Origin of the sequence: Mumia sp. Pv4-285, assembly GCF_041320275.1 — a bacterium.
GTDB classification, from domain to species: Bacteria; Actinomycetota; Actinomycetes; order Propionibacteriales; family Nocardioidaceae; genus Mumia; species Mumia qirimensis.
Genome location: NZ_CP162023.1, coordinates 4,474,852 through 4,532,522, shown reverse-complemented (window position 1 = coordinate 4,532,522; position 57,671 = coordinate 4,474,852). Strand labels below are relative to the sequence as shown.

46 protein-coding genes (2 of these 46 only partly in view) are annotated in these 57,671 nt (G+C 71.2%); 26 read left to right on the top strand and 20 right to left on the bottom strand.

Features of this window, described 5'->3' with window-relative positions; translation table 11 throughout:
* Positions 1 to 339, top strand: the 3' portion of a protein-coding gene (locus tag AB3M34_RS21550; protein WP_370616912.1) for an SDR family oxidoreductase. 645 nt of this gene lie to the left of the window's left edge; 339 of the gene's 984 nt are visible here — the last part of the coding sequence; its start codon lies beyond the left edge, outside the window; the stop codon is at positions 337 to 339.
* Here the strand turns inward: AB3M34_RS21550 and AB3M34_RS21545 are convergent.
* The 7 genes from AB3M34_RS21545 to AB3M34_RS21515 form a co-directional block, all read right to left on the bottom strand.
* Positions 221 to 1,843 carry an ABC-F family ATP-binding cassette domain-containing protein gene (locus AB3M34_RS21545; RefSeq protein WP_370616911.1) on the bottom strand — a complete coding sequence of 541 codons (1,623 nt, stop codon included), beginning with the start codon at positions 1,841 to 1,843 and terminating at the stop codon, positions 221 to 223. The genes AB3M34_RS21550 and AB3M34_RS21545 overlap by 119 nt on opposite strands.
* A 253-nt stretch (positions 1,844 to 2,096) precedes the next feature.
* A complete protein-coding gene (locus tag AB3M34_RS21540; RefSeq protein WP_370616910.1) occupies positions 2,097 to 5,195 on the bottom strand; it encodes a M14 family metallopeptidase in 3,099 nt (1,032 codons plus the stop codon).
* Positions 5,196 to 5,311: 116 nt separating this feature from the next.
* Positions 5,312 to 5,962: a response regulator transcription factor gene (locus AB3M34_RS21535; RefSeq protein ID WP_370616909.1), complete on the bottom strand. Its 651-nt coding sequence runs from the start codon at positions 5,960 to 5,962 to the stop codon at positions 5,312 to 5,314.
* A complete protein-coding gene (locus AB3M34_RS21530) occupies positions 5,959 to 7,137 on the bottom strand; it encodes a sensor histidine kinase (RefSeq protein ID WP_370616908.1) in 1,179 nt (392 codons plus the stop codon). The genes AB3M34_RS21535 and AB3M34_RS21530 overlap by 4 nt, the downstream gene beginning before the upstream one ends.
* Positions 7,134 to 8,294, bottom strand: a complete 1,161-nt coding sequence (locus AB3M34_RS21525) for a hypothetical protein (protein ID WP_370616907.1) — start codon at positions 8,292 to 8,294, stop codon at positions 7,134 to 7,136. The genes AB3M34_RS21530 and AB3M34_RS21525 overlap by 4 nt, the downstream gene beginning before the upstream one ends.
* A gap of 130 nt (positions 8,295 to 8,424) precedes the next feature.
* Positions 8,425 to 9,783, bottom strand: a complete 1,359-nt coding sequence (locus tag AB3M34_RS21520) for an FtsX-like permease family protein (RefSeq protein ID WP_370616906.1) — start codon at positions 9,781 to 9,783, stop codon at positions 8,425 to 8,427.
* A complete protein-coding gene (locus AB3M34_RS21515) occupies positions 9,780 to 10,496 on the bottom strand; it encodes an ABC transporter ATP-binding protein (protein WP_370616905.1) in 717 nt (238 codons plus the stop codon). The genes AB3M34_RS21520 and AB3M34_RS21515 overlap by 4 nt, the downstream gene beginning before the upstream one ends.
* Before the next feature lie 123 nt (positions 10,497 to 10,619).
* On the opposite strand from AB3M34_RS21515, the gene AB3M34_RS21510 reads away from it, so the two are divergent.
* The gene (locus tag AB3M34_RS21510) at positions 10,620 to 11,954 is read left to right on the top strand and encodes an HNH endonuclease (RefSeq protein ID WP_370616904.1); all 1,335 of its coding nucleotides are present in this window, start codon (positions 10,620 to 10,622) and stop codon (positions 11,952 to 11,954) included.
* Positions 11,955 to 12,016: 62 nt separating this feature from the next.
* Here the strand turns inward: AB3M34_RS21510 and AB3M34_RS21505 are convergent, their stop codons facing one another.
* Positions 12,017 to 12,790 (bottom strand): phosphotransferase, encoded by a 774-nt coding sequence (locus AB3M34_RS21505; RefSeq protein ID WP_370616903.1) that lies wholly within the window; start codon positions 12,788 to 12,790, stop codon positions 12,017 to 12,019.
* A gap of 66 nt (positions 12,791 to 12,856) precedes the next feature.
* Here AB3M34_RS21505 and AB3M34_RS21500 point away from each other — a divergent pair, with 66 nt between their 5' ends.
* Positions 12,857 to 13,312, top strand: coding sequence for a MarR family winged helix-turn-helix transcriptional regulator (locus tag AB3M34_RS21500; RefSeq protein WP_370616902.1), 456 nt, complete (start codon positions 12,857 to 12,859; stop codon positions 13,310 to 13,312).
* Complete coding sequence (locus AB3M34_RS21495; protein WP_370616901.1) at positions 13,305 to 13,937, top strand: hypothetical protein; 633 nt, start codon at positions 13,305 to 13,307, stop codon at positions 13,935 to 13,937. Before AB3M34_RS21500 ends, AB3M34_RS21495 begins: the two co-directional genes overlap by 8 nt.
* On the opposite strand, the gene AB3M34_RS21490 is transcribed toward AB3M34_RS21495, so the two are convergent.
* The 4 genes from AB3M34_RS21490 to AB3M34_RS21475 all read right to left on the bottom strand — a co-directional run bounded on the left by AB3M34_RS21490 (position 13,921) and on the right by AB3M34_RS21475 (position 17,773).
* On the bottom strand, positions 13,921 to 15,615 hold the full coding sequence (locus tag AB3M34_RS21490; RefSeq protein ID WP_370616900.1) for an ABC-F family ATP-binding cassette domain-containing protein: 1,695 nt from the start codon (positions 15,613 to 15,615) through the stop codon (positions 13,921 to 13,923). The genes AB3M34_RS21495 and AB3M34_RS21490 overlap by 17 nt on opposite strands.
* A gap of 124 nt (positions 15,616 to 15,739) precedes the next feature.
* Positions 15,740 to 16,357 carry a DUF1707 SHOCT-like domain-containing protein gene (locus AB3M34_RS21485; protein ID WP_370616899.1) on the bottom strand — a complete coding sequence of 206 codons (618 nt, stop codon included), beginning with the start codon at positions 16,355 to 16,357 and terminating at the stop codon, positions 15,740 to 15,742.
* 104 nt (positions 16,358 to 16,461) lie between these two features.
* Positions 16,462 to 16,941: a hypothetical protein gene (locus AB3M34_RS21480; protein WP_370616898.1), complete on the bottom strand. Its 480-nt coding sequence runs from the start codon at positions 16,939 to 16,941 to the stop codon at positions 16,462 to 16,464.
* 130 nt (positions 16,942 to 17,071) lie between these two features.
* On the bottom strand, positions 17,072 to 17,773 hold the full coding sequence (locus AB3M34_RS21475; RefSeq protein WP_370616897.1) for a GAP family protein: 702 nt from the start codon (positions 17,771 to 17,773) through the stop codon (positions 17,072 to 17,074).
* A 118-nt stretch (positions 17,774 to 17,891) separates the two neighbouring features.
* On the opposite strand from AB3M34_RS21475, the gene AB3M34_RS21470 reads away from it, so the two are divergent.
* A complete protein-coding gene (locus tag AB3M34_RS21470) occupies positions 17,892 to 18,614 on the top strand; it encodes a hypothetical protein (protein ID WP_370616896.1) in 723 nt (240 codons plus the stop codon).
* Positions 18,615 to 18,693: 79 nt separating this feature from the next.
* Here the strand turns inward: AB3M34_RS21470 and AB3M34_RS21465 are convergent, their stop codons facing one another.
* The gene (locus AB3M34_RS21465; protein ID WP_370616895.1) at positions 18,694 to 20,772 is read right to left on the bottom strand and encodes a PhoX family protein; all 2,079 of its coding nucleotides are present in this window, start codon (positions 20,770 to 20,772) and stop codon (positions 18,694 to 18,696) included.
* Between the two features lie 182 nt (positions 20,773 to 20,954).
* Between AB3M34_RS21465 and AB3M34_RS21460 the strand changes: the two genes are divergently transcribed.
* The 3 genes from AB3M34_RS21460 (at position 20,955) to AB3M34_RS21450 (ending at position 25,943) form a co-directional block, all read left to right on the top strand.
* Complete coding sequence (locus AB3M34_RS21460) at positions 20,955 to 22,739, top strand: cation:proton antiporter (protein ID WP_370616894.1); 1,785 nt, start codon at positions 20,955 to 20,957, stop codon at positions 22,737 to 22,739.
* An 85-nt stretch (positions 22,740 to 22,824) separates the two neighbouring features.
* Positions 22,825 to 24,513: an FAD-dependent oxidoreductase gene (locus AB3M34_RS21455; protein ID WP_370616893.1), complete on the top strand. Its 1,689-nt coding sequence runs from the start codon at positions 22,825 to 22,827 to the stop codon at positions 24,511 to 24,513.
* Positions 24,510 to 25,943, top strand: coding sequence for an ATP-binding protein (locus tag AB3M34_RS21450; protein ID WP_370616892.1), 1,434 nt, complete (start codon positions 24,510 to 24,512; stop codon positions 25,941 to 25,943). The genes AB3M34_RS21455 and AB3M34_RS21450 overlap by 4 nt, the downstream gene beginning before the upstream one ends.
* 82 nt (positions 25,944 to 26,025) lie before the next feature.
* On the opposite strand, the gene AB3M34_RS21445 is transcribed toward AB3M34_RS21450, so the two are convergent.
* A complete protein-coding gene (locus AB3M34_RS21445) occupies positions 26,026 to 27,057 on the bottom strand; it encodes a LacI family DNA-binding transcriptional regulator (RefSeq protein ID WP_370616891.1) in 1,032 nt (343 codons plus the stop codon).
* A gap of 163 nt (positions 27,058 to 27,220) precedes the next feature.
* Between AB3M34_RS21445 and AB3M34_RS21440 the strand changes: the two genes are divergently transcribed.
* The 10 genes from AB3M34_RS21440 to AB3M34_RS21395 all read left to right on the top strand — a co-directional run bounded on the left by AB3M34_RS21440 (position 27,221) and on the right by AB3M34_RS21395 (position 38,748).
* Positions 27,221 to 28,756 carry a sugar ABC transporter ATP-binding protein gene (locus AB3M34_RS21440; RefSeq protein WP_370616890.1) on the top strand — a complete coding sequence of 512 codons (1,536 nt, stop codon included), beginning with the start codon at positions 27,221 to 27,223 and terminating at the stop codon, positions 28,754 to 28,756.
* Positions 28,753 to 29,796 (top strand): ABC transporter permease, encoded by a 1,044-nt coding sequence (locus AB3M34_RS21435; protein ID WP_370616889.1) that lies wholly within the window; start codon positions 28,753 to 28,755, stop codon positions 29,794 to 29,796. The genes AB3M34_RS21440 and AB3M34_RS21435 overlap by 4 nt, the downstream gene beginning before the upstream one ends.
* Positions 29,793 to 30,941: an ABC transporter permease gene (locus AB3M34_RS21430; protein ID WP_370616888.1), complete on the top strand. Its 1,149-nt coding sequence runs from the start codon at positions 29,793 to 29,795 to the stop codon at positions 30,939 to 30,941. The genes AB3M34_RS21435 and AB3M34_RS21430 overlap by 4 nt, the downstream gene beginning before the upstream one ends.
* Entirely contained in the window at positions 30,938 to 31,984 is a 1,047-nt protein-coding gene (rhaS, locus tag AB3M34_RS21425) for a rhamnose ABC transporter substrate-binding protein (protein WP_370616887.1), read from the top strand. The genes AB3M34_RS21430 and rhaS overlap by 4 nt, the downstream gene beginning before the upstream one ends.
* Before the next feature lie 127 nt (positions 31,985 to 32,111).
* Complete coding sequence (locus tag AB3M34_RS21420; protein WP_370616886.1) at positions 32,112 to 32,546, top strand: L-rhamnose mutarotase; 435 nt, start codon at positions 32,112 to 32,114, stop codon at positions 32,544 to 32,546.
* 1 nt (position 32,547) lies between these two features.
* Positions 32,548 to 33,711 (top strand): L-rhamnose isomerase, encoded by a 1,164-nt coding sequence (gene rhaI / locus AB3M34_RS21415; RefSeq protein ID WP_370616885.1) that lies wholly within the window; start codon positions 32,548 to 32,550, stop codon positions 33,709 to 33,711.
* Positions 33,711 to 35,798, top strand: a complete 2,088-nt coding sequence (locus AB3M34_RS21410; protein ID WP_370616884.1) for a bifunctional aldolase/short-chain dehydrogenase — start codon at positions 33,711 to 33,713, stop codon at positions 35,796 to 35,798. Before rhaI ends, AB3M34_RS21410 begins: the two co-directional genes overlap by 1 nt.
* 8 nt (positions 35,799 to 35,806) lie before the next feature.
* Entirely contained in the window at positions 35,807 to 37,258 is a 1,452-nt protein-coding gene (locus AB3M34_RS21405) for a rhamnulokinase (RefSeq protein ID WP_370616883.1), read from the top strand.
* Positions 37,258 to 38,490, top strand: a complete 1,233-nt coding sequence (locus AB3M34_RS21400; RefSeq protein WP_370616882.1) for an alpha-hydroxy acid oxidase — start codon at positions 37,258 to 37,260, stop codon at positions 38,488 to 38,490. Before AB3M34_RS21405 ends, AB3M34_RS21400 begins: the two co-directional genes overlap by 1 nt.
* A 27-nt stretch (positions 38,491 to 38,517) precedes the next feature.
* Complete coding sequence (locus AB3M34_RS21395) at positions 38,518 to 38,748, top strand: LuxR C-terminal-related transcriptional regulator (RefSeq protein WP_370616881.1); 231 nt, start codon at positions 38,518 to 38,520, stop codon at positions 38,746 to 38,748.
* Between the two features lie 86 nt (positions 38,749 to 38,834).
* Here the strand turns inward: AB3M34_RS21395 and AB3M34_RS21390 are convergent, their stop codons facing one another.
* On the bottom strand, positions 38,835 to 42,119 hold the full coding sequence (locus AB3M34_RS21390; protein WP_370616880.1) for a family 78 glycoside hydrolase catalytic domain: 3,285 nt from the start codon (positions 42,117 to 42,119) through the stop codon (positions 38,835 to 38,837).
* A gap of 239 nt (positions 42,120 to 42,358) precedes the next feature.
* Complete coding sequence (locus AB3M34_RS21385) at positions 42,359 to 47,026, bottom strand: family 78 glycoside hydrolase catalytic domain (protein ID WP_370616879.1); 4,668 nt, start codon at positions 47,024 to 47,026, stop codon at positions 42,359 to 42,361.
* Positions 47,027 to 47,176: 150 nt separating this feature from the next.
* Between AB3M34_RS21385 and AB3M34_RS21380 the strand changes: the two genes are divergently transcribed.
* The 3 genes from AB3M34_RS21380 to sigJ all read left to right on the top strand — a co-directional run bounded on the left by AB3M34_RS21380 (position 47,177) and on the right by sigJ (position 49,983).
* Positions 47,177 to 48,205: a sigma-70 family RNA polymerase sigma factor gene (locus AB3M34_RS21380; protein WP_370616878.1), complete on the top strand. Its 1,029-nt coding sequence runs from the start codon at positions 47,177 to 47,179 to the stop codon at positions 48,203 to 48,205.
* Positions 48,206 to 48,295: 90 nt separating this feature from the next.
* Entirely contained in the window at positions 48,296 to 49,075 is a 780-nt protein-coding gene (locus AB3M34_RS21375; RefSeq protein ID WP_370616877.1) for an SDR family oxidoreductase, read from the top strand.
* Positions 49,036 to 49,983 carry an RNA polymerase sigma factor SigJ gene (gene sigJ, locus AB3M34_RS21370; protein ID WP_370616876.1) on the top strand — a complete coding sequence of 316 codons (948 nt, stop codon included), beginning with the start codon at positions 49,036 to 49,038 and terminating at the stop codon, positions 49,981 to 49,983. The genes AB3M34_RS21375 and sigJ overlap by 40 nt, the downstream gene beginning before the upstream one ends.
* 58 nt (positions 49,984 to 50,041) lie before the next feature.
* On the opposite strand, the gene AB3M34_RS21365 is transcribed toward sigJ, so the two are convergent.
* Positions 50,042 to 50,530 (bottom strand): hypothetical protein, encoded by a 489-nt coding sequence (locus AB3M34_RS21365; RefSeq protein ID WP_370616875.1) that lies wholly within the window; start codon positions 50,528 to 50,530, stop codon positions 50,042 to 50,044.
* Positions 50,531 to 50,632: 102 nt separating this feature from the next.
* On the opposite strand from AB3M34_RS21365, the gene AB3M34_RS21360 reads away from it, so the two are divergent.
* Positions 50,633 to 51,235, top strand: a complete 603-nt coding sequence (locus AB3M34_RS21360; RefSeq protein ID WP_370616874.1) for a TetR/AcrR family transcriptional regulator — start codon at positions 50,633 to 50,635, stop codon at positions 51,233 to 51,235.
* A gap of 3 nt (positions 51,236 to 51,238) precedes the next feature.
* On the opposite strand, the gene AB3M34_RS21355 is transcribed toward AB3M34_RS21360, so the two are convergent.
* The gene (locus tag AB3M34_RS21355) at positions 51,239 to 52,231 is read right to left on the bottom strand and encodes a DMT family transporter (RefSeq protein ID WP_370616873.1); all 993 of its coding nucleotides are present in this window, start codon (positions 52,229 to 52,231) and stop codon (positions 51,239 to 51,241) included.
* Positions 52,232 to 52,371: 140 nt separating this feature from the next.
* Here AB3M34_RS21355 and nhaA point away from each other — a divergent pair, with 140 nt between their 5' ends.
* Entirely contained in the window at positions 52,372 to 53,772 is a 1,401-nt protein-coding gene (gene nhaA, locus AB3M34_RS21350) for a Na+/H+ antiporter NhaA (RefSeq protein WP_370616872.1), read from the top strand.
* Here nhaA and AB3M34_RS21345 read toward each other — a convergent pair.
* A complete protein-coding gene (locus AB3M34_RS21345) occupies positions 53,737 to 54,327 on the bottom strand; it encodes a DsbA family protein (RefSeq protein WP_370616871.1) in 591 nt (196 codons plus the stop codon). The two genes, nhaA and AB3M34_RS21345, sit on opposite strands and share 36 nt — an antisense overlap.
* A gap of 92 nt (positions 54,328 to 54,419) precedes the next feature.
* On the opposite strand from AB3M34_RS21345, the gene AB3M34_RS21340 reads away from it, so the two are divergent.
* Complete coding sequence (locus AB3M34_RS21340; protein WP_370616870.1) at positions 54,420 to 54,770, top strand: UBP-type zinc finger domain-containing protein; 351 nt, start codon at positions 54,420 to 54,422, stop codon at positions 54,768 to 54,770.
* A gap of 667 nt (positions 54,771 to 55,437) precedes the next feature.
* On the opposite strand, the gene AB3M34_RS21335 is transcribed toward AB3M34_RS21340, so the two are convergent.
* Positions 55,438 to 56,298 carry a class I SAM-dependent methyltransferase gene (locus tag AB3M34_RS21335; protein WP_370616869.1) on the bottom strand — a complete coding sequence of 287 codons (861 nt, stop codon included), beginning with the start codon at positions 56,296 to 56,298 and terminating at the stop codon, positions 55,438 to 55,440.
* A gap of 132 nt (positions 56,299 to 56,430) precedes the next feature.
* Between AB3M34_RS21335 and AB3M34_RS21330 the strand changes: the two genes are divergently transcribed.
* Positions 56,431 to 57,123, top strand: coding sequence for a winged helix-turn-helix transcriptional regulator (locus AB3M34_RS21330; RefSeq protein ID WP_370616868.1), 693 nt, complete (start codon positions 56,431 to 56,433; stop codon positions 57,121 to 57,123).
* Between the two features lie 4 nt (positions 57,124 to 57,127).
* Positions 57,128 to 57,671, top strand: the 5' portion of a protein-coding gene (locus tag AB3M34_RS21325; RefSeq protein ID WP_370616867.1) for a PhzF family phenazine biosynthesis protein. 296 nt of this gene lie beyond the right edge of the window; 544 of the gene's 840 nt are visible here — the first part of the coding sequence; the start codon lies at positions 57,128 to 57,130; the stop codon falls past the right edge of the window.

Here is a 57,671-nt window from a genome sequence, read left to right as displayed (position 1 = left end):
TCCGCGTTCCAGGCGATCTCGGGCGCGGAGTTCGTCGAAGGCATGGTCGCGGCGGGCGAGCCGGCCGAGCTGGCGTACGGGCTCGTCGAGCTCTTCAGCGAGGTGATGGACGGCCGCAACGTGGCGACCACCGACACCGTCACGCAGGTGCTCGGCCGGCCCGCGACGCCGCTGCGCGTGGCAGCACACCGAGACGTCGCCGCACTCGCGCACCGAGGCCTCACAGCTTCAGGTGGTCCCAGCCGGCGAGGTCCCGTCGCATCTGCCGGTCGTGCGTCGCGACCACCACGGCCGCGCCGGTCGCGCCGAGCGCCTCGGTCAGCTCGTCGACGAGGGTGATGGACAGGTGGTTCGTCGGCTCGTCCAGCAGCAGGACGTGCGGGCGTGCGGCCAGCACCAGCGCGAGGTCGAGGCGCCGCTGCTGGCCGGTCGACAGCGCCGCGACGGGGCGTTCGCGGTCGGCCGACGGGAGAAGCCCGAGCGACGCGAGCGTGACCGACTCCGACTCCGCGATGCGACCGCCGGCCACCAGACGGCCGACGTGCTCCGCGTACGCGTCGGCCGCGCGCAGCGTCGAGGGCTCGGGCGACTCCTGGTGGAGCCACCCGATCCGGGCTCCGCGTGCGACTCGGACGTCTCCGCTGTCCGGCGCCAGGTCGCCCGCGAGGATGCGGAGAAGCGTCGACTTGCCGGCCCCGTTCGGGCCGGTGAGCACGAGGCGGTCGCCGGACCCGACCACGCACGAGACCGCTCGCCGCATTCTCCCGCTGCGTGCGACCTGCTCGGCGCGGATCAACCGCACGCCCGGGCGTACGGGGAGCTCCGGGACGTGCAGCACCATCGGCGGCTCCGGCGCGGTGATGGCGTGGGCATCGAGCGCGTCGCGGCGTCGGTTGACCTGGCGGACCAAGGACGGCGCGCGCGTCGCTCGCGTGTGCTTGCCCGTCCCCTTGTCGGGCCGCCAACCGGTGGACAGGCGATCCTGCGCGGTCCGAAGGTCGGCCGTCAGCCGGGCGTGCTCGGCGCGCTGGGCCTCGTAGGCCGCGACCCACCGCTCACGCTCGGCGTGACGGCCGGCGCGGTAGCCCTCGTACCCGCCGCCGTACGTCCGCGGGCGCCCGTCCTGGCTCGGATCGAGGTCGAGGACGCTGGTCACGACATCGGTCAGCAGCGCGCGGTCGTGGCTGACGAGGACGACGCCGCCGGCGTACGAACGAAGTCGTTCGGTGAGGTACGCGAGGCCGTCGGCGTCCAGGTGGTTGGTCGGCTCGTCGAGCAGCAGCAGGTCGTGGTCGGCGCCGAGGAGGCTCGCGAGCCGGACGCGGTAGCGCTGGCCGACCGACAGCGTCGACAAGAGTCGCTCCCGGTCGGTGGTCGCGCCGAGCGCGGCGAGCGCCACGTCGACCCGCCGGTCGGCGTCCCACGCGTCGAGGGTCTCGGCGGCGTGCAGGGCTGCGGCGTACGCGTCGTCGGCCCCGGCGCGCCCGGCGACGAGGTCGAGCGTGGCGGTGTCGAGGTCGGCAAGCGCGGCGTGCGCGTCGGCGAGCTCCAGGTCGACGAGGTCGCCGACGGTGCGGCCCGCACCGGAGGGCATCTCCTGCTCGGCCACCCCGAGGGTTCCGACGCGGGCCACGGTGCCCGAGTCGGGTTGGAGCGTGCCGGACAGGACCTGGAGCAGGGTGGTCTTGCCGCGACCGTTCTCGCCCACGACGCCGAGGCGGGTCCCAGGAGAGACGGCGACGTCGACGCCGGACAGGACGGTCCGGCTGCCGCGTACGAGGTGGAGGTCGGCGGCGGTGAGCTGGGCGCGGGCGCGCGCAGGCAGAGTCGTACGGAGGGTCATGTGAGAGGCGCTTCCTCAAGAGTGACGGGACCGCGTCAGAGGCGGTCGGGAGACGTCGACGCCGCGCCACAGAGGGATCGCGGCGGAGTCAGCCGTCAGATGAAGAAGTAGTAGTGCACGGGGCAAGCGTACGAGGCGCGGCAACGCTGGCCAACTGGCTTTTCGGGCGAAGCCGCAGAGTTACTGGATCGTGCAGGATCGGTGCCGAACAGAAGCACCGATCCTGCACGATCCTCATGCCGGGGTCTGCGCGTCAGTCCTCGAGCGCCTCCAACGAGCGCGACAGGATGTCCTGTCGTGCCGCCGGGTCGAGACCCTCGAGCCCGAACCCGAAGGTCAACGAGTCGGGCGTCATGACCGCAGCGCCCTCGTCGACGGACTGCTGTCCGCGCTCCCAGTCGTTCGGGTTGCCCGGCGAGGTGGCCGGCGCACCCGGCACCGTCCACGCACCGAGGTCGGTCTCGAACGACGTCTCGTTGACCGTCGCCCCGTTGACCGTGACCTTGGCGTCGTCGATCCACACGCCCAGGTTGGTCGTACCCCAGTCGGTGGCGTAGACGATCGCGACCTCGACCCGCTGACCGGCGTACGCCGACAGGTCGGCCGTCCAGTCCTGCCAGCCCGCGGAGTTGCCGCTGAATGCGTGCCACTCACCGGTGGTGCCGGTGGGCTCGCAGGCCGCGTTCATGTAGTGGCCGAGCTGCGGGTGGATCTCGGCGACCCATCCCGAGGCGCAGCTGTCACCGGTGCTCTGCGTGGTGTTGGGCTCGCCACCGGTGTCCGGCAACGTCGTCCAGTCGTCGGTCCCGACCGGCCGCACCTCCACGAACATCGCGTCCCAGTCGGCCTCGACGTCGGCACTGAACTTGAAGTCCAGCGAGCCCGAGGTCGCTCCGGTGAGGTCGACGGTCGTCGCCAGCCGCTTGTACGCCTGGTCGGCCGAGCCTGCGCTCATGAACCAGTCGCCCGTGTACGGCGAGTACGGGTCGCCGAAGCCGCGCAGCCACGACAGCGGTGCACTCGACTCGAACTGCGGGAACTCGTCGACCGGCAGGAAGGACGACGTCGACACGAACGCCCCCGTGTGGTCCTGCGTGTCGTCGAGCTGCGCCTCGAAGCCGGCGAACGGACCACCCTCGTCACCGCTCAGCGGGAACGTGGTGCCGTCCTCGGCCGTGCCGCCGTCGTCGACGTACTGGTACGACCCCAGCCAGTACTGGAGGAAGTCGTTGCCCATCGGCAGGCACGGGTACTCCTCCGGCGTGGTGCACGAGCCGGCCGTCTCCTCGTCCGGGTGGTAGTAGTAGTCGCCGTCCGCGGCCTGCGCGTACAGCGCGTACTTGCCCGCGACCAGCACCTTGCCGCCGGCGTTGAGGTAGTCGCGGACCCGAAGCTCCGTGTCGTACGCCCACTTGGCGGCGGTGCCACCGACCTGCCCGGTGTTCCTCGGGATGATGTCGTCGCCGGTCTCCCAGACGACGGCGTCGTAGTGCGACAGGACGCCGAGGTCGTGCGGTGCCTTGCGGCCGTTGGCGTCGATGTCGTACACGTCGGTGCTGTAGCCGGCGGCGTTCAGCGACGCGGCGTACGCGGAGGCGTGCTTCGGCGCGGTGAGTCCCTGTGCCGGTGACAACCCGGTGTAGTCCTCCGCCGCGAGGATCAGCACGTCGCCGCCGATGTCGTCGGCGACGGTGTAGCTGAACGAGTCGCGCGAGCCCCGGAACGGCTTGATGTTGAGGCCGGTGAACGTGACCGTCACCTTGTCGCCGGGCTTCTGACCCTTCACCTGCGCGCGGTACTCGGCGTAGTACTTGTCGTTCTCGCCGCCGTACTTCTCGCCGCCCTTCCACTCCTTCATCGGGGTGATGCTGCGGAGGCGCCCGTTGATCCTGGTCGTCATCAGCAGACCCTTGACCTTGCGCTTCGCGGTGACCGCGACAGTCTGCTTCTTGCCGTACGAGGTGGTGAAGGCGTCAGGTCGGATGTCCTTGACCTTGATGCCCACCGCCGACCGGGGGTCGTCCGGGTCGTGGGCCGACTCGGCGAGGGACAGCGCGAACGGGATGTTCTTCTCGAACTCCGCCTGCACCAGCTCCTCGTCGTCGGGGAACGCGAACACGCTCGTGCACGCCGCAGGGTCCCACTCGTCGTCCGGGTCGACCGCGCTGGCCGTCTGGCAGGTCGCCATCTCCGGCGTGAACGCGAGCGTCCCCTGCTCCTCGTGCGTGTGACCGTCGGTGTCGCCGTTGGTGGTGTAGAGCTCGGCGGAGATGTCCGGGTCGTAGCCGGGGATCGCCGAGTTGGCGTCGTTGCCGGCGAGCGCGGTGTAGATCTCGTCGTCCGGCGTCGGCGTGTCGACCTGCCAGCCCGTGCCGTAGAGCAGGAGCTCGGCGGCCGAGTGGTAGTTGATGAAAAACTCCGCGCCGAGACGGTCGACGAGACCGATCGTCGCTCGGGTCTCCGGCTCGGACGCGGGCGCCGGGCCGCGGTAGGTGTCGCTGAACGGCTGCGGGGAGCTGCCCTCGTTGTCGTAGCCCCACTTGAACGGGAAGTTGCGGTTCATGTCGACGCCGTCACCGACGGTGACCTGACCGTCACCGTTGTTGTCGCGCACCGTCTTGCGCCACTCGCGGTTGCCCTCCTCGAACGTGAAGTCGTAGCCGTCCGGGTTCTGCACCGGCAGGAACCACAGCTCGGTCGTGTCGAGGATCTTGGTGATGCGCTTGTCCTTGCCGTACTGGTCGAGGACGTGGTGCATGAGGCGCTGGACCATCTCGGGCGTGATCCACTCGCGCGCGTGCTGCGCGGCGCCGTACAGGACGGCGGGCTTGCTGCCGTCCTTGGTCTTGCCGGCGTTCTTGCCGACCTTGACCGCCAGGATGTCCTGCCCGGTGCCGGACGTGCCGGCCTTCACGAGCTTGGTGAGCTTCGGGTACTGCTTGGTGGTCGCGACCATGTCGTCGCGGATCCCGCCGGCCTCGCTGTACGAGGTGAAGACGTCGTAGCCGGCTGCGGCCTGTCGGGCGGACAGGGTGGTGGCCTTCACGCCGTCGATCTTCTTGAGCGTCAGGTCGACGCCCTTCTCGCGCAGCTTGTCGGCCTCGCTGGGCGGCAGCACGACCTCGACCTTCGCCTTGCCGCCCTCTGCGGCACCGAGGACGTCGTGGCCGCGGTCGACGCCCGCCTCGCCGAGGAGGTCGAGCCCCTTCGCGTCGACGGTCGCGGTGTAGATCTCGAGGTCGACCGGTGGTGAGTCGGTGGGGGCCTTCGGGGGTGACGCGGTCGCCGGGAGGACTCCGAGGAGTCCTCCGACGAGGGCGGTGGTGAACAAGATCGCAGCAGGTCGTCTCATGCTGGTCCTCCGCGGGATGAGGTCGTGCTTGGGAAAGCACGTACAGCCGGAAATCTTCCAGTGGGCCGCGATTGTGTCAACGGTTGTGTTGCGCAACTGTTGCTTGCGGAACCCTTTCAGCGGGCCGTCGAGACGAGCCCGGTCTCGTACGCGACGACGACCGCCTGCGTCCGGTCGCGGGCACCGAGCTTGCTCAGCACGTTGGCGACGTGGGTCCGAACCGTCTCGACACCGAGCACGAGCTCCGTGGCGATCTCGGGGTTGGACATGCCGCGAGAGACGAGCGTGAGGACCTCCGTCTCGCGAGGGGTCAGCGCCGGACCGCGGTACGTCGTCTGGGCGGGCGCGTGGCGCACGGCCATCCGCCGCACCGACTCGGGGAAGAGCAGACTCTCCCCGGCGGCGACCGCGCGGACCGCAGCGACCACCTGGTCGGCGTCGGCCCGCTTGAGCAGGAAGCCCGAGGCGCCGACCCGCAGCGCGTCGAAGACGTACTCGTCGCTCTCGAACGTCGTCACGACGAGCACCCGTGGCGCAGGCTCCAGGGCCAGGACGAGCTCGGTCGCGCGGATGCCGTCCACACCCGGCATCCGCACGTCCATGCACACGACGTCGGGAGTCAGCGAGCGCGCCGACGCCAGCGCCGCAGCACCGTCCGCGGCCTCGCCGACCACCTCGATGCCCGCGTCGCTCTCGAGGATCGCCCGCAGGCCGCGGCGCACGAGCGGCTCGTCGTCGACGAGGAGGACACGGATCGGCGTGCTCACCGCGGGCCGTCCTGGTGCTGGCGGTCCTGGTGCTGGCCGGGCGGGAGCGGCAGTCGGGCGACAAGGTGCCAGGTGGCGTCGACCTGCCGGACCTCGAGCTCGCCGCCGAGCAGCGTGACGCGTTCACGCAACCCCGCGAGACCCCGGCCGGCTGACCGCTCGGCACGGTCGCCGCGTCCGTGCGGGGGTACGCCGTTGCGCACCGAGACGAGCAGGTCGTCCCCGACGCGGGTCTCGAGGTCGATGACCGAGCCGTCGCCGTGCTCGTACGCGTTGGTCAGGCCCTCCTGGGTGATCCGGAAGGCCTCGCGCGAGACGAGGTCCGGAACGCCGGTCGGGTCGGCCAGGTCGGCGTGGACCTCTGCGCCGCCCGCGACGTACGAGGCGACCAGCGCCGGGACGTCGCCGAGGCGCTGCAGGGGCGCACGCTCGGCAGGCCCCGGCTCGTCGCGCAGGATGCCGAGCGCGTGGTCGAGCTCGTCGAGCGCCCGCCGTGCCGTCTCCGCGATGATCCGCAACGACTCCGCGGCGTGCTCGGGATCTCGCGAGACCATCTGGCGCCCACCGACGGCCTGCAGCGAGATGACGCTCAGCGCGTGACCGATGCCGTCGTGGAGGTCGCGGGCGAGTGCACGCTGAGCCTCCTCGCGCCCGATGCGCTGCTCGGCGACGGCGAGCCGGTCTGCGTCGGTCGGTCCGAGGCAGACCACGGCCAGTCGAGCCATCCCCGCGCCGATCACGACGACGAGTGCCAGCAGGACGGCGAGCGCGGCGGTGGCGGCGTACCAGGGCAGCTCCGAGTACGCGAGCGGGATGCCGATGACGAGCGAGGTGCCGACGAGGCCGCCCGCGAGCACGTGGGCGAGGACGAACCACGTCGTACGCCAGCGGTGCCGGCGGCGGTCGACGGGCTCGTCGACCAGCTCCCCCGGCGGGTCGAGGAGGATGCGCGCGGCGGCGACCTCTGTGTCGCGCACCCCGGGGAACAGCGAGACCGCCACCAGCAGGGCGAGCACCAACACCGCGCCGATCACCGCGACCGCGACGTTGGCCGCCTCGCGCCCGGTCGCCGCGACACTGATGCCGAGCAGGGCGAAGGCCAGGAACAGCGCTGCTCCGATCAGCAGGAACACCGTACGGAGCAGCGCCGTCCTGGCCTCGGCCCGAGCGCTCATGCAGCCATCCTGCCCGGGGCGGGTGTCGGCTGCGGAGCGGGCAGTGCTTCCAGCCGCCGCCGGCGCACGTAGCCCCAGACGGCGACCGCCAGCGCGGGCCCCCAGGCCCACAACGGGAGCAGGAGGAGCATCCACAGCGACTCGGCGTCGCCGTCGGCGGCCTGCTCGAACGACAGGAGCACGATCGAGGGAGCGGACGCGGTGAGGACGAAGGCGACCGCGAACCCCGGGACGGCGGCTGCGGCGACCGGGACGGCGCGACCGCCGAGGTACGGCATCCACGCAGGGAAGACCCGTCCCCACGGTCGGATGAGCCCGAGGGTGAGGACCGAACCGCCGAGAGCAGCGGCACCGAGCAGCAGACCCCACAGTCGCATCGACGGATCGAGGTCCGCCGGCGTGATCGGCCCGGTGAAGAGACCGCTGGGGAGGAGCCACGTCGCACGGACGAGGACGTACGGGATCGGGCCCAGCACGGCGACGACCGTCGCGATCGTCACGATGCGGTCGATGCGGGCAGACGGCCGGTGGAGACGCTCGGTGTACGGCGCCGCGAGCGCGAGGGTGGTCGACAACCACTGCACGGTCGCGAGAGCGAAGCCGACCAGGATCCACGGTCGAGCGCCGACCCGTGCGAAGCCGTCGCCGAGGTTGCGGACCAGCTCGCTGACCGCGTCGGGTGCCAGCGATCCCGACGCGATGCCCCACCAGGCGACGAGGCCCACCGCGATGAGAGCGGTCGCTCGTGCCGCGGTCGAGCGTCGCAGCGCCGACACCACGAGCGCAGCGGCGACGAGCGGGATCGTCATGGCGCAGAGGTAGCCGATGAAGGAGATCAGCTGCGTGTCCATGCAGAAGACGGCCAGCGCGAGGGTGACGGCGCCGGCGGCGGTGACGAGACCCCGCAGCCCGGCGGGTGCTCGGGTCGGATGCCTGACGAGCGCGGCCACGGCGAGGCCGAGAAGCCCGGCCAGGAGCAGCAGCGTCGCCGACGCGGCGTCGGGGAGCAGGCCGAGCAGCGAGACGGGGCCCTCCGAGTGCCGGAACGGGTTCGTATCGGGGTCGAGGAGCCAGAGCACGCCGAGTGCGGCGGCGAGGAACGCGGTGGCGGCGAGCGCGAGCGGGGAGCGGACGCGGGTGCCGAGGTCGTGGAGCACGATGGTCTCCTTCGTGAGGACTGTCCTTCGTGAGGACGGGACTCCTCGAGCCTCGCGATCGGCGCGGCGTGAGAGCTCCCCCGTACGGGTGAGCTCCGGCCGCCACCGGGGGAGGTGCGCCCGCCCGCGCTCACGCCACGGTCCGGGCGACACCGCGCGACGTGGCCGCCCCTGCGAGCACGAGCCCGGACGCCGCCGCGACACAGATCAGGTACTGGACCACCACCGACGGGTGGGCGACCGGCTGGAGCCCGACGACCGGCACCATCACCATCAGCACGGTCACGGTCGCGACGCCGACACTGACGACGAGCGGCACCAGCGTCTCGCGCATCCGCGCCCGGTCGAGCGTGCGGTGGTCGGTGCCGGCAAGCACGAGTGCGCGGTGCTCGTCGCGCTGCTCGATGACGCGCCCGGCCTGCATCACTCCGGTCGACACGGCCGCGAGGAGCCCGGCGATCGCGAGCGTGAGGAAGCCTCCGGTCTTGAGGTCGGCGATGAAGGCTGCCTCGTCGGCACGGCCGCTGTCGCTGGGGTCGAGGAGGGAGAAGGTCGCCGTGAGACCGGCGATGAACGCGCCCAGGGAGACTCCGCCGACGGACCTCCATGCTGACTTCGGAGAGTCGGCGATGCGGCGCCCGGCGAGCAGGGTCGGGACGGATCGGGCCATGCCGGCGGTGAGGCGGCCGACCACCCAGATGACGAACGGTCCGACGAGGTTGAGCGTCGCGAAGGCGGCCAGGAGCAGCCCGGTGAGGACCGCGATGACGACGCCGACCGAGCCGAGCGGGATCCGCGTCGCGACCAGGAGGGCGAGGACGACGACCACGGTCGCGACGAGGCGCACGGCCCGCAGACCCGGTGGAGTCACGCGGTTGGCGACGCCGAGCGGGGTGATCGCCACGCGGCGCAGGCTCGCGACGGCCGACAGCACGGCGACGACGAGGACGGCCAGGACCGCGAGGAGCAGGACGGGGACGCCGACCCAGAGCTCCGCGAGGTCGAAGGTGCGGCCTTGGAACCGCACCTGGGCGACCACGGGCACCAGCGCCGCGTACCCGACGATGCCGACGAGCGCTCCCACTGCGGCCTGCGCGGCGGCGTCGAGCACGGTCAGCCCTGCGACCTGGCTGCGCGTCGCCCCGCACAGTCGCAAGGCTGCCAGCCTCGCATCGCGCCGCGCCGCCGCCATCCGCGCGGCGGCTGCGCCGAGCGTCCCGAGCGGGACGAGGATCAGAAGGACGGCGATGCCCGCGAGGAACGGGTACTGGACGGCGTACGGCGTCTCGGCCGCCTCCAGTCCTGTGCGGATCCCGTCCGCTCCGCCGGCACGGTCCCAGAAGGCACGGGAACCTCCGATGACGACGAGGAGGACGGCGGTCGTGGTGGCGAACGCGATGACGGCGAGCACCTCGGTGAGGCGCTGCGGGTCGCCGCCGCGGGAGCCGCGCGAGCGAAGCATGGCCCAGAGGGTGAACGTGCTGTTCATCGGGTGGCCTCGTCGTGGGCGGCGGGGTGGTTGACGTGCGTGCCGGTGATTCGTCCGTCGCGCATCGTGACCGTTCGCGAGCAGTGCCGAGCCACGGCCTCGTCGTGCGTGACGACGACCAGCGCCGCACCGGTCGAGCGGGCGGCCGAGGTGAGCACGCCGAGGACGTCGGCCCCGGTCGCCTGGTCCAGCGCACCGGTCGGCTCGTCGGCGAACACCACACCGGGTGCGCCGGCCAGCGCTCGAGCGATCGCGACGCGCTGCGCCTGGCCCCCGGACAGCTCGCCGGGTCGCCGGCCCTCCATCCCCGCGAGGCCGAGGTGCGCGAGCCACGCGGCGGCGACGCGTGTCGCCTCCCGACGGGACGTGCCCGCGAGCATCAGCGGCAGAGCGGCGTTCTCGACCGCGGGCAGCTCGGGGAGGAGCTGGCCGGACTGGAAGACGAAGCCGAAGTCGGTGCGCCGCAGCGCGGTACGGCGGCGGTCGCCGAGGGTGGCCAGGTCCGCACCGCGCCACACGACCGATCCTGAGGTCGGAGGGAGGACTCCCGCGAGGCAGTGCAGCAGCGTGGTCTTGCCGGATCCGGACGGGCCCATGATCGCGACGGACTCGCCGGGCGCGACGGTGAGGCTGACTCCCGCGAGGGCGTAGGTCGCGGTCACACCCTCGCCGTAGGTCTGGACGAGGTCGGTCGCGACGAGCGGAGAGGTCATGCCCTGAACGGTAGGAACGTCGGCGGTGCGGATTCGTCGGTCCACGGGACGGTGTCCCCGCGATCCCGTCATACTCCGGGCTGAGGGGCTTGAATCGAACGTGTGTTCGTATATACTGTACCTATGTTCGATCGAGAACTCACACAGGAGCTGAGCCGGGTGGTTCAGTCCGTGGTCGATGTGCCGATCGATCTCGCGACGAACGCGGAGAAGGCCAGCCTGCTGCGGGGCATCCAGGAGGCGCAGGACCTGCTCGACGGGATGAAGGCGCGGGCCTTGGAGTCGTTCGAGCAGACCGGTGGACCGGCCGACGACGGCGCGCCGACGCTGCGGGCCTGGGCACGTCGCAACCTTCGCCTGTCTGCCAAGGAGGCGGGGAGGCTGACGACCGCGGCGCGCACGCTGCGGACACTCCCCGCCGTGGCGCACGCGCTCCACGAGGGCGCCATCCGCCTCGCCCACGTGTACGAGTTCTCAGCGGGCCTGAAGCAGGGCGGCGAGGAGATCATCGGCCTGGGGGAGGACTACCTGCTCGGGGTGGCCAGGACCCACGAGGCGCCGGCATTGCGGGCGGAGATTCGCGAGTGGATCGGGGCCATCCATCCCGAGATCCTCGAAGAGTCCTACATTGCGGGCATGGACAAGCGCGACCTCCAGGTGAGCAAGGTCGGCGACGGATTCGCGGTGAGCGGCTTCCTCGACATCCTCACTGGCGCCAAGCTGCGCTCGGTGCTCGACTCCCTCGGCGCTCCCGCTGACCGTGACGACCGTCGTGCGCCGTCGGAGCGCCGGTTGGCGGGCCTCGACGCCTTGCTCGACGCCGTCCTCGACCACGGCCTACCGACGCGCAGAGGCATTCGGCCCCAGCTCCATGTCACCGTCGATCTCGAGCGGCTGCAGGGTTCGCCTGGGGCGGAACCGGCCCGCCTCGCCGGTTGGGGCGTCATCGGCGACCGGCTGCTGGGCTCGCTCCTGTGCGACTCCGACGTCACCGGCATCCTGACCGCCGGGTTCACGAGCGGTGATCTGGGTCAGGCGGCGGTTCTCAACGTCGGCCGCACCGAGCGGCTCGCCAACCGCGAGCAGCGGCGCGCAATCCTGCACCGTCAGGGCGGACACTGCGCGAACCCCGGCTGCAACAACACCACCCTCGAGATGCACCACCTCGACTGGTGGGCCCGCGACATCGGGCTCACCGACCTCGACGCGCTGGTCGGGCTCTGCCCCCGCTGCCACCATCTGCTGCACGCAGGCAAGCTCCACGCGCACCGCAACGGAGACGGCGTCGCCACCTTCACTCTCTCCGGCGGATCCCCGTTGCCCGATGAACGAAGAACAAGCCGCCAGCTCGCCAACGAACGCCTCCGCATCCTCCGCCGCATCCTGGCCGCCGGCGCTCACGCGCGACATGGGCCTGGGCTCGAGACCGACGCCGAGATCGTGACCGTCGCCGCGTAGGCGCTGCCGCCAAGCAGGTTCGGGCATGCCTGCCTCGCGTCGCCTGCCTCGCGGGGTCGGTGTTAGGCGTGGTCCCACAGCAGCCGGTAGTACGCGATCCGCTCCGCGTCCGGCTCCACCCCGTACGCCGCGTAGACCAGGTCGTCGTACCCCGGACCAAAGTTCCAGTCCATGCTCCAGGCGGCGACGGCGAGGTCGGCCCACCGGTCGGCGGTGCCGAGCGAGCCCAGGTCGACGTGCGCGACGAACTGGCCGTGCTCGTCGAGGAGGGTGTTCGGTGCGCACGCGTCTCCGTGGCAGACGACGAGGCGGTCGACGGGCGGCGGAGTGCGGAGCTCGTCCGGGTACGCGTTCGGTGTCCGTGCCAGCCTCGCTGCGACGCCCCAGTCGTACGGGCACTCCGCGACGGGCAACGCCTCGTGCAGGTGGCGCAGCCCGGCGCCGATCGCGCGCGCCGCGATCTCGGGCGCGTCGATCCACGTGGGGGAGACGGCCGAGAGACCGGGAAGGGCCGCCGTGATCAACCAGGTCGCCTCCTGGTCGGACCCCAGCCCGAGCACGTCCGGGACACGGATCCAGTGGCTCGCCCACCGCATCCTCGCGGCCTCGGCCACAAGGTCGATCTCCTCGCTGCCGTGCGGCATCCACTTGACGAAGCGCTCGGTGCCCAGCCGGAACGTCACCCCACCGAGCTCGTTGCGCCACACCGGCGTGATCCCAGCGCCGTCAGCCAGCCGCTCCACGATCGCCGGGACGGCCACCGTTGACGGGTTCGGGATCTCGGACACCTCCCGGTCGTACGAACCAGGCCGGTCGTGCTGCGGGGCGGAGGTCACGGCCTGAGGCTAACGGCCACAACGGTGAAATTGTGATGTGGATACATAGTGAAGTACCATCACGGTATGCCTCACTCGCCGCTCTCGATCACCGCGCTCGACCGGCTCCTCGAGGTCACCACGCTGCTGGGGGACGACATGTCCGCCGCGCTCGGAGACATGGGTCTGACTCCGGCGCGAACCCACCTGCTGTGGGAGGTAGGCCGCCGCGGTCCGGTGACGCAGCGCGTCCTCGCCGACGCTCTCGACGTGAGCCCGCGCAACGTGACCGGGCTCGTGGATGCGCTGGTGGAGGCCGGATTCGTCGAGCGGCAGCCCCACCCGGACGACCGCCGGGCATTCCTCGTGTCGTTGACCGCCCAGGGCGCGACGACGTACGCCGCTCTGCAGGACGGCCACGTGACGCTCGCGGAGCAGCTCTTCGGCGACGTTGCGCAGCGCGACCTCGAGAGCCTCGTCACCGGCCTCGACCACGTCGTCGCCCGCCTGCACCGTCTGATCGAGGAGGCCAGCCATGATTGACCTGCGACCGAGACGACTCGTCCGCTCAGCATGGTGGCTGGTCCGGTTCGAGGTCTCTCTCTACGTCAGCCTCGCGCGCTGGGTCGCCCGCCGGCCCGACCATGGTGACGGCGCGACGCCGTACGGCTACGCCCGCCTGGTGTCGCCGGTCATCTGCCTGTGGATCTTCGCCTCGGCCGCGGAGATCCCGCTCGTCCACGTGCTGCTGCCGTGGGAGGGCCTCCGCCTGGCGCTGCTCGTCCTCGGAGTGTGGGGACTCGCCTGGATGGTGGGCCTCCTGGCCAGCATGCACGTCTACCCGCACCTCGTGACCGACCAGGGCATCCGCGTCCGCAGCGGTCCGTCGTTCGCCGTCTTCGTGCCGTGGTCGGCGGTCACGGCCGCCGCGAAGATCGACCGCGACCTCCCGTCGACGATCCGTACGATCCAGATCGACGAGTCGGGCACCGGCACCGATGCCGCGGTCCCGGTGTCGGGCCGCGTCAACGTCACCCTCACGCTCCGCGACCCGATGACGGTGCCGACGCGGGAAGGCGAGCGGTCGGTCGACTCCGTCAGCCTCTGGGTCGACGAGCCGCGCGAGCTCGTCGCCCTCGCCCGCCAGCGCGTCAGCGCGCCGCGCTGAGCGCCAGCGTCGCCCCGTCCCACTGGCGTCGCCACCACCGGTCGTGGGTGACGAGCACGACGGGGACCCGCGAGACGGCGAGTGCATCCTGCAGCTCCTCCACGAGCGCGACCGACAGGTGGTTGGTCGGCTCGTCGAGCAGCAGCAACTGGGGGTGGCCGCTGACGACGCGGGCGAGCGTGAGCCGGCGCTGCTGCCCGACGGAGAGGTCGCCGACCGGCTTGTCGAGGTCACGCGGGTGCAACAGGCCCGTACGCCGCAGCGCGTCCCGCTGCTCCTCGGGCGGGTCATCGTGGCCGGCCGCGTACACCGCCAGCGCGCTCGCGGCCGGATCGGCGTACCGGTCCTCCTGGGGCAGGTAGCCGATCCGCAGCCTGCGCTGGCGGCGTACGTCGCCGGTGTCCGGCTCGATCGCGCCGGCGAGGACGCCGAGCAGGGTGGACTTGCCGGCGCCGTTGGGTCCGACGACGAGCAGGCGGGTGTCGGCGGTGACGTCGAGTGCCTCGAGCCGCAGCCGTCCGCGCACCTCGACGTCGCGCACCGAGACCAGCACGCCGTCCGCCGACGCACCGGTGGCGAGCCCAGCGAACGCGCGCTGCTCCGGAGGCGGCGGCACGACGTTCTTCTCCAGGCGGGCGAGGCGGTTCTCGGCGTCACGCACCCGCCGGGACACCGCCGCGTCCTTCCGCTCACCGAGGAAGTGCCCGATGAACTTGTCGTTGTCGCGCGGCGCCCGGTAGCCGTGTCCGATCTGGCGGCTCCCACCGGTCAGGACGGCCTTCGCCTCGTCGTACGCCACGTCCCACGCGTCGCGCGCCTGAGCCCAGCGGACGCGGGCCGCGGCCTTGGCGTCGAGGTAGGCGGTGTAGTCGCCGGTGTAGCGTGCCGGACCGGTCGACGGCGTGCCGTCCGGAGCGAGGTGCAGCGTCGGGTCGAGGTCGAGGACGGCGGTGCACGCGGCGTCGAGGAACGCGCGGTCGTGGGAGACCACGACGACCGCGCCGTGCTGCTCCTTCAAGGCACGCTCGAGGAAGTCGACAGCAGCGTCGTCGAGGTGGTTGGTCGGCTCGTCGAGCAGCATGAGGTCGGCGGCCATCACCAGCGCGAGGGCCAGCGCCAGCCTCGACCGCTGCCCGCCGGACAACGTGGCGAGAGCACGGTCCTCGGCGAGATCTGCCAGGCCGAGTCCGGCGATCGAGCGGGCCGCACGCGCGTCCGCCGACCAGCCGTCGCGCCGCTCGTACTCCTCGAGCACATCGCCGTACGCCTCCAGCGCTTCGTGGTCGCCGTCGGCCATCGCCGCCTCGAGCTGACGCATCCGCTGCTCGAGCAGGCGGAAGTCGGCCAGGGCGCCGTCGATCGCGTCTCGGACGCTGCCGTCGTGCGGCAGGTCGGGGACCTGACCGAGATAGCTGATGTGCGCGGGCCGTGTCACCGTGCCGTGGTCGGGCGCCTGGGATCCGGCGAGAACACGGAGGAGGGTCGACTTGCCGACGCCGTTCTCGCCGACGACTCCGAGGCGTTCGCCGGGGGAGGCGGTGACGTCGAGGTCGTCGAGGACGGGACGCATGCCGTACGCGACCGAGATGCCTCGGGCGACGAGGGAGCGGGTGATCGCGTCGGCGGGAACGGCCGGCGTACGCGGGGTGTGAGACTGAGTCGGGAAAGGCTGGGACACCGAAGAACCTCGTGGGGTTCGCAGGAGCCCGCCGGGCGGATCGCCTCGGGCGCGGGCAGGTTCGGAGTCAGATCTTCATCGCCCTGCAAGGGTTGCACACCCGGTCAAGCGAATTCCGCGACGCTCATGCGTCGAGGTCGCGACGGGTCACGCTCACGCCACCCCAGAACGCGACTCCGCGGATGCGCAGCGTGGGAGAGTCCGGGGTGACCTGGCTGTCGTCGTGCGGGCCGCTGAAGCCGCCCATGATGCCCGTGCCCTCCATGAGCACGCGGGTCGTGGGCCCGACGACGATCTCGGCGCCACCCATGACCGCGTGCACGGTGATGACCACCTCGGGTGCGCTGAACCGAGCACGTCGGGTGTCGAGGTGCGCGCCGCCCATCACCGCGACGACGGTGAGCTGCTGCGGGACGAGCCAGTCGCCGCGGCGTTCGAACCCGCTGAGGACGGCGATGCCGCGCTCGCTCGTCGGGCTGCCGCCGGGCACCACCACGTTGCCGTGACGCGCCGGGACGGGCGGAGCGTACGGCTGGGCGTACGGCTGCGCGATGGGGAGGTCCGCGGTCAGGGGGACGAGGTCGGCGACGGTCTTGGCGGCGTACGCCGCGCCGAGCCGCTCGTCGAGCTCGTCGGTGTCGATGCGGCCGTCGCCTGCAGCCCTGCGCAGGATCTCCGCGACCTGCTCACGGTCGGCGTCGGACACGCGCATCTGAGGCGCCGGGTGCTCGGGGTTCTCCACGGACCGAGGCTATCCAGAAGACGCGGCTGTCCAGAAGCGGATGCTGCCCGGAGAAGGACCGACGGGCGCGAGACCGTTGGAGGGTCGGTCTCGCGCCCGTCGGGTCAGTTGCCGACCTTGTCCGCGGCGGCCGTGGTGGCCTTCTTCGCGGCGGTGGCGGTCTTGCGGGCCGAGGTCGTGGCGCCCTTGGCGGCGGACTTCGTCGACTTGGCCGACTTCTTGGCCGTGGTGGTGGCCGCCTTCACCTTGGTCTCGGTGGCCTTGGCGGACTCCTCGAGGTCGACCGTGGCGCGCTGCGCGCGGATGCGGCCGACGAGCGACTCGCCGCGGACGACGAGATCGCTGTAGGTGGACTCCAGTCCCTTGAGGGCCTCGAGCGCTGCTGCCTGGGCCTTCTCCGGCAGCACCTTCAGCTGCTCCGGGACGGTCTTGAGCTGCTCGGGGAGCCCCTTGACGTCACCGACGAAGCCTTCGACCTCGTTGGCGGACGGGATGGTGGCGCGTACCTTGGCGACGACGGCGTCGCCTGCACCGACGACCGCGAAGAGCGGGGTCGGGCTCGTGATCTGTTCCTTGATGGCCATGCTGGTCCCCTCGGTCTGACGGACCCCCGCCGGGTGGCGAAGGCACCTTCAGTCTTCGTCCTGATGCTTGCAATTGCAAGCGTCCGCTAGCAGAAGGAAGCGTGAGGCCGGTCACAAGCGGCTGGCTGACTCAGACCAGGCCGCCGATGCCGTTGAGCGCCAGGAGCACTCCCACGATGCCGACAGTCCAGGCCGTCGCTGAGCCCGCGCTCCGCTCAGCCCACGCGCCCAGGCGTGCGAGCGGGCGGTCGACCCAGCGTGCCGCGACGATCCGGAGCGTGAGGATCGTCAGGGCCGGCAGGATCATGACGACGCAGTACGCGGCCAACGTCGCCACGGTGGTCGCCACCCCGAGGTCTGCCGCGGACATGGCGCCGATCGCCGCGAGGTACGGAAGCATGCTGGCCGCCTCGATGACGCCCGCGACGAGGGCGAGCCCGATCAACCCGCCCGGTGTGCCCAGAGCACCCGTGATGCGCGCGTGCCAGCGCCGAGACGACTCCGCCGGATCCTGACCGCGCTTCGCCTTCGCCTTCGGGTCGATGCGGTAGCTCAGCCAGAACAGCCCGACTCCGACAGCGGTGATCACGGCGTAACCGGGGGTCGACGTGAAGAAGTCCCCCAGCACGGGCATCAGGGCACTGGCTCCGGCCGCAAGCGCGAGACCCAGCACGAAGTAGAAGAGCGCGATCGTGACCAGATAGACGACGACCCTCCCGAGGTGTTCGCGTCGGGTCGCGAGGATCAGCCAGACCGGGATGACGAGCGTCCCGATGCTGGTGCTGTCGACCAGGGCCATGGCGAGCAGAAAGCCAGCGAGTGCGATCGTCATGCTCCCAGCCTCGCCACCGGAGTCGGCCTCCACATCGGCCGTCCGTCCATCGGCGGCTCCACCTTTGGTAGGGGGTCCCCGGTACGCACGGACGTAGGTCCTGTGGGACCGTCTCTGCATGCTCACAGCCGTGGTGTGGGGTGTCGTCGCTGCGTCGTCGTTCGTCGTCGGCGGTGCCGTCGCTCTCTGGAGGCCACCGCGCGCGGTCTGGGTCGCCATCGGCGCCGGGTTCGGAGCGGGCGCTCTGCTCAGCGCGGTCGCGTACGAGCTCATCGACGAGGCCGGTGCGCAGGCCGGGCGCCACGCGGTCGTCGCGCTCGGGCTGCTCGGCGGCGCCGCCGCCACGACCGCCGTGATGGTCGGGCCGGGAGGGCTTCGACGTGCCTGGGGCGCCGTCCGTGAGGAGCCGCCGGTCATCCACCACCGCTTCGCGACGCTGCTGCTGTCGGTCGCCGCCGAGGTCGTCGTGATCGTCGGCGCGTTCCATCTCCACCACGGGGTGAGCGGCGCCGTGGTCGTCGCCGTCTTCCTGTGCGGCGTGCCCGAGGCCGTGGTGGCGACGGCGTTGCTCGTCGACCACGGCCGCAGCGGAGCCCAGGTGATGCAGACCTGGGTCGCGCTCGCGGCGTACGGCGGTGCGATCGCGGCCGGCAGCCACCTGCTGATCTCCTCAGGGGGACCGAACCTCGCGGCGACCGTCCTCGCCTTCGCCGGCGGCGTGGTGCTGGCCGGGATCACCTCGCACCTCGTCCCGACGGCGGTCCGGACCCTCGGCCCGCTCTCGGCGTTCCCCGTCGTCGCTGGGTTCGCTCTCAGCGTCGGGCTCGTCGGAGTCGCCTGACCTCGCGCACGACGACGCCTGCCCGGTGGGGTGGCACCGGACAGGCGTCCTCGGAAGGGTGTCGGGGTCGGCGCGCCGGTCAGCGGCGCTTTGGCCAGACCGCCACGACACCCGGGCGCGGGATCGAACCCGGGCCGTCGGGCCACTGCGACGCCGGGTTCTCGACGGTCGCGCCGTTCTTCTCGCCCGGGTGCTGGACGCACACCATCACCCGGTCCTCGTCGATCCACGGCCCGCACGTCTCCGCGCCGGCAGGCACAGTGAGGAACTGCTTCACCTGGCCGCGCTTGGAGCCCTCGAGCGGCACGGCGAAGAGCCCGTCGTTCGAGCCGAGCGCGTTGCCGTCGGTCGAGATCCACAGGTTGCCGTCGGGGTCGAAGGCCAGGTTGTCCGGGCAGGAGATCGGCGACACCCGTCGGGGATCGAAGCCGCCCCAGTAGGTGTTGGGATCTTTCGGGTCACCGCACACCAGCAGCAGGTTCCACGTGAACGCGTTCGCCGCGGCGTCGTCGCCGAGCTCGCTGAGCTCGAGGACGTGGCCATGCTTGTTCGCGCTGCGCGGGTTCGCCTCGTCGGCGACCGCCTGCCCTGCGGCGCCGCGGTTCGCGTTGTTGGTCAGTGCGACGTACACCTTGCCCGTCCGCGGGTGCGGCTGGACGTCCTCCGGGCGGTCCATCTTGGTCGCCCCGACGACGTCGGCTGCCTGCCGCGTGAAGAGCAGCACCTCCTCGGCGGTCATGCCCTTCACGTACGAGGTCGTGCCGTTCACCAACGGCACCCAGACGCCGGCGCCGTCGAACGCGCCGTCGCTCGGCAGGGCACCCGTCCCGTCGATCTCCGCCTGCGACGAGTTGCCGAGGAACCGGGCGACGAACAGCGTGCCGTGGTCGAGCAGGTCACGGTTGCGTCGGCGGGCGTTCGCGTCGTTGCCGCGCGCCACCTTGCCGTCGGAGACGAACTTGTAGAGGTAGTCGAAACGCTCGTCGTCGCCCATGTACATCGCGACCCGGCCGTCGTCGGTGATGAACGGCTCCGCCGCCTCGTGCTTGAAGCGGCCCAGCGCGGTGCGCTTCTTGGGAGCGGCCGTCGGGTCGTACGGGTCTACCTCGACGATCCAGCCGAACCGGTTGATCTCGTTCGGCTCCTTGGCGAGGTCGAAGCGGTCGTCGAAGCGCTCCCACTTGCGCTCGGTGGTGGCGTTGGCGGCGCCGTACCGCTTGAGTCGCGCGAGCGTCGTCGGGTCGGTGACGGTGGAGCCGTTGGCGAAGTACTGGTTGAAGTTCTCCTCGGCCGTCAGCCACGTCCCCCACGGGGTCAGGCCGCCACCGCAGTTGTTGAGGGTCCCCAGCGCCGTACGCCCGCGCGGGTCGGCCTTGGTGCGGACCAGCGCGTGGCCTGCGACCGGGCCGGTCAGCTCGAACTCGCTCTGCGTGTGGAGACGGCGGTTGAGCCGGTGGCCGACGACGGGGCGCAGGTTGCCGGTGCCCCGCTCCTCCTCGACGACGACCACGCTCAGCCCGTGCGCGGCCCAGCCGATCTCGACCTGGTCGCGCGTCGGGTTCGCGGCGTCGTACCCGCGGTGCATCATCTGCTCGGTCGTGTACTCGTGGTTCACGACCATGAGGTGCTGGCCGCGCCCGAGCGGGAGCAGGCCGAGGAAGTCGTTGTTGAAGCCGAACTGCTTGCGCTGCGCCGCGGGCGTCTGCTTGTCGACGTCGAACGCCGGCACACCCTTGAACAGCGGGTCGCCCCACGCCATCACGACGGCCTGCGCGTATCCGGGCGGCGCCGTCAGCGCATCGAGGGTGTTCGGCTCGACGGGGACGAAGTCCAGTCCACGGCCGTCGCCCTCGCCGCGCCCGGGGCGGCGGGACCCGAGGCCGGCGGCGGTGGTCGCGGGTGCTGCCGCGGCAGCACCCGCCGTACCGAGAGAGGCGCCGGCGGCGATGCCGGCGACGGAGACGACCGCGCCGGTGCGGAGGAGCCCGCGACGCGACAGGGTGGAGGCGACGTCGCCGAAGTACTCGTTGTCGGACGTGTTCGGCTCGTCGTGCGAGCACGCGTCGCCGCACCGCATGCGGCAGGTGAGCGCGGACCGGCCGGACGCGCACGGCGAGCCGGACGAGCTGGTGGTGAAGAACGGCAGCAAGGGGGGCACGGAGACTCCTGATGTCGAGAGTGCACGATCTCTCGAGACGCTAGGAATCTGACGCGTCGTCGCCCCGACCCCGGCGCGAACGGGGGGTGAACACTGCGTGGCCGCCGCCGGAGCGGCAGCATGGTGCAGGGTCGGCGGAGGCAGCTCGGCGGAGGCAGCTCGACGGAGAAGAGGCAACGGCGATGGACTACCTGCTGGTCGGGATCGCGGGGATCGTGTGCATCGTCGCCGTGTCGGTGCTCGCGCCCCGCGTCGGTGTCGCCTCCCCGTTGCTGCTCGTCCTGGTCGGGGTCGCGGTCAGCCTGCTGCCGGCGGTGTCCGCGATCGAGGTCGAGCCGGAGATCCTGCTCGCAGGCGTGCTTCCACCGCTGCTCTACTCGACGGCGGTGTCGATGCCGGCGATGGACTTCCGCCGCGACTTCACGACGATCTCGGGTCTGTCGATCCTGCTCGTGATCATCAGCGCCCTCGTGCTCGGACTGTTCTTCCGCGCCGTGATCCCAGGCATCGAGCTGTCGACCGGCATCGCGCTCGGCGCCATCGTCAGCCCCACCGACGCGGTCGCCACCTCGATCGTCCGCAAGCTCGGCGTGTCGCCGAGAGTGGTCACGGTGCTCGAGGGGGAGAGCCTCCTCAACGACGCGTCCGCACTCGTGCTCCTGCGCTCCGCCATCGCGGCCACCGCCGCATCGGTGTCCCTGTGGGGAGTCGCGGCGGACTTCGTGTGGGCGGTCCTCGCGGCCGTGGTGGTCGGCCTCGTGGTCGGCCGGCTCAACCTCGTGGTCCGGGCGCGGATCACCGAGGCGCCGCTCAGCACCGCGATCTCGTTCGTGGTCCCGTTCGTCGCGTACGTGCCCGCCGAGCACGTCGGCGCGTCGGGTCTCGTCGCGGCCGTCGCAGCCGGGCTCGTCACCGGGCAGGGGTCGCCCAAGTACCTGCGACCGCAGGACCGCATGTACGAGGCGTCGAACTGGCGGACCATCGAGTTGCTCCTCGAGGGCGGCGTCTTCCTGCTCATGGGCCTCGAGCTGTACGGAGTGCTGGAGGATGTGCGCGAGGCGCACGAGAGCACGGTCAGCGCAGTCCTCGTGGGTGTCGCCGCGGGGGCGATCATCCTGGCGATCCGCGCGGCGTACGTGCTGCCGATCCTGATCTCGGCGCGCAACCGTCGGCGCAAGGCCCCACAGTTCCGCGAGCGCGTCCAGGACATGCAGGACCGTTTCGACCGCGGCGAGCTCCGGCCGCCGGGCGACGATGCGGGCCGACTTCGGGGGAGGACGGACGAGCCCGACGGGAAGAAGCGTCGCGACGAAGCCCGTGAACGGGTCTTCCGGAAGCGCATCGGGCGTGCGCTCGCCGACGTGGACTACATCACCGGTGTGCCGCTCGGCTGGCGCGAAGGCGTCGTGCTCGTCTGGGCGGGGATGCGCGGTGTCGTCACGCTCGCTGCCGCACAGTCGCTGCCGCAGGACACCCCGGAGCGGTCGTTCCTGATCCTCGTCGCGTTCGTCGTGGCCGCAGGGACCCTGCTGCTCCAGGGCGGCACCCTCCCGTGGGTCGTCCGCGCCCTCGGCCTCGCGAACCGCGGCGACGAGGGAGAGACCGCCGAGGCCGCCGCGCTGAGCAACGAGCTGGCCCACGCTGCGGCCGACTTCCTCGAGACTCCGGACCTGCGGGCGTCCGACGGGACGGAGTACGACGCCGAGACGTTGCGCGGGGCCGCCGAGCGCATGAGGCGCGAGATCGATCGCGAGGAGGAGGAGGCGTCCGAGCCCGCCCCGACCCGGGCGCACATGGTGGAGCTGCGGCTGCGCACCATCGAGGCGGAGCGCAAGGCACTCCTGCGGGCCCGATCGCTCGGGACCTACAGCTCCGCCGCTCTCTCGGACGCACTGAGGATGCTCGACGCCGACCAGATCAGCCTCGAGCTCAGGGCGACGACCGACGAGGACGACGACACGCGCTGACGGTCCCAGCGTCGCCGCGAATCCGGTTTGGCCCTGTCACCACCACGGGGAGAGGATGGAGGCCGGCATTCATCGAAGGGCGTGCATGAGCGAGACCTCCCAGTCCGGCCGGTCCGACCAGCGCATCGCGCTGCTGACCGTCGACGACGACCCCGCGGTGTCGCGCTCGATCGCGCGCGACCTGCGACGCCGGTACGGCTCCTCCTACCGGATCGTCCGTGCCGAGTCCGGCGGGGACGCCCTCGACGCGCTCCGTGAGCTCAAGCTGCGCGGAGAGGAGGTGGCCGTCCTCCTCGCCGACCACCGCATGCCGCGGATGACCGGCATCGAGTTCCTCGAGCAGGCGATGGACCTCTTCCCGAGGGCGCGGCGGGTTCTCGTCACCGCGTACGCCGACACCGACGCCGCGATCGACGCCATCAACCTCGTCGACCTCGACTACTACCTGCTGAAGCCGTGGGACCCTCCCGACGAGAAGCTCTACCCGGTGATCGACGACCAGCTCGACGCGTGGACCCGCAGCGAGCGCCGCCCCGTCGCCGAGACGAAGCTCGTCGGCCACCGGTGGTCCGCCCGCTCGTCGGAGGTGCGCGAGTTCCTCGCCCGCAACCAGGTGCCGTACCGGTGGTTCTCGACCGAGTCCTCCGAAGGGCGATCCCTCATCGCGGCAGCGAAGCTCGAGAACCCGGAGCTGCCCGTCGTGGTGACACCGACGGGAGACGTGCTCGTGGCACCCAGCGACGCCGCGCTCGCCGAGCAGGTCGGGCTGGTGACACGTCCGAGCGAGGACTTCTACGACCTCGTCGTCGTCGGCGGAGGACCGGCCGGTCTCAGCGCGGCCCTGTACGGCGCCTCCGAAGGCCTCCGGACAGTGCTCGTCGAGCGCACCGCCACGGGAGGGCAGGCCGGTCAGAGCTCGCGGATCGAGAACTACCTCGGGTTCCCCGACGGAGTGTCGGGTGCGCAGCTCGCTGACCGTGCACGCCGTCAGGCCCTCAAGTTCGGCGCCGAGATCGTCACCACGCGTGACGCCGTCGGCCTCGAGGTCAACGGCTCCGCCCGCAGCATCCGCTTCGCCGACGGCAGCACCCTCGACGCCCAGACGGTCATCCTCGCCGGCGGTGTCTCGTACCGGCGGCTTGAAGGCCCGCTGCTCGACGACATGAGCGGGCGCGGGCTCTACTACGGGTCGGCGCTCACCAACGTCGCTGCCTGCGCCGACCAGGACGTGTACGTCGTCGGCGGCGCCAACTCCGCCGGCCAGGCCGCGCTCGCCCTCGCCCGCGAGGCCCGCCGCGTCACGATCCTGGTCCGCGGGTCGTCGCTGACCCAGTCGATGTCGGCATACCTCGTCGAGCAGGTCGAGGCGCACCCGAGGATCGAGGTGAGGACGTCGACCGTGGTCGTCGAGGGTTGCGGCGACGGGCACCTCGAAGGCCTCGTGCTTCAGGACACCAGCACCGGCGAGACGGCGACCGTGCCTTGCGGGTGGGCGTTCGTCTTCATCGGAGCGGTGCCTCGTACGGACTGGCTCGACGGCATCGTCGTGCGCGACGCTCACGGGTTCGTCCCCACCGGACCCGACCTCGTCGAGGACGGGGCCCACCCGCCCGGGTGGACGCTGGACCGCATGCCGTACCACCTCGAGAGCAGCGTGCCCGGCGTCTTCGTCGCGGGCGACGTCCGCTCGGAGTCGGCGAAGCGCGTCGCCTCCGCCGTAGGAGAAGGAGCGATGGCAGTGATGCTGGTGCACCGATACCTGGAGCAGCTGTGAGCGCGGCGGACCGCCTTCCGTGCGACATCGGCGAGCTGCGCACGATGTTCCTCTTCGAGCACCTCGACGACAGCCAGCTGGTGTGGTTGTGCGAGCACGGGCACGTCGAGCACGTCGAGCCGGGGTGGCTCGTCCGCGAGGGGGAGCCGGCGACGTGCTTCTACGTGCTGCTCGAGGGTTCTCTCGCGCTCTACCGCACCGTCGGCGGCGACGACGTCGAGACCACCCGCACCACGCAGCCGGGCGTCTACACCGGGGCGTGGGCGGCGTACCTCGGTGATCGGGTGCCGCAGCTGTACGGCGGGTCGACCCGGGTGCTGGCGCCGTCGCGCTTCTTCGTGCTCGACGCCGCCGACTTCTCGACGCTGATGCACGACTGGTTCCCGATGGCGGTCCACCTGCTCGAGGGGCTGTTCTTCGGGCAGGTGAACACCCAGGCCGCGATCGGCCAGCGCGAGCGGCTCCAGGCGCTCGGCCAGCTTTCGGCCGGCCTCACGCACGAGCTCAACAACCCGGCCTCGGCGGCCGTGCGGGCCACGTCGACGCTGCGCGAGCGGGTCTCGGCGATGCGCCACAAGCTCGCGCTGATCGCCGAAGGACCGTACGACCGCGAGACGATCGCCGCGCTGATGCGGCTGCAGGACGAAGCGCTGGAGCATCGCGCGAAGGCGCTCCAGCGGGACCAGGGAGGGGCGCTCGACGCCGCCGACCGCGAGGATCGCGTCGCGGACTGGCTCGACGACCACGGCCTCACCGACGCGTGGGACGTGGCGCCGGTCCTCGTGCAGAGCGGTCTTGACGAGGAGTGGCTCGAGAGCGTCGCCGAGCGGGTCGACGACGGCGTGCTCGTCGGCGCGCTGCACTGGCTCTCGTACACGCTCGAGACCGAGGAGCTGATGGCCGAGATCGAGGACGCGACGACGCGGGTCTCGACGCTGGTGGACGCTGCCAAGCAGTACTCGCAGCTCGACCGTGCGCCGTTCGTCCGGGCCGACGTCCACGAGCTGCTCGACGCGACGCTGCTGATGCTGCAGAAGAAGCTCTCCGGCATCACCGTCGTCAAGCAGTACGACCGCAGCATCGCCGGGGTGCCCATGTACGCCGCGGAGATGAACCAGGTGTGGACCAACCTGATCGTCAACGCGGTCCAGGCGATGGGCGGCAGCGGCACCCTCACGCTCACGACGCGGCGGGTCGAGGACTGGTGCGAGGTCGTGGTGGCCGACACCGGTCCGGGCATCGCGCCCGAGATCAGGCAGCGGATCTTCGAGCCGTTCTTCACCACGAAGGCGGTCGGGGAGGGCACCGGCCTGGGTCTCGACATCTCGTGGCGGATCGTGGTCAAGAAGCACCACGGCGACCTGCAGGTGGAGTCCGAGCCGGGTGACACGCGGTTCACGGTCCGCATCCCGTACGACGCACCGGCCTGACCTCTCGTCCCCGATTTGTGCACTACGTCAAGGAATCCGGCGCCGAGTTCCTTGACGTAGTGCACAAATCGCGGACGGGGCGTCAGCCCAGGGTCGAGGCGCGCGCCACGAGCTCCGGCTCGAACACGATGTGCTGCCGCTCGCCGTTGCTGCCGGCCTCGATCTCGGCGAGGAGCATCTCCGCCGCGCGTCGGCCCATCTCGCGCGACGGCTGCCGGATCGAGGACAGCGGGATCGCCGCGGCGGCGGCGTACTCGATGTCGTCGTAGCCGATCAGCGCGACGTCCTGCGGAGGGCGCACGCCGCCGAGCGTGAACGCCTGGAGCATGCCGATGGCGATCAGGTCGTTGGCCGCGAACACGGCGTCCGGCCGCTCGGCCGGAGGGAGCGCGACGATCCGCTGACCTTCCGCAAGAGCGGGCTCGAGGTGCATGCCGGCGATCTCGCGGTGCTCGAGGGTGGCCCCCGGGACCTCCGCGACCGCCTGCCGCGCACCCTCGAGGCGGTCTCGGACCTGCTCGATCTCGAGGGACGCACCGACGAAGAGGATGCGTCGACGACCGGTCTCGAGCAGGTGCGTGACGGCGAGCCGGCCTCCGAGGACGTCGTCGACGGAGACCGAGCTGTACGACTCGGTCGAGGCGAGCCGGTCGACGAGCACCACCGCCATGCCGCGGGAACGGAGCCGGTCGAGACGGTCGAGCACGTCGCCGACGGGGGAGATGAGGACGCCGTCGACGCGCTGCTCCTCGAAGAGGTCGAGGTAGGCGGACTCGCGGGCGGCGTCCTCCGCGCAGTTGGCGAGGAGCACGCTGCGCAGGCGCGCCGTGACCTCGTCCTCGACGCCCTGGGCGACGTCGGTGAAGAACGGGTTGCGGATGTCGAGGACGATCAGTCCCACCGATCGGCTCCTGCCTTGGCGGAGCTGACGCGCTGCCTCGTTGCGGACGAAACCGAGCTCTTCGATGGCCGCGAACACGCGCTCGGCCGTGCGCGCCGAGACCTTCGTCGGGTGGTTGAGCACGTTCGAGACCGTCCCGACGGACACGCCGGCAAGGGCCGCGACGTCGCGAAGACTCGTCGCGGGATGGGTGGGGTGTGCGGGCTCGACCACGGGAACTCCTCGTACGGGTGGCAGAAGTTTGCCACTGAATCGTTTCAAAGTCTCTCTTGACCGTGTGTCGCAGGTCATATACGTTGTGAACGCCAGGTTAATTGAAACGATTCAAACGCGGAACCCCTCTGCGCCGTGCGAACGGAAGTCGGTGAACAAGTCGATGGCCACAGCCGCCCCCGGGACGGTCGCGCTCGAGCTGCGTGACGTGTCGAAGACCTTCGGACAGGTGGTAGCCCTCAGCTCGGGCAGCCTGACCGTGACGACGGGGTCGATCCACGCTCTCGTCGGCGAGAACGGCGCCGGCAAGTCCACGATGGTCAAGATCATCGCCGGACTGTACCGCCCTGACGGGGGCACGTACGCCCTCTTCGGCGAACCGGTCGACTTCCGCACCACCGCGGAGGCCAAGGACGCCGGCATCGCCGTGATCTACCAGGAGCCCACGCTCTTCCCCGACCTCAGCGTCACCGAGAACATCTTCATGGGCCGCCAGCCCCGGGGACGCCTCGGACGCATCGACCGCAAGGCGATGGACACCGAGGCGCGGGCGCTCTTCGCGCGGCTCGGCGTGCCGATCGACCCCGAGCGCCCCGCTGACGGCCTCTCGATCGCCGACCAGCAGATCATCGAGATCGCGAAGGCGATCTCCCTCGACGCCCGCGTCCTGATCATGGACGAGCCGACCGCCGCGCTCAGCGGTGTCGAGGTCGACCGCCTGATGACCATCGCCCGCGCGCTGCGCGACGAGGGTCGCGCGCTCGTGTTCATCTCGCACCGGTTCGACGAGGTCTTCAGCCTCTGCGACACCATCACCGTGATGCGCGACGGAGCGTACGTCTCCACCGACCGCATCGCGGACGTGACCGTCGACGACGTCGTCCGCCGCCTCGTCGGGCGCGACGTCGACGACCTGTACCCCAAGCAGGAGGCCGAGATCGGGGACGTCGTCCTCGAGATCTCCGGCCTCACCCGCGCGGGTCTCTTCCACGACGTCGACCTCCAGGTCCGACGCGGCGAGATCGTCGGGCTCGCCGGCCTCGTCGGCGCCGGCCGCAGCGAGATCGTCCAGGCCGCCTTCGGCGTCGACCCGTACGACTCGGGCTCGGTCAAGGTCAGTGGCAAGAAGGTGCCGCCGAACGATCCCGCCGCGGCGATCCGCCTCGGCATCGCGCTCGTCCCCGAGGACCGCCGCAAGCACGGCCTCGTCCTCGACGCCACCATCACACGCAACATCACGATGGCGATCCGTCGCCGCCTCAGCCGCGCCGGGCTGCTCGCCTCGGGCGCCGAGAACACGACCGCGCGCGACTGGGCCTCCCGCCTCGAGGTGAAGACGAGCACCCTCGACACGCTCGCCGGCACCCTCAGCGGCGGCAACCAGCAGAAGGTCGTCCTCGCCAAGTGGCTGAGCACCCGCCCGGACGTCCTCATCGTCGACGAGCCCACCCGTGGCATCGACGTCGGCACCAAGGCCGAGGTGCACCGGCTGCTCTCGGAGCTCGCCGGTGAGGGCATGGCCATCCTGATGATCTCGTCGGAGCTTCCCGAGGTCCTCGGCATGGCAGACCGCGTCGTGGTCGTCCACGAGGGCCGGATCACGGCCGAGATCGCTCGCGGCGACGCGACACCCGAGGCCGTCATGTATGCCGCGACCAACGTAGCCGTCGGAGACAGCAGCCAGGGGGCTTCCGCATGAGCACCGCAACGCCCACCGTCACCACCCCGGCGCCCCCGCCGCCGCCCTCCACGGGCGCGCGCGTGCGCAAGCTCCTCCAGGCGCGCGAGACCGGCATCGTCCTCGCCTTCCTGGTCGTGCTCGCGGTGACCACGGCGATCAACCCGTCGTTCCTGTTCAGCAAGGACGGGTGGCGCGACCTCTTCCTGACGCCGTCGATCCTCGTGGTCCTCGCCGTCGGGCAGGCGATCGTCATCATCACCCGCAACGTCGACCTGTCCGTGGGCTCGATCCTGGGCCTGGTGGCGTACGCGACCGGTCGGCTGTTCGTCGACACCGGCCTGCCGATCCTGGTCGTCCTCCTGCTCGGCATCCTTTTCGGCGTCGCCCTCGGGCTGATCAACGGCGCACTGGTCGCGTTCGCGAAAGTGCCTGCGCTGGTCATCACGCTCGGCACGCTCTACGTCTACCGAGGCGTGATGATGTCCTGGGCGGGCTCGGACCGGATCAACGCCTCCGACATCCCGAGCGGCCTGCTCTCGTTCGGCACGTCGTCGATCCTCTGGATCCCGTCGCTCGCCTGGATCTCGTTCGTCGTCCTCGCCATCGGGGCGTACCTCATGGGGCGCACCCGCGGCGGCCGTGAGATGTACGCGATCGGATCGGACCCCGACGCGGCCACGCTGTACGGCCTGCAGAAGACGAAGCGCACGCTCCTCGCCTTCGCGGCCTCGGGCGGTCTCGCGGGACTCGCCGGCGTCATGTACGTCGCGCGCTACGGCACGATCAGCTCCGGCGCCGGCCTCGGCATCGAGTTCGAGGCGGTCGGTGCCGCGGTGATCGGCGGCGTGGCGATCTTCGGCGGAAGCGGCACCGTCCTCGGGGCTGCGGTCGGGGCCTACCTCCTGATGACCATCAACCGTGGTCTGCCGATCCTCGGCATCCAGGACTTCTGGCAGCGCGCTGTGGTCGGCCTGCTCATCATCGTCGCGATCGTGCTGGACAAGGTCCTCAAGGACCGACAGCACAAGAAGCTGCTGGCAGAGAGGGACGCCGCATGACCAGCCTGATCCACCCCTCCGACACCTCCACGCAGCCGCGCGCACGGAGCTACCGCGACCACCAGCGTCCGCTGTGGCAGCGGATCCTCTTCAGCCGTGACCTGGCCGTGTGGGTCGCGCTGGTCGTCGTCTACCTGTACGCCTCGGCGACGGTGCCGTTCTTCGACCGGCCGATCACCATCACGTACCTCCTCCTCGACGTCGCCCCGATCCTGCTCATCGCGCTGCCGATGACGCTGGTGATCATCACCGGTGAGATCGACCTGTCGGTCGCGAGCACGGTGGCGCTGGCGAGCGTCTCGTTCGGCGTCCTCTACGACAAGGGCACGCCGATCGTCCTCGCGGCGGTCGCGGCCCTGCTCGTCGGCATCGTGTGCGGCGCGTTCAACGGGTTCCTCGTGACCGTGGTGGGTCTGCCGTCGCTGGCGGTGACCATCGGCACGCTCGCGCTCTACCGCGGCATCGCGGTCGGCCTGCTCGGCACCACGGCGATCACCGACTTCCCCGACGGCTGGACCGACTGGGCGCGCGGCCGCATCGGCGAGTCCGACATCCCGTCGATCATGATCCCGTTCGCGGTGCTGGCGATCGTCTTCATCGTCCTCCTCCACTTCACCGCGTTCGGCCGCGGCGTGTACGCCATCGGCCTCAACGAGGGCGCGGCACGCTTCTCCGGCATCCGCGTCGAGCGGACCAAGCTCGTCCTGTTCATGCTCACCGGCGTGGTGTCCGCGCTGGCCGGCATCTACTACACGCTGCGCTACGGCAGCGCCCGAGGCGACAACGCCAACGGCATGGAGCTGCAGGTCATCGCGGCGGTCCTCCTCGGAGGAGTCTCGATCTTCGGCGGACGAGGTGCACTGCCCGGCGTGATCGCCGGCGTGCTCCTCATCGGGGCGATCGGCAGCGCGCTGCGCCTGGCCGACCAGACCGCCGACGTCATCAACATCGTCACCGGCCTGCTGCTGGTCGTCTCGGTCGTGGGCTCCAGCGTCCTCGGCTGGGTCAGCAGCAAGCGACGATCGCGTGGCGCCCCGGACGCCCCATCAGGAACCACCCAGTCCACACCCCCACAACCCCACAACAACACCACCCTGACCGACCCGGACGGACCGGTCGGCGAGCGAGAGAGAGAAGACCGATGACCACACCAAACACGAGGCGACGCGGCCTCGCACGGGTCGTCCCGGCCGTCGCTGCGGTGCTCGGCCTGAGCCTGGTGCTCGCGGCCTGCGGCGGAGGCGACGACGAGGGCGGCTCCGGTGACGGCGGCGGCGACCTGTCGGTGACCTTCCTTCCGAAGAACCTCGGCAACCCGTACTTCGACGCCTCCTCCACCGGTGGCGAGGCTGCGGTCGAGGAGTTCGGCGGCACCTTCAAGGAGGTCGGACCGTCCGAGGCGACGCCCGACTCGCAGGTCAGCTACATCAACACGCTGACCCAGCAGGGCGTCGGCGCCATCGCCATCTCCGCGAACGATCCCGAGGCCATCGGCGACGCGCTGCAGGAGGCTCGTGACGCGGGCACCAAGGTCGTCACCTTCGACTCCGACACCAACCCGGAGTACCGCGACCTCTTCGTGAGCCAGGCCGACGCCAAGGGCATCGCCGCCAAGCAGGTCGAGCTCATCGCCAAGGCCATCGGCGACGAGGGCAAGGTCGCCATCCTCTCGGCGTCGGCGAACGCGACGAACCAGAACGAGTGGATCAAGCTGATGGAGGAGGACCTCGCGGCGAACCACCCGAACATCGAGCTCGTCGAGACGGTCTACGGCGACGACGACGACCAGACGTCGTTCGACAAGACCGCCGCTCTCCTGCAGAAGCACTCCGACCTCAAGGGCATCATCTCGCCCACCACGGTCGGCATCGCCGCTGCGGCCCGCTACCTGTCGGACTCGCAGTACAAGGGCAAGGTCGCGCTGACCGGTCTCGGTACGCCGGACCAGATGCGTGAGTACGTCAAGGACGGCACCGTCGGCTCGTTCGCGCTCTGGAGCCCCGAGGACCTCGGCTACCTGACGGCCTTCGCCTCCAAGGCGCTCATCGACGGCGACATCAAGGGCGAGGAGGGCGACACGTTCGAGGCGGGCAAGCTCGGCGAGTACACCGTCGGCGAGAACGGCACCGTCATCCTCGGCGAGCCGCTCGAGTTCAACAAGGACAACATCGACGACTTCAACTTCTGAGTCTCAGAAGCAACGAGTCGTCGTTGACAGACCGCCCAGGCTGACCGCCTGGCGATGAACGTGGTCCCCGGCCGCCGCTGCGGCATGGGGCGGCCGGGGACCACACCCAGACCCACCCGGAGGAACGATGCGTCGCGTCTGCTTCCAGCTCCAGGTCCGCCCTGACCGGATCGACGAGTACAAGCGCCGCCACGCCGCGGTGTGGCCCGAGATGCTCGAGGCCCTGTACGCCGCCGGCTGGCACAACTACTCGCTGTTCCTCCGCCCCGACGGGCTGCTGATCGGCTACCTCGAGACCGAGTCGCTCGAGGCCGCTCAGGCCCGCATGGCCGCCACCGACGTGAACCGGCGGTGGCAGGCCGAGATGGGCGAGCTCTTCGAGGACCTCGACGGAGCGCCCGACGAAGGCTTCCTGGAGCTGGAGGAGATCTTCCACCTCGAGGACCAGCTGGCCGCCCACCGTGCGGCGGCCGGCACGACGACGGCCCAGCCGACCGCGGCTGACACGACCACGGCTGACACGACCGCGTACGGGACCCGTGCGCATGAAGAGAGCAACTGACATGACGAACTTCGCTGACATCGCGTCGCGGCTCGCGGAGCAGGAGATCGAGGTTCCCTCGTGGGCCTACGGCAACTCCGGGACGCGCTTCAAGGTCTTCGGCTCGCCCGGCACCCCTCGTACGGTCGAGGAGAAGATCGCCGACGCCGCGGCCGTCCACCGCTTCACCGGGCTCGCGCCGCGCGTGGCCCTGCACATCCCGTGGGACCACGTGGACGACTTCGGTGCGCTGCGCCGCTATGCCGAGGACCTCGGCATCGGTCTCGGCACCATCAACAGCAACACGTTCCAGGACGACGACTACAAGCTCGGCGCCCTCACGCACACCGACCCGAAGATCCGCCAGAAGGCGATCGACCACCACTTCGAGTGCATCGATGTCATGAACGCGACCGGGTCGCGCGACCTCAAGATCTGGCTCGCCGAGGGCAGCAACTACCCGGGCCAGGCCGACATGCGCGGCCGCCAGGACCGGCTCGCCGAGTCGCTCGCGACGATCTACGAGCGGCTGTCGGACGAGCAGCGTCTCGTCCTCGAGTACAAGTTCTTCGAGCCGGCGTTCTACCACACGGACGTGCCGGACTGGGGGACGGCGTACACGCACGTGGCCGCTCTCGGCGACAACGCCGTGGTGTGCCTCGACACCGGCCACCACGCGCCGGGCACGAACATCGAGTTCATCGTCGCCCAGCTGCTGCGCCTCGGGAAGCTCGGCTCGTTCGACTTCAACTCGCGCTTCTACGCCGACGACGACCTGATCGTGGGCGCCGCCGACCCGTACCAGCTGTTCCGGATCCTCTTCGAGGTCCTCCGCGGCGGCGGGTACGGCCGGGACGGCGACACCGTGTTCATGCTCGACCAGTGCCACAACATCGAGAAGAAGATCCCGGGCCAGCTCCGCTCGGTGCTCAACGTCCAGGAGATGACGGCGCGCGCGCTGCTCGTCGACACGGAGGCGCTGGCAGCCGCGCAGAGCGACGGCGACGTCCTCCTCGCGAACGAGATCTTCATGGACGCCTTCTACACCGACGTGCGGGGCGACCTCGCCGCGTGGCGTGAGAGCCGCGGGCTGCAGGGCAACCCGATGCGGGCCTACCTCGCCAGCGGGTACCAGGAACAGATCGAGGCCGAGCGGGTCGGCGGGACCCAGGCCGGATGGAGCTGATGACCACCATGTCGCAGAGCACTGCAGAGTCTTCCACGAACCCGACGGTCGCCGCGCTGATCGCGCGCTCGAACCGTCTCGGAGCCGACCCGAAGAACACCAACTACGCGGGTGGCAACACCTCGGCCAAGGGCTCGGAGACCGACCCGGTCACCGGCGAGTCCGTCGAGCTGCTGTGGGTGAAAGGCTCCGGGGGCGACCTCGGCACCCTGCAGGAGAAGGGCCTGGCGGTCCTGCGCCTGGACCGGATGCGCTCGCTCGTGGACGTCTACCCGGGCGTCGACCGCGAGGACGAGATGGTCGCCGCGTTCGACTACTGCCTGCACGGCAAGGGCGGTGCGGCGCCGTCGATCGACACGGCGATGCACGGGCTCGTCGACGCGGCGCACGTCGACCACCTGCACCCCGACTCCGGCATCGCGATCGCGACGTCCGCCGACGGCGAGAAGCTCACCGAGACGGTCTTCGGCGACAAGGTCGTGTGGGTCCCGTGGCGTCGTCCCGGCTTCCAGCTCGGGCTCGACATCGCGGCGATCAAGGCGGACAACCCGCAGGCGATCGGCTGCATCCTCGGCGGCCACGGGATCACCGCGTGGGGCGACACCTCCGACGAGGCCGAGCAGAACTCGTTGTGGATCATCCGCACCGCCGAGGCGTACATCGCCGAGCACAGCAGGCCGGAGCCCTTCGGGCCGGCGCTCGACGGGTACGCCGCGCTGCCGGAGGCCGAGCGTCGTGCGAAGGCCGCCGCGCTGGCGCCGACGATCCGCGGCATCGCCAGCCAGGACGCTCTGTCCAATTTGGGGAGGGGGATGGTCGGCCACTTCACCGACGCCGACGTCGTGCTCGACTTCCTCGCGCACGCCGAGCACCCGCGGCTCGCGGAGCTGGGCACGTCGTGCCCCGACCACTTCCTCCGCACGAAGGTCAAGCCGCTGGTTCTCGACCTCCCGGCCGACGCGTCGGTCGAGGACTCGGTCGCACGGCTCAAGGAGCTCGCGGTGTCGTACCGCGAGGACTACCAGGGCTACTACGACCGGCACGCCACCCCGGAGAGCCCCGCCATCCGCGGCGCGGACCCGCTGATCGTGCTCGTCCCCGGCGTCGGGATGTTCAGCTTCGGCAAGGACAAGCAGACCGCCCGCGTGGCCGGCGAGTTCTACGTCAACGCGATCAACGTCATGCGTGGCGCCGAGGGTCTGTCGACGTACGCCCCGATCGACGAGTCGGAGAAGTTCCGCATCGAGTACTGGGCGCTGGAGGAGGCGAAGCTCCAGCGGATGCCGAAGCCGAAGCCGCTCGCGACCCGCGTCGCGCTCGTCACCGGAGCCGCGTCCGGCATCGGCAAGGCCACGGCGGAGAAGCTCGCCGCCGAGGGTGCCTGCGTCGTCATCGCCGACCTGTCGCTCGAGAACGCCCAGGCCGCGGCAGCCGAGATCGGAAGCACTGATGTCGCCGTCGGCGTCCACGTGGACGTCTCCGACGCCGACGCCGTCCAGGCCATGGTCGACGCGGCCGTGCTCGCCTTCGGCGGTGTGGACCTCGTCGTCAACAACGCCGGTCTCTCGCTCTCGCGCTCGCTGCTCGAGACCACCGAGAAGGACTGGGACCTCCAGCACGACGTGATGGCGAAGGGCTCGTTCCTCGTCGCCAAGGTGACCGCGAAGGTGATGATCGAGCAGGAGATGGGTGGCGACATCGTCTACATCTCCTCGAAGAACTCGATCTTCGCCGGCCCCAACAACGTCGCGTACGGCGCAGCCAAGGCCGACCAGGCCCACCAGGTGCGGCTGCTCGCCGCCGAGCTCGGCGAGCACGGCATCAAGGTCAACGGCGTGAACCCCGACGGTGTCGTCCAGGGGTCCGGCATCTTCGCCAGCGGCTGGGGCGCCAACCGTGCCGCGGTCTACGGCGTGGAGGAGAAGGACCTCGGCAAGTTCTACGCCCAGCGCACGATCCTCAAGCGCGAGGTCCTGCCGGGCAACATCGCCAACGCCGTGTTCGTGCTCTGCAGCGCCGAGCTCAGCCACACGACCGGCCTGCACATCCCCGTGGACGCGGGCGTCGCTGCCGCGTTCCTGCGCTGAGTGCGCGGATGACTGAGCCCATCAGGGTCGCAGCGGTCGACCTCGGCGCCACCAGCGGACGCGTGGTGGTGGCCGAGGTCGGCCCCGGCGGTGCCCGGCTCGACGTCGTGCACCGCTTCGCCAACACGCCCGTGCGCCTGACCGACGGCCTGCACTGGGACGTCGTCGGGCTCTTCCGCGAGGTCGTCGACGGCCTGCGGCTCGCCGTACGCTCGAGTCCGGACCTCGCCGGTGTGGCGGTCGACAGCTGGGCCGTCGACTACGCCCTCCTGCGGGAGGGACGGATGGTGTCCACGCCCTTCCACTACCGCGACCCGCGCAACGCGGCCGCCGTGGAGACGGTCCACGCGAAGGTCGACCCGGCAGCGCTCTACGCCCGCAACGGCCTGCAGCACCTGCCGTTCAACACGCTCTTCCAGCTGGTCGCCGACGGCGCGCACCTCCACCACGCCGACACGATGCTGCTGGTGCCGGACCTGATCGGCCACTGGCTGAGCGGCCACGTCGGGGCCGAGGTCACCAACGCCTCGACGACCGGCCTGCTCGACGTCACCACCGGCGGGTGGGACACCGACCTCGCCACGACGCTCGGCGTCCCGCCGGGGATCCTCGCGCCGCTGGTCCCGTCGGGGTCCCGGATCGGTGGTCTGCTCCCGCACGTCCGTGAGGAGATCGGCGGGCACGACCTCGCCGTCACGACCGTCGGCTCCCACGACACCGCCTCGGCCATCGCGGGGACGGTGCTCGGCCCCGACGACGCGTACGTCTCCTGCGGGACGTGGGGTCTCGTCGGGCTCGAGCTCGAACGCCCCGTCCTCGCCGACGAGGCGCGCACCGCCGGCTTCACCAACGAGGGCGGCGTCGACGGACGGGTCCGGTTCCTCCACAACGTCATGGGCCTGTGGCTGCTCAGCGAGTCGGTCCGGACCTGGGAGCGCGAGGACGGTCGTCCGCTCGACCTCTCCGCGCTGCTCGCCGCCGCCGCCGAGGTCGAGGCACCCCTGGTCTTCGACGTCGACGACCCGCGCTTCCTCGCACCGGGCGACATCCCCGAGCGCATCCGCGCGTACGCCGCCGAGCACGACCTGCGGCGCCCCGCGGACCGCGCCGAGACCGCCCGAGCGATCCTCGAGAGTCTCGCCGCCGCCTTCGCCGCCACCGTGGACCGCGCTGCCGAGCTCGCCGGCCGGCGCGTCCGCCGGATCCAGGTCGTCGGCGGCGGTGCCCTGAACACGCTGCTGTGCCAGCTGACCGCCGACCGCTCCGGTCTCGAGGTCCTCGCCGGACCCGTGGAGGCCACGGCGCTCGGCAACGCGCTCGTCCAGGCCAGGACGCTCGACGCCGTCTCGGGTGACCTCGATGCGCTCCGGGCGCTGGTCGGGCGCACGCTGGAACAGCAGCGCTACCTCCCCCGCTCCGTCCACAGCAAGACACCGCTCGTCGCTCGAAAGGTCATGTGATGGATCGCCGCGTACCCCGTCCCCGCGACTTCGGACCGCTGCTCAAGTTCAAGAAGCCGGTGCTGAGCCCGCGCAAGCGCCGGCTCGCTGCCGCGCTCACGATCGAGGACCTGCGTGCGATCGCGAAGCGTCGTACGCCCAAGCCCGCCTTCGACTACACCGACGGTGCCGCCGAGGAGGAGCTGTCGCTCGCCCGCGCCCGTCAGGCGTTCCAGGACGTGACCTTCCACCCGCGCATCCTGCGCGACGTCTCGAAGGTCGACACGTCCTGCACCGTCCTCGGCGCCACGTCGGCGCTGCCGTTCGGGATCGCGCCGACCGGCTTCACACGGATGATGCAGACCGAGGGCGAGTACGCCGGCGCGTCGGCGGCCGGCGCGGCGGGCATCCCGTTCGCGCTGTCGACGATGGGCACCGCCTCGATCGAGGACGTGCGCGCCGCGAACCCGGCGGGACGGAACTGGTTCCAGCTGTACATGTGGAAGGACCGCGACCGGTCGATGGCGCTGGTCGAGCGCGCGGCGGCGTCTGGGTTCGAGGCGCTCGTCGTGACGGTCGACGTCCCCGTCGCGGGAGCGCGGCTGCGAGACGCCCGCAACGGCATGACGATCCCGCCGACCCTGACGCCGCGGACCGTCGTCAACGCGATACCGCGGCCGGCGTGGTGGATCAACTTCCTCACCACCGAGCCCCTCGCGTTCGCGTCGCTGGACCGCTGGTCCGGCACCGTCGCCGAGCTCCTCGACACGATGTTCGACCCGACCGTCGACTACGACGACCTGGCGTGGATCAAGGAGCAGTGGCCCGGCAAGCTCGTCGTCAAGGGTGTGCAGAGCGTCGAGGACGCCTCCCGCCTCGCCGAGATGGGAGTGGACGCGATCGTGCTGTCCAACCATGGCGGGCGTCAGCTCGACCGGGCGCCGATCCCGTTCCACCTGCTCCCCGAGGTCGCGCGCGAGGTGAAGGGATCCACCGAGATCCACCTCGACACCGGCATCATGTCCGGCGCCGACATCGTCGCGGCGATCGCGCTCGGTGCGGACTTCACGCTGATCGGGCGCGCGTACCTCTACGGGCTGATGGCCGGCGGACGCCCCGGTGTCGACCGGACCATCGACATCCTCACGACCCAGATCGAGCGGACGATGCGTCTGCTCGGGGTCAGCAGCCTCGACCAGCTCGAGCCGGGGCACGTCACGCAGCTGCAAAGGCTGTTGCCGAGGAGGAGCTGACCACACGTGCGGGCGACAGGGGGGACGATGACGCGGAGCGGCCACAGTCGGCGGGTCGTCTCGCCGAGCCCGCTCGACCACGATGACCTCGCGCTGCTCGGGCTCGTCTCGCAGGGGCTGACCGTGGAGGCGGTCGGGCGTCGGCTGCTGCTGTCGGAACGGACCGTACGCCGCCGGCTGCGGGCGGTCTGCTCGGCCCTGGGTGTCGCGACGCCGATCGAGGCCGTCGTCTGGGCCGTACGCCGCGACCTCATCTGACGTTCGCGAGCCACTCTCTGGCAACCGCGAGCCACGCAGAACGGCCCCCGAGCAACTGCGCTCGGGGGCCGTTCTCGTGCCCTGCGTCAGCGGGGAACCGGGACGAACTGGGTCTTCCCGGACCCGACCTCGAACACGACGCGGTCACCCACCGTCCCGACGAGGCGGGCATCGGTGTTGCCGACGGCCTTGTACGAGGCGCCGGAGACCTTCGGCAGCTCGACCCGTGCCGTCACGTTGACCGGCACCTCGACCGTCGCCCGTACGCCGTGGCGCTTGCGCTCCCACGACAGCGCGACCTCGCCGCGCTGCGTCGGGACGGAGCCGGACGCGCGGTCGAGTCCGGTCGCCGGCGGCACGATCCGCACCGACGATCCGCCGGCGCCGTCCGGCCGGATGCCGAGCAGCGTCTCGGTCACGTCGACCGCCGCCTGCGCACCCCAGCCGTGCGACTGGCTGTGGTTCGAGCCGGCGTCGAGGGTCCACGCCTCCCAGGTGAAGGTGCCGTCCTGCGCGAGGATGTTCGCGAACCCGAGGTCGTCGGGGTTCGTGAGCAGCCGCAGCACCGCGTCGGGCCGCTCGGCCTTCCCCAGCGCCTGGAGCAGTCGGTGCACGGTCATCGGGCCCTGCTTCATGCCCATCCCGGCCAGGTGGTCGGCCAGCCCGGGCAGGTCGCTCGCCGGCGCGACGTCGAACGCGATCGCGAACGACGTGCTGTGCTGTCCGGCGTGGTCGCTCTGCGTCCCGTCGGCCTTGAGCCCGTCGACGTACACGCCGTCCGCGCGACGGAGCTTGCCGTTCATCGCGTCGACGAGGCCGTCCTCCGCCGACCGGTACGCCTCGGCCTCCGCGGCGGGTCGGTCGAGCGCGTCCGCCATGTCGGCCGTACGGCGCAGCACCTCCACACCCAGCGCGTTGATCACGGTCCGTGCGGCGGTGTCCATGTCGTACCCGAAGCGTCCCGGCTCGGGCCAGTCGACGATGCCGTACCGGTACGCCCCGGAGCCGCCGGTCAGGTTCGTGACGAGTCCCGCGGTCGGGCCGGACGTCGGGATGTGGCGCTGGACGTAGGCGGCGGTCCGCTGGATCGACGGGTACGCCTCCTCGAGCAGCGCACGGTCGCCGGTGACCTGGTAGTAGCGCCAGACCCAGTCGACGAACATCTCGGTGTAGTCCGGGATGTCGCGCTTGCCGTCACCGTTGGGGTAGACGGCGTTGTAGCGCCCGGCGTCCTCGGGGCTGCTGCTCCAGTGCCGCTTCTCCGACGCCAGGAACTCGCGGATCGCCTGCTGCGTCGCGTCGCGCTCGGCGAACCCCTGCATCGTCGCGTACGAGATGTTGGCGGCGTCGCCGAGGAACTGGCCCTTCTCACGCGTCGGCGTGTCGACGAACGCCTCCTGCACGGAGTAGATCGCCGAGCGCTGCATCATGTCCCACACCTCGTCGAGCGTGCGGTCGTCGCTGTCGAACGTCGCCTCGCGGTCCTCCGGCACGGTCGTGTGCACGACGACGGCGGACACGTCGCGGCGGTCGATCTCCTCCTCGGCCGCCGGGATCTCGAGGTAGCGGAACCCGAGGTGCGTGAACGCCTGGAAGGTCTGGTCGCCGTCGACCTGCGTGTACGGGTACACCATGTTCGTGCCCTGCGTGAGCAGCGTCGACGTGGCGACACGGCCTTCGTCGGTCAGGTTGTAGCCGGCGCGCATCTGCACGACCCGCCCGGCGACCCCGTCGTCGAACCGTACGGTCGGTCGCGCCGGGATGACCTTGCCGAAGTCGGCGACGACGGTGCCGTCGGCGGCCTCGAGCATCCGTACCGGACGGGCGGTGGACTCGTCGATGCGCGTCTCCTGGCCCTGCAGGTGCGTGAACGGTGCGACAGGGTGTGCACCGAGCACGACGGCGTCGGCCCACGCGGAGTCGTCGAACCCGTGCTCGTCCCATCCGTCGAGCGCGGCCTGCCGGACACCGTTCAGGTGCTCGATCTGCTCGCCCTCGCCGTTGCGGCGTCCGGCCTGCTCGTACGGGCCCTCGGTGACCTTCCAGGAACCGTCGGTGACGACGTCCTGCGTGGAGCCGTCGGAGTACTCGATGCTGAGCCGCGCGAGCACACCGGGGACACCCGCCGGTCGGCCCTGTCCCGAGCCGTACCAGTGGGAAAGCACTCCAACGCCGATCTCACGCCCACCCTTGACGAGGTCGGTGACGTCGCTCGCCTGGTAGTAGCCCTCGCCCGGGTACGAGAAGGACTGGCCGCGGTCGGCCCGCTTCCCGTCGATCATGAGCTCGTACGTGTGGCTCGCCGCGACGTACGCGCGGGCGCGGACGACCTTGCGTCCCTCGAGCTCGACGTCCTTGCGGGCCAGCGTCCACTCGTCGGCCTGGCGTGCCGGGGGAGCGATCTCCCACTTCGAGAGGTCGCCGGAGAAGTCGTCCGCCACGAGCACCGTGCCGTCGGGCGCGGTGACGCGGACGTCGTCGAACTCGGCGCTCTCGTTGGACGCCTCGCGGAAGCCGACCCCTCCCTTGGCATGGCTGCTGTCCTGGCGCTCGTCGACGACGACGCCGTCGACGGAGGTCGTGATCGTCGACCCGGAGACCACGATCTTCACGCGGTAGTCCTGCCCGGCGACGATCGTCATCGGGACGGTCGCGAGCACGGTGTGCGAACCGTTGCGCTGCACGTGCGCACGGAACCCGTTCGCCGGCGAGAGCTGCCACATGTAGCCGTTGCGCCGGTCGGCGTTGCGGAAGGCGATGCCCGCGCCACCGGTGCGGGGGCGGACGGTCGCCTCGATCGTGTAGTCGGTCCACGCGGCGCTGTCCTTCGCGAGCGTGACGTCGCCGCCCGTGACGCGGGCGCGTCCGTCGACGACCTCCACCGGTGCCGTACCGCCGGGCGCGCGCTGGATCCACTGTGCGCCGGCCCACTCGGCGTCGGAGATGCCGGTCTCGAAGGCGGCCTGCTTCGCCCACGGGGACGAGCGGTGTGTGCGGTCCCAGGTGCGGACCGTCCACGCGTACTCGGCACCGGACTCGAGGTCGGGTCCCTCGTACGCGACGTACGCCTGCTGGTCGGACTCCACCTTGCGGCTGTCCCACACGGTGCGCCCGTCGTCGTCGAGCACCTTGACCTGGTACGCGGTCTGGACCTCGCCCGGGTCGCGGTCCTGGGGGAACCATCCGAAGGCCGGATCTCCTTCGACGTTCAGCGGGTGCGGGGTGTCGTCGACGGTCAGGGTGCGGGGTGCGCCGGGGGCGTGTCCGCCGCCTGCCGCGGCCGGGGCGGCCACCGCTGCGGTGCCTGCGACCAGGCACGTCGCGGCGACCAGGGACACCCCGGTCTTGGCGGTGATGCTCCTCGTTCTCATCTCGTCCTCTCCTGGAGCTGGGGTGGAACGTCGGGGTTTGAAGGTGTGGGTTTGGGTTTGAACGTTTCAATCGACCGTAAGGTGATCCCGGTCACGTGACCAGCGATGTGTCCGCATCCGGCCACGGAGAGCCGCGATCCTCAGCCGCGCCTTTGCGTTGGCCCCCACGCAGACGTGCTGTCCCACCGCAACGTTGCGGTGGGACAGCACGTCTTCAGTGGGCCCAACGGAAAGGGCCGCTACGACACCGGCACCGACCAGACGTCGGCGATCGACGGGTCGTAGTCGGCCCCCGTGTCCTGGAAGCGGACCCGCACGGTCCCGTCGGCCGTCAGGTCCGGCCGGTCGACGAGGACCTGGTAGACCTGCTTGCCCGCACCCGACTCCGTACGGCGTGCGTCGTGCGAGTGCACCACGACACCGTCGACCACGATGTCGTACGTCTTGCGCCGCGGGCCGTCGTACGTCTCGACCGCGCGGAGCACGAACGCCTCACCGGCCGGGACGGCGAGATCCATCTCGAACCATCCGCCCGGGTACGACGAGTGCGTGTAGCGCCGCGTGAGCCCGGCCTCGACGTTGGTGCCCGAGCTCGGTGACGCCGTGAGCCGGTGCGCCTGCTCCGAGGAGGCGAGGCCGACGTCCACGTGGTCGACCGCACCCTCCGGCGGGGTCGCCAGCGTGACGTCCAGGCTCGCGGTGGCCCGCTGCGACTCGACGTCACCGGTGGACGCCGTCAGTGCCAGCGCACCGGCTGTGACCGTCGTCGGCACGACCACCGTCACCGGCACCTCGCGCGTCGCGCCCGCCGGCACCGAGTACGCCACCGGCGCGGGCGACAGGGTGCCGTCCGGACCGGCGACGGTCAGCTCGCCCGACGCCGTCCGTGTGCTGTGGTTGCGCACCACCGCGGTGACCGTCACCTGGTCGCCGGCCGTGGCCGACGTCGGGGCGACGCTCGCCGAGTCGATCGTGAGGGTCGGCGAGACGACGAGGTCGGCGGCGACGGGGAGCGTCGCCCTGCCCCAGCTCTGGCGGTACGAGACCGTGCCGCTCAGCGTCGAGGTGCCGACCGGCGTCCCTTCGGGAACCGTCACGTCGTACAGGTGCGTCACCGTCCTGCCGGCCCCGACCGAGCCCGGACGCTCGCCGACCGGTTTCACGGTCCAGCCGGCTGCCGACGTCAGCGTGCTGGCGACGTTGGGCAGCACCTTGCTGCCCGTGTTCTCCAGCGTGACCGCGACCCGCACGGTGTCACCCGCGAGGTGGATGGTCCCTTGCGGCTCGGCCTTGGCGACCGCGCCGACGATGATGCCCGAGGCCGCCGACAGGTCGGCGTCGATGCGCGCGAGCGTGGCCTTCAGCGCCTCGGCGGTCGGCTTGTCGACGAGTCGAAGGACCCTCTGGAGGTCGACCCACAGCTCCAGGGCCGACACCGTGGCGAGCGCCCGGTGCGTACCGGCGGTCGCTCCGTCGCGGTCACCCGCAGCCTGCGCGGCACGGGCCTGCTCGACCTGACGGTCGAGCGTCGCGACCTCGCCCTGGAGGTGACGCTTGAGGAGGGTCGAGATCAGGCCGCGGGTGGCGAGGGCGTCGACCTGTCCGGCGAGGGCGTCGACCCCGGCCGCCGCCTCGCCGAGCTCGCCCAGCGCCCGGTCGATGCCGAAGCGGTAGTCGCCCGACCCGATCTCGTAGACGGCGTGCCCGTCGCTCATCTCCACGAACCGGACACCCTCGGCCGACTCGGCCGGCGCGCCGCCCTCGGTGACCGCCCAGCGGTTCGGCGCCGGGACCCGGACCTGTGCGGTGGCGTTGGCCGGCACCGAGACCTCGAGGTCGACACCGCCCGCGATCTTCTTCCACGCGCTGCGGACCGTGCCGTAGCGGGTCCCGAGCGCGTACGTCGCGTGGTCGATGCCGTCGCCCGGCTCCGGTGCGACCAGGATCTTGGCGTAGCCCGGCTCGAGCGCGGAGACGCCGGCCATCGTGCGGTACATCCACTCGCCCACCGCGCCGTACGCGTAGTGGTTGAACGAGTTCATGCCCACGTCGTTGAACGAGCCGTCAGGGTTGATCGAGTTCCAGCGCTCCCAGATCGTGGTCGCGCCCTTGCCGATCTCGTACCCCCACGAGGGGTAGTCCTCGTTCTGCAGCAGCCGGTACGCGATGTCGGTGCGGCCTGCCTTCGTGAGCGCGGGCAGGAGGCCGTCGACGCCGAGGAACCCGGTCGACAGGTGGTAGTCGCGACGCTCGAGCGTCTCCACGAACTGGTCGACGACCTTGTCCCGCGCCCCGGCGGGCGCGAGGTCGTTCATCAGCGTGAGGATGTACGAGGTCTGGCTGTCGCCCTTGACCGTGCCGTCCGCGCCGATGAACGCGTCCTGGTACGCGGCGCGGATCGCCTCGTACCGCGCCTCGTACGCCGCCGCGTCCGCGTCGTTGCCGACCGCCTCGGCCATCTGGGCGAACTCCCGCGTGCTCTTCGCGACGAACGCGGTGTCCAGCACGTCGGCCGGGGTGGCGTCGTCCAGGTTGAGCCAGTCGAGGTAGCCGCCGGCCGACCGGATGTGGTTCGTCGAGTCGGCGTCGAGGAAGTCGACGTACCGCTTCATCATCGTGTAGTTGTCACGGATCACCTGCGTGTCGCCGTACGCCTGCCAGAGCGTCCACGGCACGTGCACGCCGGCGTCCATCCATCCCGCCGACTCGTACCCGCCGTCGAACCGGCCCGGGACGATCGGCGCGACACCCGGGAGCGATCCGTTGGCGCGCTGGGTGTCGCGCAGGTCCTGCAACCACTTGTCGAGGAACGTCTGCGCGTCCATGTCGTAGACCGCGGTCCGGGCGAACACGTTGATGTCGCCGGTCCACCCCATCCGCTCGTCACGCGCGGGGGTGTCGGTCGGGATCGACAGGAAGTTGCCGCGCATGCCCCACACGATGTTGCGGTGGAGCTGGTTCACGAGCGCCGACGAGGTGTCGAGCTCGGAGGTGAGCTCGCCGTCGGTGCCGACCACGACACCGACGAGGTCGTCGGCGTCGGGTGCCTCGTCCACACCGCTGATCTCGACGTAGCGGAACCCGTGGAACGTGAAAGCCGGCTCCCAGGTCTCGGGACCGTCCGAGCCGAGCGTGTAGTAGTCGGTGGCCTTCGCGCTCCGCAGGTTCGCGGTGTAGAGGGTGCCGTCGGGGTTGAGGACCTCGCCGTGGCGGATCTTGACGGTGTCTCCCTCGTCGCCGTCCAGCGTGACGCGGACGTGGCCGACCATGTTCTGGCCGAGGTCGTAGAGGTAGACGCCGTCGGTCGGGGAGTCGATGCGCCTCGCGTCCGTGAGCTCCTGGGTGACGCGCACCGGAGGCGCGGTCTGCGGCTCGAGCGTGCTGACGGTCTCGTCCCGCGTGACCACGTCCGACCAGCCGTCCGCCTCGTACGACGGCTCGTCCCAGGCGCCGAGCTCATCGGCCCGGCGCTGGTCGTACGACTCGCCGTCGAGGAGGTCGGCCTCACGGACGGGACCGTCGGTGGTGCTCCACGAACCGTCGGTCGAGACCGTTGCCGAGGTGCCGTCGGCGTAGTCGACCTGCAGCTGGGCGATCAGCGAGGTGTCGGTGCCGTACGTGTTGGGACCGAACATCGCGATCTTGCCCGTGTACCAGCCGCGCGACAGCTCGGCGCCGAGCGCGTTGCCGCCCGAGCGGACCAGGTCCGTCACGTCGTACGTCTGGTAGTCGATGCGCTTGTCGTACGCGGTCCAGCCGGGCGCCAGCTCGTGGTCGCCGACGCGCTCGCCGTTGAGGTGGAGCCGGTAGACGCCGCGGGCGGAGGCGTAGACGCGGGCGCGGGCGACCTCCTTGTCCGCGAGGTCGAACTCCTTGCGCAGCAGCGGCACCGGGTCGTCGCGGCGCAGCCAGGCCTCGGGCCCGGCCGAGTCGACCGTGAGCGACCCGTTCGCGACGGTGCCGGCGGCGAAGGTGCGGTCCCCGGTGTCGAAGGTCGTGTCGACGAGCGTGCTGCCGTCCTTGGAGGTCACGACGACGTCGTGGACGCGGCCGGTCTCCGGGTTGCTCGTGCGGAATCCCATCGACCCGGCGCCGGTGAACGTGGAGTCGGTGCGCTCGTCCAGCACGGTGCCGTCGACGGAGGTACGGATCGTCGTGCCGTCGACCTCGATGCGGTAGCGGTGCTCGGCGGCGAAGTCGAAGCCTGCCGGGAACGCCTTCGCCGGGAGGGTCCGGTACGCGCCGTCCTTGACGTGCGGCCGCAGCGACTTCTCGGCCTGGCTGATCTGCCACATGTAGGCGTGCTCGGTGTCGCGGCCGCGGAAGTAGACCCCCAGCGCGCCGGAGATCTTGGAGGCGGTGAACTCGACCGCGTAGTCCTTCCAGGCCGGGCCGAGCTCGGGCCGCGGTGCGCCGACCCAGGACGCCTCCCACTCCGAGGCGCTCAGCAGCCCGGTCTCGAACGTGGCTGGGTCGCTCCACGCCGAGGCGGTCCCCTCGTCGTCCCACGCGCGGACGGACCAGACGTAGCCGGTGCGGGAGGTCAGCGCGGGACCGGCGTACGGGACCTCGACGGAGCGGCGCGACTCGACCTTGCCGCTGTCCCAGACGTCGGGGTCGGACAGGCGGGAGGCGCTGGTGGCGACGCGGACCTGGTACGCGGACTGCGTGACTCCGCGCCGGTCGGCGGTGATCTGCCAGCTCAGGCGCGGGGCAGCCGCGCCGATCCCGAGCGGGTTCTCGGTGCTGTTGGCCCGCAGGGTCCCGACGGTCGGCGGGTCCGCGGCGGTCACGGCGGACACCGCGGCGGGACCGGCTGCTACGGCCGGCAGGGTTGCGGGCGCCTGGATACCGATCAGGACCGCGCCGGCGGCCATGAGGGCAAGAGCGCGAGGTCGGACGACCACGATGACTCCTTCGCTGGGCAAGGAAGTTTGAACGTTTCAAAAGAGGTGATCAGATCGAATGTAGAGTGACCTGCGTCACGTCGCCAGAGATGTGTCCGCTTCCGGCCAGCCCGGAGGCCGCCGACAACGCCGTTGTCGGAGAACTGTCTGATGCGTACGGTTTCCTGGTGGGGTGGCAGTGATGCGCTGCCACGGACGGAGGGCAAGATGACGGCGGTTGCCACGACCGAGCTCGACATCGAGGCGCACCGGCGCGAGCTGACCGGCTACTGCTACCGGATGCTCGGCTCGGCGTTCGACGCCGAGGACGCGGTGCAGGAGACGATGGTCCGCGCCTGGCGCAGCCTCGACAAGTTCGAGGGCCGGTCCTCGCTGCGTTCCTGGCTCTACCGCATCGCGACCAACGTCTGCATGGACTCGCTCGGGTCGGGTCAGCGGCGCGCCCGCCCCATGGACCTCTCCGCCACGGCGTGGCAGCCCGTCGTCGACTCACTCGCCGCGCAGCGCGCCAACGAGTCGTGGATGGAACCCATGACCGACGAGCGCATCCTCCCCGACTCCGCCGACCCGGCCGACGTCGCGGTCGGTCGCGAGTCCATCCGGCTCGCCTTCGTGGCGGCGCTGCAATACCTCCCGCCCCGTCAACGCGTGGTGCTCGTCCTGCGCGAGGTGCTGCGGTGGAAGGCGGCCGAGGTCGCCGACCTCCTCGACACGTCGGTCGCCTCGGTCAACAGCGCCCTGCAACGCGCCCGGGCGACCCTGAGCAGCGTCCAGACGGAGTCCGGCGACGCCTACGACCCGCTCGACGCCGAGCAGCAGGAGCTCCTCGAGAAGTACGTCGCCGCCTTCGAGGCGTACGACATCGACACCTTCGTGTCGCTGTTGCGTGAGGACGCTACGCAGAGCATGCCGCCGTTCGAGATGTGGCTCCAGGGGCGCGACGACATCCGCGCCTGGATGCTCGGGCCGGGCGAGGAGTGCCGGGGCTCGCGGATGGTCCCGATCATCGCCAACGGTGCGCCTGGGCTCGCCCAGTGGCGGCCCACGCCGGACGGCGGCTACCTGCCGTGGGCGGTGTACGTCCTCGACGTGAAGGACGGTGCGGTGGCCAACATCTCCGCCTTCCTCGACACGCGGCTGTTCACCCTGCTCGGCCTCCCGGAGTCACCGCCGGACTGATCGTCGCCGCGGGCCCTGTCAGGATGTCACATCGACGAGGGCTACGTCGTCCATGAGGTGAGAGCACACACCAGGACGGAAGGAACGACGATGAGGATCGCAGTCGCCGGAGGCACCGGCATGCTGGGCAGCGCCGCGAGTGCGGCGCTCGAGGCTCGTGGGCACGACGTGCGGGTGCTGAGCAGGCACAGCGCGTTCCCGGTCGATCTGAGCACGGGCGAAGGCCTGACTGCCGCGCTCGAGGGATGCGACGTCGTGGTCGACGCGAGCAACGGCCGATCGGCCAAGGCGGCGCGCGCGGTGCTGGTCGACGGTTCGCGCCGACTGCTCGAGGCGGAGACCGCCGCTGGTGTCGCGCACCACGTCGTGATCTCGATCGTGGGGTGCGACCGGGTCCCGTCCTTCGCCTACTACCAGGCGAAGGTCGCGCAGGAAGGCGTCGTCCGGTCGGGGAGCGTGCCGTGGACGATCCTGCGGGCGACACAGTTCCACCCCTTCCTCGACGCCCTGTTCTCCAATGCGGCCAGGCTCGGCATCCGGCCGTCGGCCGCCGTGCCTGTGGCGCCGGTCGACGTCCGCGACGTCGCCGACACCATCGCCGACGTGGTCGAGGAGGGGCCGGTCGTGGGTGAGGCGGGCGGCCGTACGCTCCAGGTCGTCGGTCCGGAGGTGACGACGCTCCGTGACCTGGGCCGGATCCGTACGGCGCTGACCGGACGCGGCCGCGCCCCGGTGCGCATCCCTCTGTGGGGCGGCGCGCTGCGAGCGGCCAGTGGCGGTGCCCTGGTCGACGAGTCGGCCGACTTCCGCGGGGTGCGCACGTACGAGGCGTGGCTGAAGGAGACGTCGGCGAAGGCCGCACGCCCGTGAGCGAGGGTGAGCCCGGCGCGTACGCCGACGCCCTGGCGGACCGCTTCGAGGAGCAACGCCGCCATCTCGAGCATGTCGCCTACGCCGTGACCGGGTCGAGGGCAGCGGCGGAGGACTGCGTCCAGGAGTCGTGGCTGCGGCTTCAGCGCGTCGACCCCGGTGGGATCCGCGACCTCCGGGCGTGGCTGACCACGACTGTCGGGCATCTCGCGCTCGACCAGCTCGGGAGCGCGCAGGCGCGCCGTGAGCACTACGTCGGGACCTGGCTGCCCGAGCCCGTGGTGGAGCCGCTCGTGCCGGGGGTCGCGACAGCGGCTGCTGATCCCGCCGACCGGATCACGCTCGACGAGTCGCTCAGCGTGGCGCTGCTGGTCGTGCTCGAGCGGCTGTCGCCGGCGCAGCGGGTCGCGTACCTGCTCCACGACGTGTTCGGGATGCCGTTCGACGAGGTCGCGGAGGTCGTCGGACGCAGCCCGTCCGCCGTCCGCCAGCTCGCCTCGCGCGCCCGCAAGGACGTGCGCGACCACCAGCCGCGTGCTCGGGCGTCCGTTCCGGAGCAGCGCGAGGTCGTCGACGCGTTCGTCGCCGCCTGCAGCGGTGGGGACCTCGGGGCGCTCGTCTCGGTCCTCGACCCCGCCGTCGTCCTCCGCTCGGACGGGGGCGGCAAGGTGTCGGCGCTGCGCGGGGTCCAGCGGGGCGCGGATCAGGTCGCCCGCGTGCTTCTCGGGTTCCTCCGCAAACCGCCCCTGGAGATGCGGCCGGTGCTCGTCAACGGGTCGTACGGGGTGCTCGCCCGGGACTGGGCGGGCGTGCTGTCAGTGGTGTCGTTCGTGGTGTCGGACGGTCACGTCGTGGCCATCGACATCGTGCGCAACCCCGACAAGCTCGCGGGTCTCGACGAAGCCTGACCGCCGCCGCGCTGGAGGGAGGAGGGGCACGGCGGCGGCCAGGAGCGGGTGGTCGGGCTCAGTGCGCGATCAGCAGTGCGCGAGCGCGGCGCAGGCCGGAGCAGGCGGGACGGCGCCCGCGGCGTCGCTCTGCGGGGACCGTCGCCCAGGTCGACGGCAGGTCGACGCCGACCGTCCGGCGCGTACGCCGGGCGTGGAGGGCGTGCGCCTGGACGACCGTAGGGTGCGACGCATAGGTGTCGAGCAGCAGCGCGAGACCGGGGAGGGTGCGGCTGACGCCGGCCCACAGGGTGTCGATCGCGGCCTGGTCGCCGTATCCGCCGTGCTCGAGAACGGCGTCGAGCCGGGCGTCGAACGTCCGCATCCAGACGGCGTGAGCCTCGTGGAGCAGGGAGTCGAGCGAGCCGAACGTCTCCGAGCGGGCGCGGCGCACGGCGTCCTGCAGCGCAGTCGGGTCGTTCGTGATCGTGGTGGTGAGGGCGTGGAGCGCGCGCTGGCGGCTGGTGGTGTGCTCCCACGCGGAGCGGTCGATCGTCGAGGTGGTCATCGGGTTGTCCTCTCGTACCGGGTCCTCGATCCCCGACAGACGCGGTGCTGGTGACCTGCGTCCTGTCGGTCACATACACAGTGTATGTCTTATGCTTGGAGTATGCCAGTCCCACGGAGTCGCCGCGAGCAGTACTCGGAGGAGACTCGTGAGGCGTTGCTCACGACGGCGACCCGGATCTTCGTCGAGCGCGGCTACGTCGGGACGGCGCTGTCCGAGGTGGCCTCGGCGGCGCAGGTGACCCGCGGTGCGGTCTACCACCACTTCAAGGACAAGCAGGACCTCTACCGCGCGGTTCTCGAGCGCACGGAGACCGAGGCCCTCGCAGCGATCAGCGACGCGTACCTCGTCCACGAGGACCCGGTCGCCGGCGCGTTCGCCGCCATGAACGCGTTCCTCGACCACGCGATGGACACCGACTATGCCGAGATCGCGCTCCGGCAGGGCCCGATCGCGCTCGGCTGGGAGGAGTGGAAGCGGTGCGAGGAGCAGTACGCCGCGGGCCTGGTGGAAGAGATCGTGACCGCGCTCGTGTCGGCCGGCCGGATTCCGCCGCTCCCGATCGCGACCGCCGCGTCGATCACGTTCACCATGCTGGGCGGCTGCGGCATGACGATCGCTGCCGCGGCACCGGCGGACCGTGCTCGCGTCAAGGACGAGTGCACGGAGGTCCTCGTACGCCTCATCGGCGGGCTGGTCGTCTGACGATCAGCTCCGTACGCGGCGTCGCATGCGCGTGATCGCCACGCCGACGAGGCAGAGCGTCCCGCCGACCAGGCCGAGCGCGGTGGGTACCTCGTCGAGGAGGAGCCACGACAGGCCGATGGCGATCGCGGGGACGAGATAGGTGGTCGCGCTCGCGGGACCGGCGCCGACTCTCCGCAGCGCGTAGGCCCAGGTGGTGAACGCGAGCGCCGTCGGGCCGAGCCCGAGGTAGACCACGCCGAGGATCGCACCCGCCGAGGCGTCCTGCGTCTCGGCGACCAGCTGGCCCACGAACGGCAGGCAGGTCACGACACCGATGACGCACCCGAGCCACGTCACCAGCAGCGGGCTCACCGTCCCCATGACGGGCTTCTGGAGGAGGACTCCCGCGGCGTACAGCACGGCCGCCAGCACGCAGAGCAGGACGCCGACGAGGTCGTTGCTCGCACCCTCGCCGCCGAGCGCGATCAGCGTCACGCCGGAGAAGCTCACTGCGAGCCCGAGCACCAGGGTCCGCGGGAAGCCCTCGCCCAGGAGGATGCCAGCGATCACCGCGATGATGATCGGCCCGAGCTGGATGAGCATCGCCGCCGTCCCCGCGTCGACGTGCTGCTCGCCGGCATTGAGGGCGACGTTGTAGGCGCCGAACCACAGCACGCCGTAGCCGACGATCTGCCACAGGGTGCGTCCGCGGGGGATCGGCTCCCAGCGGCCGCCCGCGACCGTGCCGCCGCCGACCGTTCCGTCCGACGCCGTCCTGCGTCCGATCACGCTGCGCCCCACCAAGAAGGCGGACAGCGCGAGGGCCGCGACGGCCAGGCGGCCCAGCGAGAGGGCGCCGGGCGAGTACGTGTCGCCGATCGCACGGATGCCGACGAACGCCGACGCCCAGAGCAGGACGGTCACGCCGAGCGCAGCGAAGGAGAGGTCGCGGGCGACCGGAGCGGTGGTGTCGTCGGTCGGCGTGCTGCCGGAGCGGTTCGTGCGGAGGGTCACCCGCTCGACGATACGGAGCCGGTGGCGGGGCACGCCACGCGATTCTCGCCGCCCGCCGCACGGATCGTGCCACGCGCGGTGTGAGGTGGAACCGTGACGTCGACGGCGCCGAACCCAGGAGACTCTGCGAGAGTTGGCGCGTGACGGATCCGATCCCGACCGGGGTGCCCAGCCAGCCCGGCCCCCGACCACGGGTGGTCGTCCCGTACCCCCGCCTCTCGCCAGGGCTGCGCCGCTACTTCGCGACCGAGGGCGGCGGCGCCACCCTCCTCCTCGCGGCGTCCGCGGCGGCGCTGATCTGGGCGAACGTCGCCTCGGGGTCGTACGAGCACTTCTGGGAGACGCCGGTCAACCTGTCCGTCGGCGACTGGCACCTCGACCTGTCCCTGCACCACTGGGTGAACGACGGGTTGATGGCGATCTTCTTCCTCGTCGTCGGCGTCGAGGTGAACCGTGAGCTGACGGTCGGCGAGCTGCGCAGCTTCCGGGCCGCGTCGGTGCCGCTGTTCGGAGCGATCGGCGGTCTCGCCGTGCCGATCGGGCTCTACCTCCTGGTGAACCCGTCCGGCCCTGACGCGTCCGGCTGGGGCGTCCCGATGTCGACCGACACGGCGTTCGTCATCGGTGTGCTCGCGCTGGTCGGACCACGGTGCCCCGACCAGCTGCGCGTCTTCCTGCTGACGCTCGCGATCTTCGACGACATCGGTGCCATCGCGCTGCTCGCGCTGTACTCCGACGACCTGTCGGTCAAGGCGCTGCTGCTCGCGGCCGCGCTGGTCGTGCTGCTGTTCGTGATGCGGTGGGTGGGCGTCTGGCAGATCCCCCCGTACCTGTTCGTGGGCGTCGCCCTGTGGGTGGCCGTCCTCGAGTCCGGCCTCCACCCGACCCTCGCCGGTGTCGTGGTCGGTCTGTCCGTGCCCACGGCGCGGCGAGGGCACGACGACGAGATCCGCCGCTACCTCGGGTGGTACGGCCGTGCGCTGATCGAGGAGCTCGACTCCTCGCGCGCACGGCTCGCGGTCAGCGCGACCCGGTCAGCGATCCCCACCAGTGACCGTCTGCTCGACGGCTTGCACCCGCTCAGCTCGTACGCCGTGGTTCCGCTGTTCGGACTGGCGAACGCCGGTGTGGTCCTCACCGGCGGAGCGCTCAGCGATGCGCTCAGCAGTCCCGTCACCCTCGGCGTGGTCCTCGGCCTGCTCGTCGGCAAGGTCGTGGGCGTCACGGCGGGTGCCGCGATCGCGCTGCGCACCGGGATCGGCACGCTGCCCGGCCGGGTCCGCTACGGCCACCTCGTCGGCGGGGCGTTCCTGTGCGGCATCGGCTTCACGATCGCGCTGTTCGTCTCCGAGCTCGCGTTCCCCGACGAGGCGCTGCGCAACGAGGCGAAGGTCGGCATCCTCATCGGCTCGCTGCTCGCGGCCCTCGCGGGTGCGCTCGTGCTGCGGTACTTCGGCGAACGCCTGCCCCTGTGCTCGACGGACGAGGACGAGGGACCACCGCCGCTACCGGACGGACCTTGGTACGCCCCTGCGGCGTGAGAGGCCGACCGCCTCGCGGAGATCGCGGACGGTGACGCCGTCGGTGTACGGGTCGCCGTCGATGAACAGCGTCGGCGTCCCGTGGACGCCGGCCTCGACCCCCTCGGCGTAGTCGGCGCGAACCGCCGGCGCGTACTTCTGCGCGGCCTCGCCGACGAGCTTGCTGGTGTCGAGGTCGAGCTGCTCGCCGTACCGGATGATCGAGGCGTCGTCGAGGTGCGCCTGGTGCTTGAACATCAGGCCCGCCATCGGCCAGAAGGCGCCCTGGTGCCCCGCGGCCTCAGCGGCGAGCGCAGCGGTCAGCGCGAAGGGGTGCACCGTGTAGAGCGGGAAGTGGCGCCACACCCAGCGGACGTTGCCGTCGGAGCCCTCGATCAGCTCGTGCAGGACGGGCTTCGCCGCGCCGCAGTAGGGACACTCGAAGTCGCCGAACTCGACGATCGTCACCGGCGCCTCGGGATTGCCGTACGACCAGCGCTCGGCGAAGTCTCCGTCGTGCCCGTCGCCTCGCAGGAGGCTCTTGCGGCGTTCGTCCAGGTCCTCGTCGGCGGCCATGGACCCATGGTGGCACGCGCTTCGGCATGTGGGCTCGCGACGCCCGTCGTAGCCTGACCAGACCACGGCAACCAGCGGAGGGAGGACCCGAGATGACCGACGGGATCGACGTGACGGTGCCGCCGAGCGGACCGACGTGCGAGGAGTGCGAGACCTCCGAGCCGCAGGGATGGTGGTTCCACCTGAGACGGTGCGCCCAGTGCGGCCACGTCGGCTGCTGCGACTCCTCGCCGGGCGCGCACGGGACGGCGCACTGGAAGGCGACGGGGCACCGCTACATGCAGTCGTTCGAGCCGGGAGAGGACTGGTTCTACGACTTCGAGGAGGAGACGATCCTGACCGGGCCCGAGCTGGCCCCACCCTCGTCGCACCCCACCGACCAGCCTGCCCCGGGGCCCGCCGGTCGTGTGCCGCCCGACTGGATGGCGCACGTCCCGAGGTGAGCTCCGCCCCTCGGTTCGTCGAGGCGCGAAGCGATCGAGACCGGGTCTCGATCCTCCGCTGGCGCTCCGGCCTCGACCAGCGGGGTTGTGCTCCGTGGCTCCCGCTGAGCGTTCCGCCCGCTCCGTTGGTCGGGGCGCGAAGCGATCGAGACTGGGTCTCGATCGTCCGCTGGCGCTCCGGCCTCGACCAGCGGGGGGTGTGCTCCGTGGCTCCCGCTGAGCGTTCCGCCCGCTCCGTTGGTCGGGGCGCGAAGCGATCGAGACTGGGTCTCGATCGTCCGCTGGCGCTCCGGCCTCGACCAGCGGGGGTGTGCTCCGTGGCTCCCGCTGACCGTTCCGCCCGTCCGTTGGTCGGGGCGCGAAGCGATCGAGACCGGGTCTCGATCCTCCGCTGGCGCTCCGGCCTCGACCAGCGGGGGTGAGCTCCGCCCCTCGGCTGGTCGAGGCGCGAAGCGATCGAGACCGGGTCTCGATCCTCCGCTGGCGCTCCGGCCTCGACCAGCGGGTGTGAGGCCCGCCCCTCGGCTGGTCGAGGCGCGAAGCGATCGAGACCGGGTCTCGATCCTCCGCTGGCGCTCCGGCCTCGACCAGCGGGTGTGAGGCTCGCCGTACGAGAGCCCGATCTTCGGAGCGAGCCCGTTCGAGGCGATGGTCGGCCGCGCGGCGGTCAGCTGACGCCCGAGACGACGAGCATCTCGCACGGGCCGACGAAGCCGTCCGGCCCTTCGAACTCCCGCAGAGCCTCCGCGATCTCCTGCCAGGCGGCGTCGCGCTCGGCAGGACCGACCTTGGCGAGCATCTGGTGGAGCGCTCCGAACGACTCCCGTTCGAACTGCACGCACTCAGCGGCGCTCGCCATCCGGACCGGGGACGGGACCCGGGTGACCGTGACGTCCCGCAGACCGGCAGCGGTGAACACGGCTTCCGCAGCGCCGGGTGCGCCGAGGCTGAACGGGCCCGGCTGGCCCGGGAGCGGCGGCGGCAGCTGGGCGACGCGGCGGATGATGCCGACCGGGATCGCGAAGAAGCCGTTGACGTCCGCCGCCGCGTACACGACCGCCGACACCCGCCCGCCGGGCCGCAGCGCGCGGCGCATCGAGGCGAGGGCGGCCTGCTGGTCGGGGAAGTAGATCAGGCCGACGCGCGAGACGACGGCGTCGTACGCACCGGGTTCGACGGCGGACAGGTCCTCGCCGTCGGCCTCGAGGGTGCTGACGTTGTCCAGTCCTGCGTCGCGGGCGGCGCGCGCGGCGTGCTCCAGGATCGCCGGAGACACGTCGGTGGCAAGGACGTGGCCGGTCGGGCCGACCCGTCGCGCAGCGGCGAGCGTCTGCCCACCTGCGCCCGCGGCGACGTCGAGGACGCGGTCCCCGGTGCTGATCGCGGCGTCGTCGAGCATCACCTCGGTGGCGGCGCCGAGCCACTCCTCGATCCTGGGCCCCCAGCGGTTCCACGCCTCGGCGGCCTCCTCCCACTGGGTACGGGTCGTCCGCTTGTACGCGTCGGCGTCGAAGGTCGTCGTGGTCATGGGTTCTCCTCGGTTGGCTGGGGTGGTCTCCACGACAGCAGGGCCGGCAGGTCGCTCCTAGTGCACGAACGGGACCAGGCCGGTACAGGTTCAGTACTAGTCGCGCGGCGAGACCGGGACGAGAGTGGAGACGTGCCCGACTACAACCAGTACTGCCCGGTCGCTCTCGCCAGCGAGGTGCTCGCCGACCGGTGGACGCCGCTGATCGCACGAGAGCTGGTGCTGGGCAGCTCCCGGTTCAACGACATCGCGCGGGCGTTGCCCGGCATCTCCCGCACGCTCCTGCTCCGCCGGCTGCGGCACCTGGAGCAGTGCGGTGTGCTCGACCGGGTGCCGGTGAAGGGCGGCCACCAGTACGAGCTGACCGACGCCGGCCGTGATCTCGAGGCCGTCATCATGGCGTTCGGCGAGTGGGCGGTGCGCTGGATGTTCGCCGAGCCGGAACCCCGTCAGGTCGAGCCCGTGACCCTGACGTGGTGGATGTCGCGGCGTCTCGACCTCGAGCGTCTCCCCGCAGGTCGGCGCGTGGTGGTCGAGTTCGACTACACCGGACCGGAGCCCACGAGGATCTGGCTCGTCCTCGACCGTGGCGAGCCGTCGGTCTGCACCAGCCACCCCGGGTTCGACACCGACGTCGTCGTGACCGCCGAGCCGGTCGCGCTGATGCGGGTGTTCTCCGGGATCGTGTCGCTCCGTACGGCACGTGCGACCGGCCAGGTGGTGCTCGTGGGTCCACCCTGGCTGCTCCGGCAGCTTCCGGGCTGGTTCCTGTGGAGCCCGTTCGCGCCCGCCGTGCGGGCGCAGCTGCAGCCCGGACTAGCGTGACCTCATGCCCGAGGTTCTTCGCTACACCGCGTTCTCCGACGACCCCGCCGGCGGCAACCCGGCCGGTGTCGTGCTCGACGCCGCAGGCCTGACCGACCGCGAGATGCTCGCGACCGCCGCGGAGGTCGGCTACTCCGAGACAGCCTTCCTGGTCCCGCGCGACGGCGAGGCGCGGACGTACGACGTCCGCTACTTCGCGCCCGAGGCCGAGGTGGCGTTCTGCGGGCACGCCACCGTCGCGAGCGGCGTCGCGCTGGCCGAGCACGTCGGTCCGGGGCCGCTCACCTTCCGGACGCCGGCCGGCACCATCGAGGTCGACACCGTGGAGCAGGACGGCCGCCTGTGGGCGACCCTGACGAGCGTCGAGCCCGAGATCGTCCCCGCCGACGTGACGCTCGTGGCCGAGGTGCTCGCGGCGCTCGGGTGGACGCGCGACGACCTCGACCCGCGCTACCCGCTGTCGTGCGCGAACGCCGGCGTCTGGCACCTGGTGCTCGTCACCCGCACGCGCGAGCGGCTGGCGACGCTGTCGTACGACTTCGACCGGC

Coding starts and splice junctions, on each gene's coding strand:
- AB3M34_RS21430 (WP_370616888.1), top strand. CDS start 29,793: ATGACCAGCCTGATCCACCCCTCCGACACCTCCACGCAGCCGCGCGCA.
- AB3M34_RS21530 (WP_370616908.1), bottom strand. CDS start 7,137: ATGAGCGCTCGGGCCGAGGCCAGGACGGCGCTGCTCCGTACGGTGTTC.
- AB3M34_RS21455 (WP_370616893.1), top strand. CDS start 22,825: ATGAGCGAGACCTCCCAGTCCGGCCGGTCCGACCAGCGCATCGCGCTG.
- AB3M34_RS21510 (WP_370616904.1), top strand. CDS start 10,620: ATGTTCGATCGAGAACTCACACAGGAGCTGAGCCGGGTGGTTCAGTCC.
- AB3M34_RS21340 (WP_370616870.1), top strand. CDS start 54,420: ATGACCGACGGGATCGACGTGACGGTGCCGCCGAGCGGACCGACGTGC.
- AB3M34_RS21470 (WP_370616896.1), top strand. CDS start 17,892: ATGCTCACAGCCGTGGTGTGGGGTGTCGTCGCTGCGTCGTCGTTCGTC.
- rhaI (WP_370616885.1), top strand. CDS start 32,548: ATGACGAACTTCGCTGACATCGCGTCGCGGCTCGCGGAGCAGGAGATC.
- AB3M34_RS21375 (WP_370616877.1), top strand. CDS start 48,296: ATGAGGATCGCAGTCGCCGGAGGCACCGGCATGCTGGGCAGCGCCGCG.
- AB3M34_RS21460 (WP_370616894.1), top strand. CDS start 20,955: ATGGACTACCTGCTGGTCGGGATCGCGGGGATCGTGTGCATCGTCGCC.
- AB3M34_RS21390 (WP_370616880.1), bottom strand. CDS start 42,119: ATGAGAACGAGGAGCATCACCGCCAAGACCGGGGTGTCCCTGGTCGCC.
- AB3M34_RS21500 (WP_370616902.1), top strand. CDS start 12,857: ATGCCTCACTCGCCGCTCTCGATCACCGCGCTCGACCGGCTCCTCGAG.
- AB3M34_RS21440 (WP_370616890.1), top strand. CDS start 27,221: ATGGCCACAGCCGCCCCCGGGACGGTCGCGCTCGAGCTGCGTGACGTG.
- AB3M34_RS21540 (WP_370616910.1), bottom strand. CDS start 5,195: ATGAGACGACCTGCTGCGATCTTGTTCACCACCGCCCTCGTCGGAGGA.
- AB3M34_RS21495 (WP_370616901.1), top strand. CDS start 13,305: ATGATTGACCTGCGACCGAGACGACTCGTCCGCTCAGCATGGTGGCTG.
- AB3M34_RS21380 (WP_370616878.1), top strand. CDS start 47,177: ATGCGTACGGTTTCCTGGTGGGGTGGCAGTGATGCGCTGCCACGGACG.
- AB3M34_RS21360 (WP_370616874.1), top strand. CDS start 50,633: ATGCCAGTCCCACGGAGTCGCCGCGAGCAGTACTCGGAGGAGACTCGT.
- rhaS (WP_370616887.1), top strand. CDS start 30,938: ATGACCACACCAAACACGAGGCGACGCGGCCTCGCACGGGTCGTCCCG.
- AB3M34_RS21435 (WP_370616889.1), top strand. CDS start 28,753: ATGAGCACCGCAACGCCCACCGTCACCACCCCGGCGCCCCCGCCGCCG.
- AB3M34_RS21400 (WP_370616882.1), top strand. CDS start 37,258: ATGGATCGCCGCGTACCCCGTCCCCGCGACTTCGGACCGCTGCTCAAG.
- AB3M34_RS21395 (WP_370616881.1), top strand. CDS start 38,518: ATGACGCGGAGCGGCCACAGTCGGCGGGTCGTCTCGCCGAGCCCGCTC.
- AB3M34_RS21335 (WP_370616869.1), bottom strand. CDS start 56,298: ATGACCACGACGACCTTCGACGCCGACGCGTACAAGCGGACGACCCGT.
- AB3M34_RS21480 (WP_370616898.1), bottom strand. CDS start 16,941: ATGGCCATCAAGGAACAGATCACGAGCCCGACCCCGCTCTTCGCGGTC.
- AB3M34_RS21515 (WP_370616905.1), bottom strand. CDS start 10,496: ATGACCTCTCCGCTCGTCGCGACCGACCTCGTCCAGACCTACGGCGAG.
- AB3M34_RS21475 (WP_370616897.1), bottom strand. CDS start 17,773: ATGACGATCGCACTCGCTGGCTTTCTGCTCGCCATGGCCCTGGTCGAC.
- AB3M34_RS21405 (WP_370616883.1), top strand. CDS start 35,807: ATGACTGAGCCCATCAGGGTCGCAGCGGTCGACCTCGGCGCCACCAGC.
- AB3M34_RS21365 (WP_370616875.1), bottom strand. CDS start 50,530: ATGACCACCTCGACGATCGACCGCTCCGCGTGGGAGCACACCACCAGC.
- AB3M34_RS21520 (WP_370616906.1), bottom strand. CDS start 9,783: ATGAACAGCACGTTCACCCTCTGGGCCATGCTTCGCTCGCGCGGCTCC.
- AB3M34_RS21345 (WP_370616871.1), bottom strand. CDS start 54,327: ATGGCCGCCGACGAGGACCTGGACGAACGCCGCAAGAGCCTCCTGCGA.
- AB3M34_RS21545 (WP_370616911.1), bottom strand. CDS start 1,843: ATGACCCTCCGTACGACTCTGCCTGCGCGCGCCCGCGCCCAGCTCACC.
- AB3M34_RS21420 (WP_370616886.1), top strand. CDS start 32,112: ATGCGTCGCGTCTGCTTCCAGCTCCAGGTCCGCCCTGACCGGATCGAC.
- AB3M34_RS21410 (WP_370616884.1), top strand. CDS start 33,711: ATGACCACCATGTCGCAGAGCACTGCAGAGTCTTCCACGAACCCGACG.